Genomic DNA, 56438 nt, shown 5'->3' on the forward strand with positions numbered 1-56438 from the left:
GCCGAGTCTGCCGAGTCTGCCGAGTCTGCCGAGTCTGCCGAGTCTGCCGAGTCTGCCGAGTCTGCCGAGTCTGCCGAGTCTGCCGAGTCTGCCGAGTCTGCCGAGTCTGCCGAGTCTGCCGAGTCTGCCGAGTCTGCCGAGTCTGTTCCTCAGGCGGAGACCCCGGCCGCACCAGTGCCGAAGCCGTCAGCGATCCCGACGCCGGCCGCCCTGGCCAGGGCCGTGCCGCACCCGGCGGTGACCGCCGTCGCTCCCCCGGCCATCACGACCGACCACTCGGCGTCGGCCGCCTTCGGTCGGGTCGACGAGAACGGCACGGTCTTCGTGCGCACCAAGGAGGGCGAGCAGGAGGTCGGCTCCTACCCCGGCGCCAGCGACGCCGAGGCCCTGACCTATTTCGCGCGGAAGTACGACGAGCTCTTTGCCTCGGCCGTGCTTCTCGAGCAGCGTCTCTCGCAGCCCGAGGTCCCGTCCAAGGACGTCGCCGAGGGGCTGAAAACCCTTGCGGCACAGGTGAAGGACGCGACCGTCGTCGGTGACCTCGATGCCCTGGCGACGAAGCTCGACGAGATCCAGTCCGGGCTCGCGGCCAAGCGCAACGTCGAGCAGCAGCACCGGGCCGAGGCGCGCGCGGCTGCGACAGCGGAGCGCGAGAAGATCGTGGCCGAGGCAGAGACGATCGCCGCCCAGCCCGAGAGCCGCATCCAGTGGAAGAGCAGCGGCGCCCGCATGCGCGAGCTGCTCGACGAGTGGAAGGCACACCAGCGCGCGGCCACCCGCCTCGACCGCGAGACCGAGTCGGCCATGTGGCAGCGGTTCAGCGCTGCCCGCAACGGCTTCGACAAGGCACGCCGCAGCCACTTCGCCGGCCTCGACGCCGCGCACGCCGATGCCAAGTCGGTCAAGGAGCGCCTCGTCGGCGAGGCCGAGAAGCTGGCGACGAGCACCGACTGGGCCGCGACCGCCGGTGGCTTCAAGCGCCTCATGGACGAGTGGCGACGTGCGGGCCGGGCGAGCCGGTCCGACGACGACAAGCTGTGGGCACGCTTCAAGGCAGCTCAGGACGCGTTCTTCGCGGCGAAGGACGAGGTCGTCGCCGCCGAGGAGGAGCAGTTCCGCGGCAACCTCACCGTCAAGGAGAGCCTGCTCGTCGAGGCCGAGGCCATCCTCCCGGTCACCGACCTCGAGAAGGCCAAGGGCCAGCTGCGCGTGATCCAGGACAAGTGGGATGCCGCGGGCAAGGTACCGCGGGCCGACATGGAGCGGGTCGAGAAGGCCATGCGTCGGGTCGAGCAGACCGTGCGTGACGCCGAGGACCGCAAGTGGAAGTCGAGCAACCCCGAGGTGGCCGCCCGAGCCAAGGCGATGGTCGACCAGCTCGAGCGCGCCGTCGCCGACCTCGAGGACGACCTCGCCAAGGCTGAGGCCTCCGGCAACGCCAGCAAGGTGCGCAAGGCCCGCGAGGCCCTCGAAGCCCGTCAGGTGTGGCTCGACCAGGCCCGTGCCGGCGTGGCCGAGTTCGGCGGCTGACCCCACCCCGACCGTCGAGAGGCCAGCTCCCCACCGGGGGGCTGGCCTCTCGTCTGCTCGGAGGAGGAAGTCGCGCTAGCTGCGCATGACCGCGTCGGTCGACTTGCTGCCGCTGACCCGGTAGACGTCGAACACGCCGTCGATGCGGCGCACCGCCTTGATCACGTGGTCGAGGTGCGCCGGGTCGCCCATCTCGAACGTGAACCGAGAGATGGCGACGCGGTCACGTGACGTCTGCACCGACGCCGACAGGATGTTGACGTGCTGGTCGGACAGCACGCGCGTCACGTCGCTGAGCAGGCGGTTGCGGTCGAGCGCCTCGACCTGGAGCTGGACGAGGAAGACGCTGGCCGAGCTCGGCGCCCACTCCACGTCGATGAGGCGCTCGGGGTTGGCGGTCAGCTGGTCGGCGTTGGTGCAGTCGACGCGGTGGACCGAGACGCCGTTGCCGCGCGTGACGAACCCGATGATGGGGTCGCCGGGCACGGGGGTGCAGCACTTGGCGAGCTTGACCCAGACGTCGGCCGTGCCGACGACCACGACACCGGGGTCACCCGGGCGCCGACGGCTGGCGGCCCGCGTCGGAACGGTTGCCTCGGCGAGGTCCTCGGTGGCGCCGTCGACGCCGCCCATCGACGCGACGACCTTGCCGACCACGTGCTGCGCGGAGACGTGCCCCTCGCCCACCGCGGCATACAGGGCCTCGATGTCCTGGTAGCGCAGGTCGGTCGCGACGGCCGTCATCGAGTCGTGGCTCATGAGCCGCTGCAAGGGGAGGTTCTGCTTGCGCAGCGCCTTGGCGATGGAGTCCTTGCCGGCCTCGATGGCCTCTTCGCGGCGCTCCTTGCTGAACCACTGCTTGATCTTGTTGCGCGCGCGCGGGCTCTTGACGAACTGGAGCCAGTCGCGCGACGGGCCGGCGCCGTCGGCCTTGGACGTGAGCACCTCGACGACGTCGCCGTTCTCGAGCGTCGACTCGAGTGGTACGAGCCGGCCGTTGACGCGCGCACCGATGCAGTGGTGCCCGACCTCGGTGTGGACGGCATACGCGAAGTCGACGGGCGTGCCACCCACCGGCAGCGCGACGACCGACCCCTTCGGGGTGAAGACGTAGACCTCGCTGCTGCCCATCTCGAAGCGCAGCGAGTCGAGGAACTCGCCGGGATCCTCGGTCTCGCGCTGCCAGTCAAGCAGCTGGCGCAGCCACGCCATGTCGTTCTGCGGGGTGATCTCGCCCGGGCGCGCGGGACCGCCCCCGCTGGCCTGGTCCTTGTACTTCCAGTGGGCCGCGACGCCGTACTCGGCACGACGGTGCATGGTGTGCGTGCGGATCTGGATCTCGACCGGCTTGCCCTCGGGTCCGATGACCGTCGTGTGCAGCGACTGGTACATGTTGAACTTCGGCATCGCGATGTAGTCCTTGAACCGGCCCGGCACCGGGTTCCACCGCGAGTGAAGGGCGCCCAGCGCCGCGTAGCAGTCACGCACCGTGTCGACGAGCACGCGGACCGCGACGAGGTCGTAGATCTCCTCGAAGTCTCGGCCGCGCACGATCATCTTCTGGTACACGGAGTAGTAGTGCTTCGGCCGTCCCGTGACGACCGCCTTGATCTTGGCGGCGGTGAGGTCTTCGGTGACCTGTCCGCGCACCCCGGCGAGGTACTCCTCACGGGCCGGCGCGCGCTCCGCGACGAGACGCACGATCTCGTCGTAGACCTTCGGGTAGAGCGTCGCGAACGAGAGGTCCTCGAGCTCCCACTTGATGGTGTTCATGCCGAGCCGGTGGGCCAGCGGGGCGTAGATCTCGAGGGTCTCGTTCGCCTTGCGCTTGGCCGACTCGGGGCTCACGTAGCGCCACGTGCGGGCGTTGTGGAGCCGGTCGGCGAGCTTGATCACGAGGACGCGGATGTCACGTGCCATCGCGATGACCATCTTGCGCACGGTCTCGGCCTGGGCGGCCTCACCGTAGGTGACTTTGTCGAGCTTGGTGACGCCGTCGACGAGCATCGCGATCTCGTCACCGAAGTCACGTCGCAGCTCGTCGAGGCCGTATGCCGTGTCCTCGACGGTGTCGTGCAGCAGCGCGGCAGCGAGGGTCGGGGGCGTCATGCCCAGCTCGGCGAGGATCGTCGTCACGGCGAGCGGGTGCGTGATGTAGGCGTCGCCGCTCTTGCGCATCTGCCCGTCGTGCGCGTGCTCGGCGACGGCATACGCCCGCTCGATGACCGAGAGGTCGGCCTTGGGGTGGTTCTGGCGGACGGCCGTCATGAGCGGCTCGAGGACCGGGTTGCCCGCAGGGCGCGCGGCACCGAAGCGAGCGAAGCGGGCGCGCACCCGCGACGGGGTGGACAGCTCGCTGCGGACGTCCTCGCTCATGAAGAGAGTCTAGGCGGTCGGCCCGAGGTCACACCGTGAGGATGGCGTTGACGGGCCGGTCCGCGAGACGGTCTCGGCCGTCGAGGAAGCCGAGCTCGATGACGAACTCGAGGGCGGTCACCTCGGCGCCGCCGCGCTCGATCAGCTCGCAGGCTGCTGCCGAAGTGCCGCCCGTGGCCAGCACGTCGTCGATGAGCAGCACGCGGGCACCGGACTCGAACGCGTCGGCCTGCACCTCGACCTCGGCGGTGCCGTACTCGAGGGAGTAGGAGGAGGCGATGGTGTCACCGGGCAGCTTGCCGGCCTTGCGGATCGGCACGAAGCCGAGCCCCAGGGCGAGGGCCACGGGTGCTCCGAAGATGAAGCCGCGAGCCTCGATGCCGGCGACCACGTCGACCCGACCCGAGTAGCGCTGCGCGATGTCGTCGACGAGGGACCTGAAGGCCGCCCCGTCGGCGAGGAGCGGGGCGATGTCCTTGAACACGACGCCCGGCTTCGGGAAGTCGGGCACGTCGCGGACCCTCGCTGCCACGAGGTCACTGGTCTGGCTCACGCCGGCTCCTGCTGGGTGTCGAGAGCGGAAATGCGGACAGGTGGCCCGCCGCGGCGGGCCACCTGTGTCAGCGGCGGGACTTGGGCGCGCGCTTGGGTTGGTTGCGCGGTCCGGCGGACTGGGCGTACTTGTGCACGGGTCGCGGTGCGCCGTCGGGCAGCCCGGTGGACGCAGCGGCCCCGGTGGAGTCGGACCCGACGGCGACCGTCTCGGCTGCGTCATCGGGCACCTCTGCCCCCGTTACAGCCGACGAGGCGCCGTGCCGCGCCACGTACTTGTCGAGCTGGCGGACGGCCGGCTCGTTGCGCCGCAGGTCGACGAGCAGCGGGGTGGCGATGAAGATCGAGGAGTAGGCGCCGACCCCGATGCCGATGAAGAGGGCGAGCGACAGGTCGAGCAGCGTGCCCGGGCCGAGCAGCGTGAAGCCGACGACGAGGACAGCGGCGATCGGCAGGAGCGCGACGACCGTGGTGTTGATCGACCGGACGAGCGTCTGGTTGACCGCGAGGTTGGCGGCCGCCGAGTAGGTGGAACGCTTGGTGCGGAACGCATCGGCGGTGTTCTCCCGCACCTTGTCGAAGACGACCACGGTGTCGTAGAGCGAGTAGCCGAGGATCGTCAGGAAGCCGATCATCGACGACGGCGTGATCTCGAAGCCGAAGAGCGCGTAGATGCCGACCGTGATGACGAGGTCGTGCAGCAGCGCCACCAGGCCGGAGACAGCCATCTTCCACGTTCGGAAGTAGAGCGCCATCACGATCGTCACGAGGATGAGGAAGACCACGAGACCCTGGATCGCCTGCTGGCTCACCGACTGGCCCCAGCTGGGTCCGATCAGCGAGGCGCTCACCGAGCTCGCCGGCACGCCGAACTCCTTGGCAAGGGCAGCCGTCGCCTCGTCGGTGCGCTCGGACGCGGCCTCGGACTGCACCCGGACGGTGTTCTGGCCGACGATCGTCGACACGACGTTGCCCTGGATGCCGGCGTCGGCGATGGCGGTCTGCGCCTTCTCCTCGTAGCCCTGGCTGTTGGTGACGCCCTGGATGCGGAACTCGGAGCCTCCGCTGAACTCGATGCCGAAGTTCAGACCCTTGACGAAGATGCCGACGAGGGCCAGGGCGATGAGCACGGCCGAGAGGGCGTACCAGGTCTTCTGGCGCTTGATGAAGTCGATCGAGCGCTTGCCCGTGTAGAGGTCGTTGCCGACCTGAGCGAAGTTGATCATGCCTGGGCCTTCCCCTCGGCGACGCGGGCCGAGCCCACGGTGGCGGGCGGGCGCTGGGTGCCGGGCGACCCGAACTGGCCACGGCCCCGGTAACGAAGGGTGTCCTTGGCGCCGAGGCGCTGCGGGTCGAGACCCGACCACTTGTGGCCGCCGCCGAAGAACGTGGTGCGAGCGAGCAGCTGCACCATCGGGTGGGTGAAGAGGATCACGACCGCGAGGTCGATGAGCGTCGTCAGGCCCAGGGTGAAGGCGAAGCCGCGCACGTTGCTCGAGGCGAGGAAGTAGAGCACACCGGCAGCGATGAAGTTCACGGCGTCGGCCGCGATGATCGTGCGGCGGGCGCGCTTCCAGCCGGTCTCGACGGCCGCGACGAGCGGACGTCCGTCACGCACCTCGTCACGGATGCGCTCGAAGTAGACGATGAAGCTGTCGGCCGTGACGCCGATCGCGACGATGAGGCCGGTGACGCCCGCCATCGTCAGTCTGAAGCCGTGCGTCGTGCCGAGCACCGTGACCGAGAGGTAGGTGATGATCGAGGCCACGACGAGCGAGGCGACGGTGACGAACCCGAGCGCGCGGTACTGGATGAGCGAGTAGACCACGACGAGCAGCAGGCCGACGAAGCCCGCGAGCAGGCCGATGCGCAACTGCTCCTCACCGAGCTGCGGCGTGATGTTGTCCTGCGTCTGCAGCGCGAACGAGATCGGCAGCGCGCCGAACTTCAGCTGCTCGGCGAGCTGCTTGGCCGAGTCGATGGTGAACGACCCGGTGATCGAGGCGCGACCGTCAGAGATGACGGCGCGTGCCTGGGGCGCCGTGATCACGCTCTTGTCGAGGACGACGGCGAACTGGTCGAGCGGCGGCTGGGACTGCAGTCCGTAGAGACGCTTCGTGACGGCCGCGAACTTGGCCTTGCCGGCGTCCTTGAACGAGAGCGCGACCTCGACGATCGAGGTGGGCTGGCCGTTCGGGCCGGGCTGGTAGCCGCTGCTCGCGTCGGCGATCTCGCTGCCGTTGATCTCACTCGGGCCGAGGACGTACTTCGTGGCACGGTCCTCGCCACACGTGGCGAGCGGCTGGTCGGGGTCGTCGAGGATCTTGTCGACGGCGCCGGGGGTCGCACAGTTGAGGGCGACGTACTGCTTGGCGACCTTGGTGGCTGCCTCGGCGGCCTTGGCCTGGGTCCAGCCGATGCCGGTGAGGCCCTTGACGGCTTGCGCCTGGATCGCGGCCTCGGTCTGGGCCGCAGTCGGCGCGGTCGGCGCCGCCGGAGCGGTCGTCGTCGCAGCAGGGGCCGGCGTGGTGGGCTTCGCGGTGGCCTTGCCCGTCGGCGTTGCCGGGGTGGTGGCCGCACGCAGGGCGCCGGGCACGGCGCCGTTCTGGGCGGTCGCGGACGTCGACGGTGTGGCCGCGCCCGTGGCGGACGGCGTGCCGGAGGCCGGCGTGGTGGGGGTGCCGGTCGCGGTGCCCGACGGGGTGGGCGTGCCGGTCGTGCCACTGCCCGGGCTGACCTGCGTCGCGTTGGTGTCGAGCGCCTGCACGAAGACGGCGCGGAACCGCAGCTGCGAGGGCTTGCGGATGGCGTCGAGCTGCTCGGGCGACGGCGTGCCCGGGATCGACACGACGATGTTCTGGCCGCCCTGGGTGGCGATCTCGGCCTCGGAAACCCCGTTGGCGTCGATGCGCTGGCGGATGATGTCCACGGCGCGGTTGACCTGACCCTCGTTGATCTTCTCGGCGCCGACGAGGACCGGCTGGAGCACGAGCTCCGTGCCGCCCTCGAGGTCGAGGCCCAGGCGCGGGGTGGTCGAACCGCCACCCCAGGCGGTGAGACCGCCGACGAGGCCGCCGAGGCCGAGGATGACGACGATCAGCGCCAGGAGGCTGCGTCTCGCCGACTTCTTGGTGGAGCTGCGTGCCACGAAACCCTCACTGACCGTTCTGGTGAGAACCCGGAGCTGCGTCCGCGGCATCGTCGGGGACCGAGTCGTTGCCCGTGGAGCCCGTGGTGCCCGTGGCGCCCTGGGCTGCCGGCGTGCCGGGCATCGTCGCGGCGTCGGCCTGCTTCATCGCGATGGCGCGGCGGTCGAAGCGGACCGTGGTGCCCTCCGCGATCTCGAGCCACGCGGTGCTCTCGTCCAGGTGCTTGACGGTGCCGTAGACGCCGGACGAGGTGACCACGTGGTCGCCGACGTTGAGCGACGAGCTGAACTCGCGCATCTGCTTCATCCGCTTGTTCTGGGTAAAGAACAGCCAGCCCAGCAGCAGCAGGGGCAGCGCGAAAATCAGCAACGAGAAGGCCCCGGTGTTGTTCATGTCAGCTCAGTCCTTCGCATCTTCGTCGGTCGTCCGGCGCACACCGCGACCCTTCGGTTCGGGTCGGGTCTCGCGTCAACGACCGGGAGCACCGGATGGTGCCGCGGCAGCGGCGATGGTGCCCGCAGGAGTCTACGTGCGCCGGTGCAGTTTGTCAGACCAAGGCGGGCCGTTGAGACGCAACCTCGTGTCACGTTTTGGTCGCGCTCGGCGGGCTGGAGACGGCGCCGAGGGCGTGGCTCGGTGGGCCCTTCACGAGTCGAAGCGGCCTCCGCCGGACTCCCCGATGGGCAGGGTCGCGGACCACATCGACTGGGCCTCGACCGGCGGCGTGAGGCCGAGGTGCTGCCAGGCGAGCGTCGAGGCAGCGCGGCCCCGAGGCGTACGGACCATGAACCCCTCGCGCACGAGGTAGGGCTCGGCGACCGTCTCGACGGTGTCGGGCTCCTCCCCCACCGCCACCGCGAGGGTGGAGAGGCCGACGGGTCCGCCGTTGAACCGGCGGCACAGGGCGTCGAGGACGGCCCGGTCGAGCCGGTCGAGGCCTCGCTCGTCGACGTCGAAGAGCTCGAGCGCCCGCCGGGCGGCGGAGTGGGTGACCCGGCCGTCGCCGTGCACCTGCGCCCAGTCGCGGACGCGTCGGAGCAGCCGGTTGGCGATGCGGGGTGTTCCGCGTGAGCGCAGGGAGATCTCGCGGATGCCGTCGTCGTCGGCGTCGAGGCCGAGGAGGCGGGCCGAACGGTGCAGGATCGTCACGAGGTCGGCGGCCGCGTAGTAGTCGAGGTGGCCGGTGAAGCCGAAGCGGTCGCGCAGCGGCGCCGGCAACAGGCCCGCCCGCGTGGTCGCCCCGACCACCGTGAACGGCGGCAGCTCGAGCGGGATGGCGGTGGCACCGGGACCCTTGCCGATGATGACGTCGACGCGGAAGTCCTCCATCGCGAGATAGAGCATCTCCTCGGCGGAGCGCGACATGCGGTGGATCTCGTCGAGGAAGAGCACCTCACCCTCGGCGAGCGACGACAGCACCGACGCGAGGTCGCCGGCGTGCTGGATTGCGGGCCCGGACGTGATGCGGATGGGTTGCTCGAGCTCGCTCGCGACGATCAGCGCGAGCGTCGTCTTGCCGAGGCCGGGCGGGCCGGACAGCAGCACGTGGTCGGGCGGAGTGCCCCGACGGCGGGCCGCCTTGAGGACGAGGCCGAGCTGCTCGCGCACCCGCGGCTGCCCGGGGAAGTCGTCCAGGCGCTTGGGTCGCAGGGCCGCCTCGACCTGGCGCTCGTCGGTGTCGCTGCGGGCGTCGACGATGCGGGCGGTCGCGTCGAAGCCGTCCTCCCACACGTCGGGTGCCTCGTCGACGTCCCAGGACCGGTCGACGCTCATCGCCCGAGCTCCTGCAGGGCTGCGCGCAGCAGGGCGGAGACCCCGGCGCCGTCGGCGGCCAGGGGTGCGACCTTGTCGAGGGCGTCGTCGGCCTGACGGGCCGTCCAGCCGAGCCCGACGAGGGCCTCGCCCACCTGCTCGCGCCAGGCCTCGCCGCTGTCGAGGTGGACCGGCTCTGCGTGCCCGGCCGAGCCCGGCAGCGCGCCGAGCTTGTCCTTGAGCTCGAGGACCATGCGCTCGGCGCCCTTCTTGCCGATGCCGGGCACCTTGGTCAGCGCGACGAGGTCAGCGGTGCCGAGGGCCACCCGCACGGCGTCGGGCGTGTGCACCGCGAGGACGGCGAGGGCCAGCCGGGGGCCGACGCCGGAGACCGTCTGGACGGTCTCGAAGACGTGCTTCTCGTCGTCGGTGGCGAAGCCGTAGAGGGTCAGCGAGTCCTCGCGGACGACGAGGCTCGTGGCCAGCTCGGTGGGCTGCCCCAGGCGCACCGAGGTCGCCGTGGCGGGCGTCGTGTGCACGAGCATGCCGACGCCGCCGACGCCGACCACGACGGAGTCGAGGCCGACCTTGAGGACGGTGCCGGAGAGCGAGGCGATCATCGGGGCTGGGCTCCAGGGGTGGGTCGGGTGGGTCGGGTGGTGCGGGCGAGCTGGTTGGAGGCGGCGCGCAGCCGCTGCACCGGCGGGACGGCGGCCGGCGGGACCCGACGGGGTATGCCGCTCCCCCGGCCTGCCGTGCGCGCGAGCACCTCGACCCGCGCCTCCTCGAGCCGGCTCTGCGTGCCACCGCGCCAGACGTGACAGATCGCGAGGGCGAGCGCGTCGGCGGCGTCGGCCGGTTTGGGCGGGGTGTCGAGTCCGAGCAGCCGGGTCACCATCGTGGTCACCTGTGCCTTGTCGGCGCGACCGTTGCCGCTCACCGCGGCCTTGACCTCGGTGGGCGTGTGGAGCGTGACGGGCAGACCGAGCCGCTCGGCGATGATCATGACGATGCCGGTCACCTGGGCGGTGCCCATGACCGTGGACACGTTGGTGTCGGCGAAGACGCGCTCGATGGCCACGGCCTCGGGCCGGTGCCGGGCGAACCACTGCCGCATCTCGTCCTCGACGGCCACGAGCCGCTTCGGCGTCGGGTCACCCGACGGCGTGCGGATGACACCGACCTCGACGAGGGACAGCTTGCGCCCGGGGACGCCGTCGACGACGCCCACGCCGCACCGGGTGAGCCCGGGGTCGACTGCGAGGACGCGCACGGCATACCTCCTTGGGGGCGTCGGGAGTCTCGGACCATCCGAACAGGTGTTCGGGACAACGCTAACCGCCCTCCCCCGAAACGACGGGAGGCACGCCGGTCCCCGGCGTGCCTCCGCACCTGATGTCGAGCCGGAGCTCACTCCTCGTCGTCGAGCTGCGCCAGCACGTCGTCGGGGATGTCGCCGTTGGCGAAGACGTTCTGCACGTCGTCGCTGTCCTCGAGGGCCTCGATGACGCGGATCATCTTCTTCGCGCCGTCGAGGTCGAGCGGGACCTGGAGGTTCGGCACGAACGATGCCTCGGCCGACTCGTAGTCGATGCCGGCGTCCTGGATCGCCTTGCGGACCGCGACGAAATCGGTGGCCTCGGAGATGATCTCCCAGGTGTCGCCGTTGTCGTTGACCTCCTCGGCGCCGGCCTCGAGCACGACCTCGAGGATGTCGTCCTCGGAGCCGGCCTCCTTGAGGACGGTGACGACACCCTTGCGGTTGAAGACGTAGGACACCGATCCCGGGTCGGCCAGCTGGCCGCCGTTGCGGGTCAGCGCCGTGCGAACCTCGGCGGCGGCACGGTTGCGGTTGTCGGTGAGGCACTCGATGAGCACCGCGACGCCGTTCGGCGCGTAGCCCTCGTACATGATCGTCTGCCAGTCGGCCGCACCGGCCTCGGCACCCGAGGCGCGCTTGACCGCGCGGTCGATGTTGTCGTTGGGCACCGACGTCTTCTTGGCCTTCTGGATAGCGTCGTAGAGGGTCGGGTTGCCGGTGGGGTCGGCGCCGCCCTGACGGGCCGCGACCTCGATGTTCTTGATGAGCTTGGCGAAGAGCTTGCCGCGCTTGGCGTCCTTGGCCGCCTTCTGGTGCTTCGTGGTGGCCCATTTGGAGTGGCCGCTCATGCAGTGTCCTCGCGTTCCGGTGACTGGCTGGCACCGGACTGCTGGAGTCGGTGCGCTCTGACGATCGAGACGAACTCGGCGTGGATCCGGCGGTCGCCGCCCACCTCGGGGTGGAACGACGTGGCCATCAGGTTGCCCTGCCGGACCGCGACGATCCTACCGGCGGCCGCTCCTTCGCTCACGCGGGCGAGCACCTGGACGTCCGGGCCGGCGTCCTCGACCCAGGGTGCGCGGATGAAGACGGCGTGCACGGTTCCGCTCGCGACGGGGTCGGACCAGGCGTACTCGAGGTCCTGCTCGAACGAGTCGACCTGGCGGCCGAAGGCGTTGCGCCGCACCGTCACGTCGAGGCCACCGAGGGTCTGCTGGTCGGGTCGGGCATCGACGATGCGGTCGGCGAGCATGATCATCCCGGCGCAGGAGCCGTATGCCGGCATGCCCTCCGCGATGCGGCGCAGCAGGGGCTCGCGCAGCTCGAAGGCGCGCACGAGCTTGTCCATGACGGTCGACTCGCCGCCCGGGATGACGAGGCCGTCGACCCGCTCGACCTCGGCGGGGCGGCGCACCGTGACGGCCTCGGCCCCCAGGGCGGTCAGCGCGTCGAGGTGCTCGCGCACGTCGCCCTGCACGGCGAGGACGCCGATGCGCACCCGCTCTCCTGGTGCCGGCGTCGTGATGGTCTCGCCGTCGGTGGTCGTGGTGCTCACCGGGCAAGCGTAGGGCTGCGCCGCGACCGATCCGTCGTGGGGCTCCCCGACGCGAGCCACCGACGAACCGTCTGGCATGCGAGACGGCTGTCGTACCTGCCCTGACGCCACGGCGAGCCCACCGGCTACGTTGCCGCCATGACGACGGTGCACACCCACGACGCCCTTCTCGCCCGCGCCGAGCGCGCCGACGCGGAGTCGCCGCTGCGCGACACGCGTGACCGCTTCGACCTGCCCGAGGGCGTCATCTACCTCGACGGCAACTCGCTCGGCGCCCTCCCCCGTGCCGTGCCGGCCGTCGTCGACGACGTCATGCACCGGCAGTGGGGAGAGCGGCTCATCCGGTCGTGGAACGAGGCCGACTGGTGGGGTGCCCAGACGCGGGTCGGCGACACGGTCGGCCGACTCGTCGGCGCCGCACCCGGACAGGTCGTCGTCACGGACTCCACGTCGGTCAACCTGTTCAAGGCGGTCGTCGGTGCGGGGCGCCTGCGCCCGGGGCGGCGCGTGGTGCTCACCGACCCCGACTCGTTCCCCACCGACCTCTACATGACCGAGTCGGCCGCCGCGCTGGCCGGTCTCGAGGTGCGTCGCGTCCACCCGCGCGATGCGGTGGCCACCATGAGTGAGATCGGTGAGGACCTGGCCCTCGCGTCCTACTCGAGCGTCGACTACCGCACCGGCGAGGTCTGGGACCTGCCGGCCATCACCGAGGCTGCGCACGCGGTGGGCGCGCTGGCGTGCTGGGACCTGTGCCACTCGGCCGGCGTGCTCGAGGTGGACCTCGATGCCGGCGGTGCCGACCTCGCCGTGGGCTGCGGCTACAAGTACCTCAACGGAGGCCCGGGCGCGCCCGCGTTCCTCTACGTGGCGCGGCGCCACCAGAACGACTTCGATCAGCCGCTCACCGGCTGGCAGGGCCATGCCCGTCCCTTCGAGATGCGCCCCGACTACGAGCCGGCCCCCGGCATCACGCGGGCGCGGGTCGGCACACCGCCGCTGCTGTCGGTGCTGGCCCTCGAGGCGGCGCTGACGGCATACGACGGACTCTCCCCCGCAGACGTGCGGGCCGCCTCGCTGTCGGTGACCGGCACGTTCATCGACGCCCTCGACGAGCTCGGTGTGGACCTGCCCCTGGCCACGCCGCGCGAGCCCGCACGCCGCGGCTCGCAGGTCTCGCTGCGCCACCCCCAGGCCTTCGCTGTCGTGCAGGCGCTGATCGCGCGGGGCGTCATCGGCGACTTCCGCGAGCCCGACATCATCAGGCTCGGTTTCGCACCGCTCTACGTGACCCACGTCGACGCCGTCCGCGCCGCCAAGCACGTGAAGGAGGTGCTCGACACCCGCGAGTTCGAGCAGCCCGAGTTCGCCGAGCGGGGTGCGGTCACCTGACGGGCGGTCGACGGAGTGCGGCGTCGACGAGCAGGTCGACGTTGGCGCTCCACTGCTCCGCCGACCCCACGCCGCGCGCCAGCGTGCGCACCTCGGGGTCGGTCACCGAGTCCTCGAGCACCTGCACGACCTGCTCGCGCACGCCCGCGAAGGGGCGGTCCCAGAACGGTTCGACCGGGTCGTCGACGGTGGGCAGTCCGGCGCCCCGCTGGATCCCGGTCAGCACGCGCAGAGCCTGGACGAGGCCTGCCTCGCGATCGGTCCACCGCGCTGCCGACACGGCGTCGGTCAGCGGTCGGGTGACGGCCTCACCGGCCGGGAGGGCCGACAGGCTCGTGCCGAGCCACTTCGCGTAGGGCGGCCACCGCCTGTGGAGCAGGTGCGCGAGGTGCATCGCCACGTGGGCCAGCCGGCCGGTGACGACGCGCGACCCGAGGTCGTCGCCACGCTCCCCCGTGCGCCCCACGAAGGGAAGCTCCTGGCCGATCCGCGCCCAGTCGGTCGCCACGAGGTGACGCCAGAGGTCGTCGGGATACCACTGCAGCCGACGACGTATGCCGTCCAGCTCGCCGTCGTCGTCGGCGAAGACCGCGCCCCCGACAATCTCCAGCACGGCCTGGCCGGTGAGCGACAGCCAGTCGTCGATGCCGAGGTCGCCGGTCGGGTCGACCCCGAGCCGAGACACCGCCAGGTCGCGCGCCGAGTCGACCTGGACCCGGTGACGCACGACGGGCTCCCACGTCGTCGCGAAACGTATCGGGTGGCCACGGAAGGAGTCCGGCAGCGTCGAGGCGAGGTGAACATCGACCTCTGGCACGGCCGCAACGGGGACGAGGAGGTTGAGGCGCAGGCCCCAGTCGTGGTCGCGCGACATGGCGTCGTCGAAGCCCAACACGTCGGACCCGCTCCCGAGCCGCCCTGCGGCACAGGGCATCCCGGGCCATCGACCGCGAACGAGCGGCTCGACGACGTCGGACCAGTAGGCCCGTGACAGCTCGGTTCCGGAACGGCTCACGCCCTGATGCTGCCATCACAGCGACGGCCGCCGCGGCCCGCGTGAGCACGAGCGGGGTCAGGAGTCCGGGCGCTTGCACACGGAGGGCGTCCACGCCACGACGCACGTATGCCGCCGCACCCGGTGGGGCACGGCGGCATACGTCAGCGGGATGCCGGGTGGGACCGGAAGGTCACCAGCCCCGCTCGGAGAGGCGGTGCGGCTGGGCGATCTCGTCGACGTTGATGCCGACCATCGCCTCGCCGAGGCCGCGCGACACCTTGGCGATGACGTCGGGGTCGTCGTGGAAGGTCGTCGCCTTGACGATGGCCTCGGCGCGCTGGGCCGGGTTGCCCGACTTGAAGATGCCGGAGCCGACGAAGACGCCCTCGGCGCCGAGCTGCATCATCATGGCGGCGTCGGCCGGGGTGGCGATGCCGCCCGCGGTGAAGAGCACGACGGGGAGCTTGCCGGCCTCGGCGACCTCCTTGACGAGCTCGTAGGGGGCCTGGAGCTCCTTGGCCGCGACGTAGAGCTCGTCCTCGGGGAGGCTCTGCAGGCGGCGGATCTCCTGGCGGATCTGGCGCATGTGCGTCGTGGCGTTGGAGACGTCACCCGTGCCGGCCTCACCCTTGGAGCGGATCATCGCCGCGCCCTCGGTGATGCGGCGCAGGGCCTCGCCGAGGTTGGTCGCGCCGCAGACGAAGGGCACGGTGAACTGCCACTTGTCGATGTGGTTCGCGTAGTCGGCCGGGGTGAGGACCTCGGACTCGTCGATGTAGTCGACGCCGAGGCTCTGGAGCACCTGCGCCTCGACGAAGTGGCCGATGCGGGCCTTGGCCATGACGGGGATCGAGACGGCCTCGATGATGCCGTCGATCATGTCGGGGTCGCTCATGCGCGACACGCCGCCCTGGGCGCGGATGTCGGCGGGGACGCGCTCGAGCGCCATGACGGCGACCGCGCCGGCGTCCTCGGCGATCTTCGCCTGCTCGGCGGTGACGACGTCCATGATGACGCCGCCCTTGAGCATCTCGGCCATGCCGCGCTTGACGCGCGTCGTGCCCTTCGAGCTCGTGGACTGCTGGTCAGCCGCGGGCGTGCTGCCCGTGGTCGGGGTGGTGCTCACGATGTCCTGCTTTCCCGTGATCTTGGGCTGGGGATGCACACAGGGTAGGCCCACGCGGGCACGGCGCACGACACGGTCCGCCGGCGGCCCCACGACCGCAGCCGGCACTGTGACGCACGTCGCTCCGCCGGGTGGTCGACCCGGCGTCCGTGAGCGTCGGTCAGGCGACCACGAGATGCTCGGGGGCCTCGTCGTTGAACTCGACGGTGCGCGGCAGAGGGGTGTAGCCGGCGAGATGGAAGGCGCGGATCGCCCACTTGCGCCGCACCCGGCGCACGTCGGTGACGGCGTCGTTGTGGAAGCGCCGGGCGAGCTGCACGCGGGTGCACGCCGAGCTGAGCCGGGCCAGCACGTCGGTGCCCAACGCCGTGGATCGCAGGTCGGCGACGGTCTCGGGCGTCAGGGCGACGTCGAGGGCCTCCGTGAGGTCGTTCTCAGCGAGCTCACGGTCGTCCCCGTGCTCGGCCGGCGCCTCGAGCGAGCCCGCGGCGGCGTTCGCGAGGATGAGCGAGGTCGCCCCGTCGAGCAGGCCGCTGTTGGCGAGCTCGACGGCTGCCTCGGCGCGGCGGACGAGCCGCGCGTCGAGGGCCGCGAGGGTTCCGCTCAGGCGCACGTGGAGACGGTCGAGCCGGGCCGCCGTGTAGCTGAGGTACCAGGCGATGACGACCAGGACGAAGAGGACCGCGAAGACCCAGGAGAGAACCTCGCTCACCGGGCACCCCCGCGCAGGAACCGGTTCCAGCGGCCCTGGGACGGGGTCGCCGCTGCCCGCCCCTCGATGACCGTCTCGTAGACGGCGAGGATCTTGTCGGCGACGACCGACCAGTCGAAGATGCGGGCCCGCTGCTGGCCGGCCCCGGCGAGTGCTGCACGACGCTCAGGGCTGCGGAGCAGATCGACGAGGGCTCGGGCGAGGTCGTCGGGCTGCTCGTTGGCGAACATCGCACCGGCGCTGCCGCCGTCGAGCACGCGCGAGAAGGCCGACAGGTCGCTCGCGAGCACGCACACCCCGGCGCTCATCGCCTCGATGAGGATGATGCCGAAGCTCTCTCCCCCGGTGTTCGGCGCGACGTAGACGTCGACCGACGCGAGGAGCGAGGCCTTGTCGGCGTCGGAGATCGCCCCGAGGAACTCACACGCTTCCACGACCGCGCTCGGCCAGCCCTCGGTCACCTCGTCGGGGTCGCCCGGCCCGGCGACGAGAACGCGGATCCCGGGCACTGCCTCGAGGATCGCGGGCAGTGCGGCGGCGAGCACCGGCAGGCCCTTGCGAGGCTCGCCCATGCGTCCCAGGAAGGCGATCGTCGGGGCGGTCGGCGTGCCGATCCACGCGGAGCGACGCGGCGCCGAGGCGAACCGGTCGACGTACACCCCGTTGGGGATGACGACGGCGTCGCCGCCCACGTGGGTGGTGACCGTGCGGCGGGCGTCCTCGCTCACCGCGATGCGGCCTGCGATCTTCTCGAGGCTGGGCCGGATGATGGGGTAGGCCGTCTGCATCGTGCGCGAGCGCAGCATCGAGGTGTGGAACGTCGCGACGATGGGGCCGTCGGCCGCCATGAGCGCGAGGACGCTGACGCTGGGCGTCACCGGCTCGTGGAGGTGGAGCACGTCGAACTCGCCGTGGTCGAGCCAGCGCCCCACCTTGGAGGCCGTCACGGGCCCGAAGTTGAGGCGCGCCACCGAGCCGTTGTAGCGCACCGCCGTGGCGCGGCCGGCTGACGTGACGTACGGGGGCAGCTCGGTCTCGCTGTCGGCAGGCGCCAGCACCGAGACCTCGTGCCCCTGGCCGATCAGGTGCTCGGCGAGGTCTCGCACGTGGAACTGCACCCCGCCCGGCACGTCGAAGGAGTACGGGCAGACGATGCCCACCCTCACGGGGTCGCCCCGGCGGCCGTGGTGGCGTCGTGCACGGGGTCCTTGGACGGGTCGAGGTCGTCGACGAAGACCCGCTGCAGCATGTGCCAGCTCGACGTGTGCTCGCGAATCGTGACGGCGAGGTGGTCGGCACACTGCTGGATGAGGTCGGCAGCCCTCGCCCCCGTCGGGCCCTCGACGCGAGGGACGAGGCGGTCGCTGAACTCGATGACGGTGCGGTGTCCGCCCAGCCCCTCGCCACGAGGCGCCGGTTCGTACCAGATGCGGGCGGCGTAGAGCGGGGCCCCGGTCATCAGCGACAGCACCGCCGGGCCCTTGGCCATGCGGGCGCGATGACCGAGCAGGTCGACCTCGACGCCGCCGTTGGTGAGGTCACGGTCGGCGGCCAGGGCGATGAGCCGTCCGCCGCCGCGTGCGGCCGTGAGCAGCCCGTGGAAGGGGTCGTCGCCCCCGGTCAGTGGGATGATGTCCATGTCGATCGAGCGCCGGAAGGCGACGAACTCCTGGTAGACCTCCTCCGGCTTCAGCCGCTCGGCGACCGTCGTCACGGGCATGAGGTTGCCCGCCGACCACGCTGCGGCGAGGTCGAAGTTGCCGAGGTGACCCACGAACACGATGGCGGCCTCACCGCGTGCCGACAGCTCGGCGACCTCCTCGGCCCCCCTGGTGACCACGGCGGCGTCGATCTGCTCACGCTTCAGCGACGGCAGGCGGAAGGCCTCGCAGTAGTAGCGCATGTAGGAGCGCATCCCAGCCGCCACGAGGTGCTCGAGCTCGCGCTCGTCGAGCTCAGGGCGCACGCGTCGGTAGTTCGAGCGCAGGCGCTCGATGCCCTTGCCACCCCGCCGGACGCTGATGTCGGCCACCCGGTCGAAGAGGGCGTATGCCGCCCGTTCCGGCAGGGCGCGTACGGCTGACCAGCCGATCTTGAACCCGAGGACGCTGACGGTGTCGGTGGCCCGGCGGACGACGGAGGTCACGCGCCGACCTCGCCGGACGCGAGGGCCTGGCGACGCACGGTCACCATGCGCTGGAGCACGGTGACGAAGCTGGCGACGGCCAGCAGGCCGAGCACGACGCCGAGGAGCAGCGTCGAGTTGAAGAGGTCGGCGAAGAAGGCCGCGACGAGCACCGCCACGAGGCGGTCGGCCCGCTCGGCGATGCCGACGTCGGCCGTGTAGCCGAGACCCTCGGCGCGCGCCTTGGCGTAGGAGACCACGCTGCCGAGGATCAGGCACGCGAGCGCGAGGCCCGCCATCCAGAAGTTCGCACCCGGGCCGGCGTAGTAGAGCACGAGCCCGCCGAAGATGGCGCTGTCGCCGATGCGGTCGAGCGTCGAGTCGAGGTAGGCGCCCCACTTGCTGGAGCGCCCGGACTCGCGGGCCATGATGCCGTCGACGTTGTCGGAGAAGACGAACGCCGTGATGACGAGCACCCCGATCCAGATGTTGCCGCGGGGGAAGAAGGCGAGTGCGCCGACGCAGACCCCTACCGTTCCGACGATCGTGACGATGTCGGGGCTGATGCCGAGACGGAGGAACAGGTGGGCGATCGGTGCGAGGATCCGGGTCATCGACGCGCGCAGGAGTCTGTTGAGCATGGTGGTGACAGCGTAACGACCGCGGCTCAGCCCGCGGGCCAGGCGGCTACGAGGCGGGCGCGGGTGTCCTCCAGCAGGACGGGAAGCGCCTTGGTCTGACCCACGATGGGCAGGAAGTTCGAGTCGCCGCTCCAGCGCGGCACGACGTGCTGGTGCAGGTGCGCGGCGACGCCCGCCCCCGCGACGGCGCCCTGGTTCATGCCGAGGTTGAAGCCGTGCGGCTCCGAGGCCCCCTGGAGGGCACGGATGGCTTGCTTCGTCAGGGCGGTGAACTCCGTCGTCTCCTCGTCGGTCAGGTCGACGTAGAGCGACACGTGCCGGTAGGGGCAGACGAGCACGTGCCCCGGGTTGTACGGGAAGAGGTTCATGACGACGTAGCAGTGCTCGCCGCGGTGCACGATCAGGCCTTCGGCGTCGGGCTTGCTCGGGGCGGAGCAGAACGGGCAGCCATGACCCGGAGCCTCGGTCGGCTTGTCGCCCAGGATGTAGGCCATCCGGTGCGGCGTCCACAGCCGCTGGAAGCCGTCCTCGACATGGGCGAAGTCCTCGGCCGCCTCGGGCGCGCTCCCCTGCTCCGTCATGGTTGTCGATCCTAGGGGGGCACCGGCGGGGAACGTGAGCGGCCCCGCGGTCTCACACACCGCAGGGCCGACACCATTGAACCGTGTCCTGGGCCCGAAGCCGAAATCGACACGCCTGGGACGAGCCACGCGGACCCGGACGCAGATCAGCCCCGCGGGTGTGAGAGCCGCGGGGCTGAGGTGCCAACGGGCGCGCCGGACGGCGCGCTGAGAGACCTGAGAGAGGTGAAGGCCCGGGAAGTATGAGTTCCCGGGCCTTCTGTTCTGTCTCACCGAGGTGAGTCAGAAACCGCTCCGCCGAAACGGATCGGTAAGTCATTTGTAGACCACGGCAGGGCGTCTGACAAGAGGATCCGCGAAGAATTCTCGGCGTACGCCGTCACAACCGGCGTGTCCGTGGCGACACCCCGTCCCGGGTGTCGTCGCGGGCCGAGCTTGCCCCCGTGGACGAGCGGAACCTAGGGTCCGGCTGTGCCCCTGCCGGACGAGTCCTATCCCTACCTCAGCGACGTCGTGAAGGCCCTCTCGGGCGTCGACCTGCCACTCCCGATGCCGATGTTCGGGCTCCTGGTTCTCGTCGCTCTCGTCGCCGCGACCTTCGTGCTGCGCCTCGAGCTGCGTCGGCGCTGGGCGACCGGAGAGCTCGTGCCCGAGGACCAGGGCAACGCAGCGGCCCCCAGGTCGCTCGAACAGCTCGACGAGTTCACGACGACGTTCGCGGCGGCGATGCTGCTGTCCGGTATCGCCGGCGCCAAGCTCTTCTCCGTGCTCGAGGACCCCGGCGCAGCCCTCGCGGACCCGGTCGGTCAGGTGTTCAGCAGCAACGGTTTCAACATCATCGGAGGCCTTGTCGTCGCGACTGCGGTCGGCGTCCTCATGCTGCGGCGCAAGGGGATCCGCGTCCCACCGTTCCTCGACGCGGCCGCTCCGGCGCTCATGCTCGGCTACGCCGTCGGACGAATCGGGTGCCAAGTCTCGGGCGACGGCGACTGGGGGGTCGTCGCCGACCCGGCCGGCAAGCCGGCGTGGTTGCCGACGTGGCTCTGGGCCCAGCAGTACGAGGGGAACATCGTCGGCGTCCAGATCCCGGCGCCCGGAGTCCACCCCACCCCCGTCTGGGAGACGGTCATCGGCCTCGCCCTCTTCGGCGTGCTGTGGGCACTGCGCCGGCACACGTTCCGCTCGGGCTGGCTCTTCAGCCTCTGGATCGTGCTGTCCGCGGTCGAGCGCCTGCTCATCGAGCCGTTCCGGGTCAACGAGCTGCACGGACCGTGGGCCCTCAGCCAGGCGCAGTACCTGTCAGCGGTCTTCCTCGTGGTCGGCCTGGCAGGTCTCGTGCGGTTCCGGGCCCGACGCACGTCGTCGCCGGGCCCGGAACCCTCGACGGTCAGCCCAGACTGACGGCGTAGACCTCGAAGCGGTCGTCGCCCGGCAGCGTGATCGACTGGAGCTGCTTGCCCGGGTCGGCCCCCACCGTCGCGCCGAACAGCTGGACCGGCGGCCCGTCGACCCCTCAGCCGCCCCTGATTCGGTGGTCCATCGCGATCGCGACCTGGTTGCCGTTGTGTCCGCTCCCGGCCGCCCAGTCGGTGAGCGAGATCGGCACGGACTGCACGCTGCCGTCGGTGTAGGTCAGGCGCAGGGCCGTGGACACGTCACCGTTGTGCGTCGACCCGATGACGTGGACCGCGCTCCGGCTGGCAGCGGGAACGAGGATCGTCTGGCCCCTGCCCTCGACGAAGTTCGGCGTCGTACCCGAGGTGACGGGTGCGGCGTACGTGACGCCGTTCCAGTCCCAGGTCGTGCCCATCGGCAGCAGCGCGGCGTCGTAGCTCCATCCGCTGCTGTCGAAGTTGCCGTCGCTCGGCGCCGAGACGGTTGCCGTGCCGTCGTGGTTGCAGGCCGGGGCGAGGTCGACGGCGCAGCCGGGCGCGCCGGCCACGCAGGTGAGAGCCTCCTGCACCTGCACGGTGACGACCTTCGTCACCGGGTCGACACCGGGAGCCGACGCGGTGACGCGCACCTCGTGCGTGCCGGCGCCGAGTCCGGACGGCAGCTCCAGAGTCACGGGGACTGACGCGCTGGCCGGCACCCCGTTGCTGTGGAGCACGACGGCGCCGTCACCACTGCCACCCACTGCGGCCGACCAGCCGTGGGGTGCTGCGACCTCCACCTGCACCGGCAGGCTCTTCGGCGCCTGGCCGACGACGTCGACCGACAGCCGCGCCTCCCGCGCACCGGTGGGGACGACGACCGGGGTCGGCCGGGCCGTCATCGACAGCGACAGGCGCGGGTCGCGGCTCGTCTGCACGGCCGACGGCGGGACGTCCGCCGGCGTCGTGCCCCATCGGCTCGGCGTGGTTCCGACCGAGTGGGCGATGGTGCCGCCCTGGCGCAGCGCGTCCCAGCCGACCCAGCTCTTCGTGCTCTTCGAGCCGTTGACGGCGAGTGTCTGGACGTAGCGCCGGTCGTCGGACACCCCCGGCGCCGTGATCGTAAGCCTGCCGCCCTGCCCGGTGCGCACCGAGGTCGGCGAGGCGACGTCGATGTCGACGCGCTCGAACTGCGGCGAGCTCACGACGAAGGAGTTCGCGCCGCTCATCGTCGGGTAGAGACCCCACGAGGAGAAGACGTACCAGGCGCTCATGGTGCCGAGGTCGTCGTTGCCGGTCATGCCGTCGGCGCCGTCCGTGAAGAGCGTGAACGCGGCGCGGGCCACGGTGGCGATCTTCGCCGGCTGCTGCACCCACGCGTACATGTAGGGCGCCAGCAGGTCGGGCTCGTTGTTCGGGTTGTACGTCGGCTTGCTGTAGTAGGCGTAGGTGGCCTCGATCCAGTCGGTGCGAGCCGTGCCGGCCGGGTCGGTGAGCAGCTTGTCGTAGGCGAAGAAGTCGTCGAGCCGCTTCTCGGTGGTCGCGCGGCCGCCCATGAGCTTCACGAGGCCGGCCGGGTCCTGCGGGGCGAGCCACTGGTACTGGTACGAGCCGCCCTCGTGGAAGGCGTGGGAGGCCTCGACCGGGTCGTACGGGTCGAGCCAGGTGCCGTCGCTCATGCGCGGCCGGAAGCTCTGCGTGCCGGCGTCCCAGAGGTTCTTGTACCAGCCGCTGCGCTCGGTGAGCATCGACGCATCGGTCGCGTGCCCGAGCCCCTTCGCCATGATCGCGAGCGAGGCGTCGGCCGCGGCGTACTCCATGGTGGCGGAGGCCGGGTGGGCACAGTCGTTGTCTCCGCCGTGGGAGACGCACTCGGTGCCGACGCGCAGGCCGAACGGGATGTAGCCGAGCTTCTCGTAGTAGTGCTGACCCGACCGCCCGTTGTACTGGCTGTCGGCCGGTGGCTGCTCGGTCGCGTTCTGCTTGAGCAGGGCGTAGGCCTCCGCCTCGTGACCGGCGAGGAAGCCCTTGCTCCAGCCCTCGACGAGGAAGGGCGTCACGGGATCGCCGGTCATGATGTTGGTCTCGCTGCTGACGAGGGCCCAGCGCGGCAGCCAGCCGCCCTCGCGCCCGATGGCGAGCACGGACAGGTACGAGTCCCGGGCGACGTCGGGGGCCAGTACCTCGAGCAGCTGGTTCTGCGGCCGGTAGGTGTCCCAGAGCGAGAAGTTCTGGCGGGGGCGTGTAGCCGTCGGCCACGTGGGTCCTGCCGTCCCAGCCGTGGTACTTGCCGTCCACGTCGGAGGCGAGGTTCGGGTGCATGAGCGAGTGGTAGAGCGCCGAGTAGTAGGCCGTGCGCCGCTCGTCGGAGCCACCGGTGATCCGTGCGTGGCCGAGCTGCTGCTCCCAGCGCTGCGTCAGGGACGCGCGGGTCACGTCGAAGTCGAAGCCGTCGCCGGTCTCCTCGGCGAGGTTGGCGCGGGCGCCGTCTGCACCCGTGTAGCTGAGGCCGACCTTCATCGTCACCGACGTCGTACCGGCCGGGAACGTCACAGCCGCACCGTTACCGCCGTCCTTGGTCGATGCATCGCGGGCGCCGGCGGTGAGGGTGGATCCGCTCCAGGTGCCGAAGGAGCCGAAGGGGCGGTCGAACTCGGCGCGGAACCAGACCGTGTGCTCGTCCTTGCCGGCACAGAAGTTGCCGTCGTGGATGCGTCCCTCGACGACCCGGTCACCGACGACGTGCACCTCCGAGTCGAAGACGCGCATGTTTGCCTTGCCGGTGTTGAGCAGCACGTTGGCCGCCTTGTCGGCAGGGAAGGCGAACCGCTGCCAGCCGGTGCGGTCGGTCGCGGTGAGCTCCGCCTTGACGCCGTAGGTCGGCAGTCCGACGCGGTAGTAGCCGGGGCTCGCCTCCTCGTCGGAGTGGGAGTAGCTCGACGCGTAGCGCGAGGAGTCGACGCTCGTGATGGCACCGCTCGTCGGCATGACGGGCAGCTCGCCGACGACCGGACAGCCGACGCCCGACAGGTGCGTCTGGCTGAAGCCGTAGATCGAGTTCTGCGAGTAGTCGTAGCCGCCCTCTCCCCCGGTGTCCGGACTGACCTGGACCATGCCGAAGGGCGCGCTGGCACCGGGGAACGTGTTCCCGTTGTCCTGCGTGCCGATGAACGGGTTGACGCTCTCGACGAGCGGCTCGGCCGCCGCAGCCGTCGGGGGTGCGCCGGAGGGCAGCACGGGCCCGAGGGCGGTCGCAGCGAGGACGAGGGTGCCGAGCGATCTGAGCACGATGCGCATGGGGCGTTCCTTCACGGGAGGACGACGGTGTCGTGACCGAGCCTCGTGACGTGCCACATGTCCGGCAACCCGACACCGTTGTCCTGTCCGATGGACGCGCGACATCGGACAAGAACGGACGTATGCCGTCGAGCCGGGTCACGTGTGGACGGAACCCGCCCGACGGCATACGTCGGCGGTCGTGCTGGTGGCGGTCGTGCCGGTGGCGCTCAGACCTGGGCGCGGCTCTCGATCGCGGCGAGCACCTCGGCGATGGCGTCGTCGACGGGCACGCCGTTCTTCTGGGAACCGTCGCGGTAGCGGAACGACACGGCCCCGGCGGCGCGGTCCTCCTCGCCGGCGATGAGCGTGAAGGGCACCTTCGACTTGCTCGCGTTGCGGATCTTCTTCGGGAAGCGGTCGTCGCTCGCGTCGAGCTCGACGCGAACTCCCTTGCGCTTCAGGCGATCCAGAACATCCTGGAGGTAGTCGGCGTAGTCCTCGGCAACGGGCACGCCGAGCACCTGAACGGGGCTGAGCCACACCGGGAAGGCCCCGGCGTAGTGCTCGACGAGCACGCCGAGGAAGCGCTCGATCGAGCCGAACTTCGCCGAGTGGATCATGACGGGCTGCTGACGAGAACCGTCGGCGGCCTGGTACTCGAGCCCGAAGCGCTCGGGCTGGTTGAAGTCGTACTGGATCGTCGACATCTGCCACGTGCGGCCGATGGCGTCGCGGGCCTGGACCGAGATCTTCGGACCGTAGAACGCGGCGCCGCCCGGGTCGGCGACGAGCTCGAGCCCCGAGTCGGTGGCGACCTTCTCGAGGACCGCGGTCGCCACCTCCCACTGCTCGTCGGTGCCGATGAACTTCGCGGACTTCTCACCCTCGGTGTCGCGCGTGGACAGCTCGAGATAGAAGTCGTCGAGGCCGAAGTCCCTCAGCAACGACAGGACGAAGTCGAGCAGGTGCTGGATCTCGGCCGGAGCCTGCTCGGCCGTGACGTAGCTGTGGGAGTCGTCCTGCGTCATGCCGCGCACGCGGGTCAGGCCGTGCACGACGCCCGACTTCTCGTAGCGGTAGACCGACCCGAACTCGAAGAACCGGATCGGCAGCTCACGGTAGGAGCGCCCGCGCGAGGCGAAGATCAGGTTGTGCATCGGGCAGTTCATCGCCTTGAGCTGGTAGCGCGCGCCCTCGAGCTCCATCGGCGGGAACATCGTGTCGGCGTAGTACGGCAGGTGGCCGCTCGTGTGGAAGAGGCCGTCCTTGGTGATGTGCGGCGTGCCGACGTAGTCGAAGCCCTCCTCGATGTGCCGCCGACGGACGTAGTCCTCCATCTCGCGCTTGATGACGCCACCCCTGGGGTGGAAGACGGGCAGGCCCGACCCGAGCTCGTCGGGGAAGCTGAAGAGGTCGAGCTCGGCGCCGAGCTTGCGGTGGTCGCGCCGCTCGGCCTCGGCGAGGCGGTCGAGATACGCCTTGAGGTCGTCCTTGGTGGGCCACGCGGTGCCGTAGACGCGCTGCAGCTGAGGGTTCTTCTCCGAGCCACGCCAGTACGCGGCGGCCGAGCGCATCAGCTTGAAGGCGTTGCCGATGAGCTTGGTGCTCGGGATGTGCGGGCCGCGGCACAGGTCGCCCCACGCGCGGGTGCCGTCGCGACGGATGTTGTCGTAGATCGTCAGCTCGCCGGCCCCGACCTCGACGGCTGCGCCCTCGGCCGCCTCGTCGGCGTTGCCGCCCTTGAGCCCGACGAGCTCGCACTTGTAGGGCTCGTGGGCGAGCTCCTCGAGGGCCTGTGCGTCGGTGACGACGCGACGCTCGAAGGTCTGGCCCTCGTTGATGATCTTCTGCATGGCCTTCTCGAGGGCCTTGAGGTCATCGGGGTGGAACGGGGTCTCGACGTCGAAGTCGTAGTAGAAGCCGTCGCGGATGGGCGGGCCGATGCCGAGCTTGGCGTCGGCCCGCAGCTGCTGCACCGCCTGGGCGAGCACGTGGGCCGTGGAGTGGCGCAGCACGGCGAGGCCGTCCTCGCTGTCGACCGTCACGGGCTCGACGACGTCACCGTCGGCGACGACGTGGAAGAGGTCGCGCAGCTCGCCGTTGACGCGTGCCACGACGACGTCGCGTCCGCCGGCGCCGGCCTCGTCGAGGAGGGCTCCGGCCGTCGTCTGCTCCGTGACCGCTCGCTCGCTCCCGGCGACGGTGACGGTGATCTCTGCAGACACGGTGGGTGCTCCTTCGTGAGTGATCCGACCGTGAGCAGGTCGGATCCATGGCGTGTGCCGGCGGGTGCGGCAGGTGCCCAGCGTATCGACCGCGACGAGCGTCCTGCGACGTGCCGGACGGCAGCGGCACAGGAAGGCGGCGATTCCGCTGTGCCGGCGCGGCCGGCCTCCGATACTGGTCGGATGGAGGTCCCCTTGGACGTCACGGCCCTGGGCGTCACGCAGGCAACGGCCTTGGCGGAGACGGCCGAGGCCGAGTTCATGTACGCGTTCGAGTCCGGCGCACCGACCTCGGCCCGCAGCACCCTCGGCATGACCGCGGTGCGTCTCGGTGGTGGGGTCGTCCTCGCGATGGGCGCCGACCCGACGGGCGGCTACTGGAACAAGGCGCTCGGCTTCGGGGTGACCGAGCCGGTGACCGACGACCTCGTGGGGTCCGTGCTCGAGGTGTACCGGGCGAGCGGCTCCGCGACGGCCGTGCTCCAGCTGGCCCCGTCGGTGCTGCCCGAGGACTGGGACGACATCTGTGCCCGGCACGGCATCGTCGGGGGTTCGGTGTGGGCCAAGCTGTTGCGACCGGCCGGGCCGGAGATCACCCCCGCCACGACTGACCTACGGGTCGGCCGCGTGAGGCCCGACGACGTCGAGGAGTGGTCGCGCGTCTACTGCGCCGGGTTCGGCATGCCCGAGGATCCAGACCTGCTGGCCTTCTTCGGGTCGGGCACCGACGAGGCCCGTGGGTTCCGGTCGTTCGGAGGCTGGTCGGGCGAGCGCCTGGTCGCCTCGGCCAACCTGCACGTCGCCGGGTCCGTCGCGGCCTTCTGTGGGGCCGCGACACTGCCGGGCGACCGCCGGCGGGGCGCGCAGTCCGCGTTCATGGCGGCCCGGCTGGCCGAGGCGACGCGACTCGGGTGCGAGTGGATGAGCGCCGAGACCTGGCAGGAGTTCGACGGGAACGTGAACCCGTCCTTGCACAACATGGAGCGCGCGGGCTTCGTGCAGGTCTACGACCGGCGCAACTGGGTCTGGCGCGAGGAGCAGGTGTGATGGAGCCCGTGGACGTCGTCGGCTTCGAGGGACGCCGGTCACCGGCACCGCCGGACCCGGACGAGGTGCGGGTCGTGCCACTCCCCGTGTCGCGGCAGCAGGAAGCGGTCGACCTCGTGTGTGCGCGCCTGCCCCACATGACGCGGGGCGAGGCCGGATGGCACTTCGACGCGCCAGAGGTCTTCGACGGTCTCGCCTCGGTCGAGGCCGTCGACCGGCACGGCGCCATGCTCGGCGTCGGCTTCACGGCGCACCCCCACTTCGCGCCCCAGGGGCGCACCTTCCAGCGGGTCATCGTGGCTCGTGAGCACGAGGGCCGAGGGATCGGCAGGTCCCTCCGGCAGGCCCTGCTCGAGCGGCTGCCCGACGGCACGACCGACCTCGTCGCCGGCACGTTCGACGACGACCCCCGTTCGCTCGACGTCGCCACCCACTGGGGGTTCGGCGTCGAGGAGCACGCGATCGAGTCCCAGCTCGACCTCGCCGACCTGCCGACACCCGAGCCTCCCCCGGACGTCACCCTCCACGACGTGCCGGACCTCGACTTCGACGACGCCGACGTCGTCGAGCAGATGCTGCTCGCGAGCCAGACGAACCCCGAGGCCGCACAGGGCTGGGTGTTCGACCTGGGCCGGCTGCGGGCTCTCGTCTCCGACAACGAGACACCGGTCTGCGTGCTCGCGCGGGTCGGCGGCGAGCCGGCGGCGATCACCTTCGGAGGGGTCTCCGACGCGACCCTGATGATCGCGTACAGCGGTGTGGGTCCGGCCCATCGTGGCCGTGGGCTCATGACCCTCGTCAAGCAGCGCGCGCACCTCTCGGCCCGCGACGTCGGCGCCACGGTCAGCCGCACGGCCAACGAGGAGCACAACCACGGCATCCGCCGGATCAACGCGGATCTGGGCTACGTCGTGCACAGCGGCGTCTACCGGATGTCGCAGCGGCTCGACGTCTGACCCGGTGGACAGCCGGCCCCACAGGGGTGGGGCCGGCTGTCCGTCAGCCCGCCGCGCTCGTCACCAGGTGTTCTCGACGACCGCGTGCTCGATCTCGCCCTTGACGTGCTCGAGGACCGACACGGTGCGGTTCGGCTCGAAGGTGGAGCGGAGGCGCAGCGTCGAAGGGAGACGCACGGGCTTGCGGAACCACACGTGGCTCGAGAGTCCGGCCTCGGGAATCCGTGGTCCGAGCGAAGCGAGAGCCCTTGCGTATGAGTACATCCCGTGGGCGATGGCCGTCGGGAACCCGAGCGGTCGCGCCGTCAGGGCGTGCACGTGGATCGGGTTCCAGTCGCCCGACACGGTGGCGTACTCGCGACCCGTGCCCTCCCCGAGTCGCCAGACGGGCCCGCCGGTGACCCCGTCGAGGGCGTCCGAGGTGGGTGGTTCGGACACGGGTGCGTCGGGGTGCTCCTGCCCACGCGACAGGTAGGTGCTGACTCCCCGCCAGACGAGCTCGCCTCGCACCTCGACCTCCGAGACGAGGTCGACCTGGCGGCCGCGACGGTGCGGCCGGAGGTCCAGGGCCCGCACCGACACGTCGAGGACCTCGTCGGTGGTGACCGGCCGTGAGACCTCGATCCGGTTCTCGACGTGCACAGTGCCCATGAGCGGCAACGGGAAACGGTCGTCGCTCATCACCGTCATCTGCAGCGGGAACGCCACGAGGTGCGGGTAGGTGACCGGCAGGGTGCCGTCGACCGGGAAGCGGCAGACGTGGGAGTAGGCGACGAGGTCGTCGAGGTCGACCCGGACGCCCGCCCGCGAGACCCGCACGTCGGGCAGGGTCTCGCCGGACCGTCCGCGGCGCAGGGCGGCCGTGGCATAGATGCGGCGCAGGTCCGGTGCGCCTTCGAGGGTGATCTCCTTGGTCATGCCCGCCTCACGCCCCGAGCAGGCTCTGGCCGCAGACCCGCACGACCTGCCCCGTGACCGCAGCAGCACCGGGCTGCGCGAACCACGCGATGGTCTCAGCGACGTCCTTGGGGTGCCCACCCTGCTGGAGCGAGTTCATCCGACGCCCGATCTCCCTCGTGGCGAACGGGATGCGGGCCGTCATCTCGGTCTCGATGAAGCCCGGTGCGACGGCGTTGACGGTGATGCCGCGCTCGGCCAGCTCGCGCGAGAGTGCGGAGACGAGGCCGATGACCCCGGCCTTGCTCGCGCCGTAGTTGGTCTGCCCGCGGTTGCCCGCGATGCCGGCGATCGACGCCACGCACACGATGCGTCCGCCGTCCTGCAGGCCACCCGCTCCGAGGATCGCCTCGTTCATCCGGAGGATCGAGCGGAGGTTGACGTCGATGACGCTGCTCCAGCGGTCCTCGTCCATGTTGACGAAGAGCTTGTCGCGAGTGATGCCGGCGTTGTGCACCACGATGTCGATGGCGCCGTGGCGGCTCGTCGCGTGCTCGACGATGCGCGCCCCGGCGTCGTCGGCCGTGACGTCGAGCTGCAGTGCCGTGCCCTTCACCTCGTTGGCGACGGCCGCGAGCGCGTCGCCGGCAGCGGGGATGTCGACGGCCACGACGGTCGCACCGTCGCGCGCCATGACGCGGGCGATCTCGGCACCGATGCCGCGGGCGCCGCCGGTGACGACGGCCACCTTGCCCTCGAGCGGACGCAGCGCGTCGGCGTCGCCGCTCGTCGACTCGTCGACACGCACGACCTGGCCGTCGACGTACGCCGACCGGCCGCTGAGGAAGAACCCAACGGCGGAGCGTACGCCCGCCTGCGCATCGCCTTGTGCAAGAACGAGGTTGGCGGTCGCGCCGGCCCGCAGCTCCTTGCCGAGCGACCGCACGACACCCTCGAGGGCGCGCTGCGTCGTCACCTCGGCGACGTCGCTCAGCGTGGCAGGGTCGGTGCCGATGACGATGACCCGCCCGTTGCGCTTGAGCGCCTTGACCGCCGGGGCTCCGAGCAGGCGGAGGTCGTCGAGGTCAGCCGGGTCGGTGGCCGCGCTGAGGTCGAGCACGACGGCCCCGAGCTTGTCGGGGGCGTCGGCCGCCGCTGCGACCGTGGGGACGCCGACCGCGCCGAGCCACGCCGCGATCGCGTGGGCGAAACGGCCGCCGCCGGCGACGAGCACCGGTCCCTCGCAGAGCGGCATACCGGGCTCGTAGCGGCGCAGGCGCGTCGGCTGCGGGACGCCGACCTTCTTCGCGACGGGTGAGCGGACGATGGTGGTGAACAGGTCGGTCATGCTCAGGCCTCCAGGATCGCGACGACGCCCTGGCCGCCGGCGGCGCAGATCGAGATGAGGCCACGGCCGCCACCGGCCTCCTTGAGGGCCTTGGCGAGGGAGGCGATGATGCGACCCCCGGTGGCCGCGAACGGGTGTCCGGCCGCGAGCGACGAGCCGTTGACGTTGAGCTTGCTCCGGTCGATCGACCCGAGCGGTGCGTCCAGGCCGAGCCGGCCCTTGCAGAAGTCGGGGTCCTCCCACGCCTTGAGGGTGGTCAGCACGGTTGCCGCGAAGGCCTCGTGGATCTCGTAGAAGTCGAAGTCCTGCAGCGACAGGCCGTTTCGCACGAGAAGCCGTGGGACGGCATACGCGGGAGCCATCAGCAGTCCTTCGTCGCCATGGACGTAGTCGACGGCTGCCGTCTCGGCGTCGACGAACCACGCGAGCGGCGTGAGCCGGTGCTCCGTGGCCCACTCCTCGCTGGCGAGGAGGACGGCAGAGGCGCCGTCGGTCAGCGGCGTGGAGTTGCCTGCCGTCATCGTGGCCCCGTCACCCTTGCCGAAGACCGGCTTGAGCGTCGCGAGCTTCTCGACCGAGGAGTCGGGGCGCAGGTTGTTGTCGCGCGCGACACCGAGGTACGGGGTGACGAGGTCGTCCTGGAAGCCGCGTTCGTAGGCGGCGGCCAGCTTCTGGTGGCTGGCCGCGGCGAGCTCGTCCTGCGCCTCGCGGGTGATGCCCCACTGCGCGGCGGTCAGCGCCATGTGCTCACCCATGGACAGACCCGTGCGGGGCTCGACGTTCTCGGGGATGGCAGGCACGAGGTGGCTCGGGCGCAGACCGGCGAGTGCCTTCGCGCGCTCCGCCGCCGACCGGGCCCGGTTGGCCGCGAGGAGGGTCTGGCGCAGCCCCTCGTTGACCGCGATCGGTGCATCGCTAGCGCTGTCGACTCCTCCGGCGATGCCGGCGTCGATCTGCCCGAGGGCGATCTTGTTCGCGACGAGGATCGCGGCCTCCAGGCCCGTGCCGCACGCCTGCTGGATGTCGTAGGCGGGGGTGGTGGGGTCGAGACGGGTGCCGAGCACCGTCTCGCGGGTGAGGTTGAAGTCGCGGCTGTGCTTGAGCACGGCGCCGGCGACGACCTCGCCCAGGCGCTCCCCGGCGAGGCCGTAGCGCGCGACGAGTCCGTCGATGCTCGCGGTCAGCATGTCCTGGTTGGACGCCTTCGCGTACTTGCCGTGGGCACGCGCGAAGGGGATGCGGTTGCCCCCGAGGACCGCGACACGTCGGGGCGTGCGCGGGCTGGTCTTGGACGCCATGGATCTCTACCTGCTCTCGGTGTGGTGGCTGTCGATCAGCTCCAAGATAACCGAAACTCGCAGTAGTCGATACAGCGAGTACCTGTTACTTTCGTGAGATGGACGAGGATGTGGACCAAGGCACCAGGGCTCGGACTGCCCCGCGAGACGGCCGCAGCGCTCGCTGGGAGCGCCACCGCGAGGAGCGGCGGTCCGCGCTCGTCGACGCCACCATCCGCGCCATCCGCCGGCACGGCGCCGGGGTCGGCATGGACGACATCGCCGCCGAGGCCGGCACCTCCAAGACCGTCATCTACCGGCACTTCGACGACAAGGCGGGCCTCTACCGCGCCGTGGCCAGCCGCATCGACGGCCGGGTGGTCGGCAACGTCGGCGCAGCCCTGGGCCAGTCGGGCACACCGCACGGCGACACCCGCCAGCTCGTCGCCTCGACGGTCGACGCCTACCTCGCCCTCGTCGAGTCCGACACCGAGGTCTACCGCTTCGTCGTCAACCGCCCGCTCGTCGACCTCCCGCTGCACGACGACCCCGTCGGCGGCACCGTCGACCAGGTCACCGACCGGCTCACCGGGCTCCTGCTCGCCTCGCTGAGTGCCTCCGCCACCGACCACGCACGGGCTCGCACCTGGGCCATCGCACTCGTCGGCTCGGTGCGCGCGGTCGCCGACGACTGGCTCGCCACCCCCGAGTCCGAACGCGTTCCCCGGGCCGACGTCGTCGAGTCCCTCACCGAGCTCGCATGGCGCGGGCTCGCACCTGCGCTCGCCGACACGAAAGGCAGATGAGATGTCCACCGCTGCAGACGTTCCCGTCGTGGGCCCCCCGATTCCCGCGGCATCCTCCCCGGAACTCGTGGCCCTGCTCCGGGCCCACCTCGACGGACCCTATGGCGCCGTCCGCGACCACTGTCGGGCCCTCGACCCCGACACGTTCGGGCCGCCTTCTGCTCCTCTTCCGCCCGAGGAGCACCGCACGCGGGTCACCACCCAGCTCGCTGCCCTGGCGACGCAGCCGTATGCCGCCGACGGCTTCCCCGAGCACCAGGGTGGTTCCGCGCGCTATGCGGACGCGGTCGCTGCCTTCGAGATGCTCGGCCACACCGACCTGTCGCTCTTCGTCAAGGCGGGCGTGCAGTGGGGGCTCTTCGGTGGGGCGGTCTCGCTGCTCGGCACGAGCCGGCACGACCACCTGGTGCCGCTCATCACCTCGGGCGAGCTGCAGGGCTGCTTTGCCATGACCGAGACGGGCCACGGCAGCGACGTGCAGAGCCTGCTCACGACTGCGACGTTCGACCCGGCGACCGACCAGATCGTCGTCCACTCCCCCGAGCCGGCTGCCCGCAAGGACTACATCGGCAACGCCGCCCGTGACGGCCGGGTCGCCGCCGTCTTCGCCCAGCTCGTCGTCGGCGACGAGTCGCACGGGGTGCACTGCGTGCTCGTGCCGATCCGCGAGCCCGACGGCACGACGGCGGCGGGCGTCACCATCGAGGACTGCGGCGCCAAGCTCGGCCTGGGTGGCGTCGACAACGGCCGGCTCTCCTTCGAACACGTGCGGGTCCCACGCACCAACCTGCTCGGCCGCTACGGCGACATCGACGACTCCGGCACCTACTCGAGCCCCATCGACAACCCCGGCCGTCGCTTCTTCACGATGCTCGGCACGCTGGTGCGCGGGCGCATCTCCGTCGCCGGCGGTTCCGGTGCGGCTGCGCGCTCGGCCCTCGCGGTCACCACGAGGTATGCCGCCGGGCGACGTCAGTTCGCCGCCCCGGGCACCGACGTCGAGACCACGGTCCTCGACTACCGCACGTACCAGCGTCGCCTGCTGCCGAGGATCGCGACGGCGTACGCCCTGCAGGTGGCCCAGCACGAGCTCGTCACGGCCATGGACGACGTGCTCTCGGGGCGCGCCGCCACGGAGCACGACCAGCGGCGTCTCGAGACCCGCGCCGCGGGGATCAAGGTGCTGACCACCCGGCATGCCACCGACACCATCCAGGAGTGCCGCGAGCTCTGCGGCGGGGCCGGCTACCTCTGGGCCAACCGTCTCGCGGCCCTCAAGGCCGACACCGACATCTTCACCACCTTCGAGGGCGACAACACGGTGCTGCTGCAGCTCGTGGCAAAGTCGCTCCTCGCCGACTACCAGGCGACGTTCGGCGACCTCGACACCCTCGGGATCGTCCGCTTCGGGGCGAGGCTCGTCGGTGGCACGGTGATCGAGCGTTCGTCCGCACGCGGCATCGTGCAGCGGCTCGTCGACGCGGCGCCGGGCCGCGAGGAGGACGTCGTCTTCGGCATCCGGGGCACCCAGCTGCGTCTGCTGCGCGAGCGCGAGGAGCATCTGCTGGAAGGCCTCGCGCGACGACTGCGACGCGCCACCGCGCCCGACGTCGACGCGTTCGCGATCTTCAACGCCACCCAGGACCACCTCGTCGAGGCGGCGGCGGCGCACGTGGAGCGCATCGTCGCGGAGGCGTTCGCCGCCTCCGTCGAGGAGTGCGCCGACGGTTTGGCGAAGGGGGTCCTCGCCCGCGTGTGCGACCTGCACCTGCTCGCGACGGTCGAGCGGCACAAGGCGTGGTACCTCGAGCACGACCGCCTCAGCCCGGCGCGCACCAAGGCGCTCACGGCGCTCGTCAACGAAATCTGCGCCGAGCTGCGCCCGCTCGCGACCGACCTCGTCGACGCCTTCGGCATCCCGGAGGGTCTGCTCACGACGGAGATGTCGAGGACGGCCTGACCCTGCGCGAGATCGTGCAGCCCGTGATGCCGGGGCGCACCAGTGGCACGATCTCGCGCGACCGACGGGTGGCCCGGTCAGGCCTCGGGACGCTGGTAACGGCCGCGTCGGTGCACGAGCGGGGTGTCCTCCGGTCCGATGAGGACGTGCTCGACGACCGCCTCCACGAGCACCGACCAGCCGACGTCGTGGCTGGTCGTCGCGTCGAGCCGCACCCCGGCCCACGTCGCCGCCGAGACCGGCCTGGGTCCCCACTCGGTCTGCTCCCACGTGCCGATACGGAACGGGCCGCCGGGGGCCGGCATGACGCCGGCGAACGCGTCGGCGAGTCGCTGTTCGCGGACTCCGAGCAGCGACACGACGGCTGTGCCGGTCTCCGTGAGCACCTCGAGCAGGTCCGAGTCGGGGTGGAGCAGGCCGACCACCCGCCCGGGCTCTCCGGTGGCGACGAGGTAGGACGAGACGGTGAGCCCGGCTCGCTCGACGCCGACCCCGGCGGTCCACAGGGAGACGGTGCCCCCGATGCGGCCACGGAGGCGCCGGAGGGGGTCACGGTCCTCGTCGGGGGTGTCGAACGGGTGCTCGGTGTGGATCGTCACCCGGCGCTCCGGCCGGGTCGCAGGAGCCGCGTCACTCGGGCTCGGCGACCATCAGTGCGTCGTCGACCGACACGTGGCCGGGCGTGACCACCTCGGCGTAGACGCCGGCGCACTGCGACGGCGCCTGGGTGACCTTGAGCGTGCACTCGCCAAGCCGGACGACCCGCCCGACGAGCCCGCCCAGCACCGCCGACTCCATGTCGAGCACGATGTTCGCCTTGGGGTGCGTCTCGACGTAGTCGTCGGCCGTGACGAGGTGCACGGCGTGCTTCTTGGCGCGGTTTCCCTCCGGTCCCGACGCAGTCACCTCGACCGAGTCGAGCTCTTGCCCGGGTGAGTCGGAGTCGGGGTAGATGAAGAGGCTGGAGACCGTCGCGACCATGAGCAACACGCTAGTGCGTGGAACCGGGGCCGGCGCGTCGACCGCGCCGTGAGCCGGAGGGTGGACGTGAAGGGACTCGAACCCCTGACCTCTCGCGTGTGAAGCGAGCGCTCTAACCAGCTGAGCTACACGTCCGGGCACCCCTGTGCCGACAGGCTGTCGGGGTGACGGAGGGAAACAATAGCCGCTACGGGTCCGGTGGCGGAAATCGCCCCCGCTCGGGCCGTGTCGGGACCCTGCGATCAGTCGATCCCGGGGACCTGGGTCAGGAGGTCGTCGGCCCACTGCGGCACGAACTGCGGGACGCCGGCCAGGGCGAGGTAGCCCCAGATGACACCCCACACGATGAGCACGGTGCCCAGGGCCACGAGACCCCGCACCCAGACCGACTGGGCCAGCATCCAGTCGTTCCAGCGGCTCACGTGGTGCTTGCCGAAGTCGAGCCAGCGCTGCGCGAACTCGAACTCGCTGGCGAGGATGAGCAGCCCGAAGAAGACCACGAGCCACCCCGGACCCGGGGCGGGGACCATGATGAGGCCGGCGACGGTGACGACGGTCCCGACGACACCGACCGCCGTGCGCCAGGCCAGGTGGGTGACCCGGTTGCGACGGAGCCGGGCGCGCCAGGCCCACCGGTCCTCGTCGGCGTCGAGGGTCCGGTTCGGGTCGGAGTAGTCGACCTCGGGGCGGGTCGCTGCGTTCGGGGACTCGTCGGGTCCGGTCACGGGTCTGCGTCTCGCTCGGCGTTGCTGCGAAAGACCCGGAGGAGCTCACGCGTGACCGGGTTGTGCTCCGGGAGCGCGCGGTCGTCGACGGCGTGGATCGCGAGCACGTCCTTCGTGGAGCTCGTGATGAAAACTTCGTCGGCCGTCTGCAGCACGTCGAGCGGGAGCGCCTCCTCGCGGACGTCGACGCCGGCGGCGCGCCCCCACTCCATGGTCAGCTCGCGCGTGATGCCCGCCAGCAGGCCCGAGCCGACGGGCGGCGTGAGCACGACTCCGTCGACGACGACGAACACGTTGCTGCCGGTGCACTCACACAGCTCGCCGCGGGTGTTGGCGAAGACGGCCTCGATGGCCCCCTCACGCTTGGCCCGTGCGAGCGCGACGACGTTCTCGGCGTACGAGGTCGTCTTGAGACCGGCCACGGCGGAGCGCTCGTTGCGCGTCCACGGCACGACGGTCAGCTTGCCGCTCGCGGGATGTGGGGCCTGTGGGGCGGCGAGAACGATGTGGGTCAACGACGAGTCGTCACGGTCGGAGCCGAGCGGGCCGATGCCACCGGTGACGCTGTAGCGCAGGCGGCCGAAGGGGATGGCCGGACCGTCGAGGACGGCCGCGATGCCCTTGTCGACAACCGCGAGGTCGACCGGCGGCAGACCGAGCCCCTCGGCGGAACGCTCCAGCCGTCGGTGGTGGCGCGAGAGGGCGAACGGTCGCCCGTCGACGATCTTGGCCGTCTCGAAGACGCCGTCGCCCACCGTCACCGCGTGGTCGAGGGCGGAGACGGATGGTCCGGTGGGGTCGACGAGGTCGCCGTCGACCCAGACGCGCATGCTCGTGCTCATGGTCCCTTCCCTGTGGCTCGCCGGAGCGCCCTCATGGTGTCACAGTGCCTGCCGCCAGCCCGATCAGGCGGGCGGCCTTGAGCTCGGTCTCGGCCCACTCCCCGTCGGGGTCGGAGTGCCACGTGATCCCGGCCCCGGTGCCGAAGCGCAGCCAGCGACGGCCTGACTCGTCGTGGTCCGCCCAGAAGGTGCGGATGCCGACCGCGAGGTCGGCCTCGCGGGCGTCCGCGTCGATCCAGCCGATCGCTCCGCAGTAGGGCCCGCGGGCCCGCGTCTCGAGGTCGTGGATCGCCGTCAGGGCGCTCGACTTGGGCGCGCCCGACACGGAACCGGGCGGGTAGGTGGCGGCGAAGACCTCGGCCCAGCCGACGCCCTCGCCGAGCCGCCCGCTGACGGTCGAGACGAGGTGGACGAGGCCGGGGTGCTCCTCGAGGGCGCAGAGCTCGTCGACCGAGACGGTGCCGGGCTCGCAGACGCCGGAGAGGTCGTTGCGCATGAGGTCGACGATCATGACGTTCTCGGCGTGGTCCTTGGGCAGCATCTGCTCGGCCGTCGGTGCCGTGCCCTTGATCGGCCGCGTCACAACGGTGTCGCCGCGCCGGGCCAGGAAGAGCTCCGGTGACGCGCTCACGACGTCGAGGCCGGCGGCCCTGCACCGGACGCGCGCCGCGTGTGGTGCCGGGTTGCCTTGTCGCAGAAGGTCGTCCAACCCGTCGAGATCTGCGTTCTCACCGAGCGCGTGGCTGAGCACCCGACACACGTTCACCTGGTAGACGGTTCCGGCAGCGATGCGCTCGCGCACCTCGCGCACTGCGTCGACGTATGCCGCACGGTCGAGCGAGCTGCACCAGGCGCGGTCGAGCGGCTGCCAGGCCGGTGCGCCCCGGGGCGACGGCGCCGCTGTCGTGCGGCTGACTTCGGCGAACCGGACCGCCGTGACGTCGCCCTCGAAGGTCGCCACCACGGCCCAGAAGCCCTCGCGCGTGACGGCGTCGAGGGCCGCTGGCCCGCGGCGGACATCGATGACCTCGCGGGCCTCCCGGTCGGCGAAGCGGGCGTGGTCCACCCGCAGATCGTAGGCCCTAGCGGGCGAGGGCCTTCTCGATGTCGGCGGCGATGGCGGACGGCTCGGTGGTCGGCGCGTAGCGCTCGATGACCGCGCCGTCGCGGCCCACGAGGAACTTGGTGAAGTTCCACTTGATCTTGCTGCCGAGCAGGCCGCCCTGCTCGGACTTGAGCCACGTAAACAGGGGGTGCTCGTCGTCGCCGTTGACGTCGACCTTCGAGAACATCGGGAAGGTGACGCCGTAGTTCTTCTGGCAGAACGCGCCGATCTCCTCGTCGCTGCCGGGGTCCTGGCTGCCGAACTGGTTGCACGGGAAGCCGAGCACCGTGAGGCCCTGGGCGCGGTAGCTCTGGTAGAGCTCCTCGAGGCCGGCGAACTGCGGCGTGAACCCGCAGGCGCTGGCGGTGTTGACGACGAGGACGACGTCACCGGCGTACTGGTCGAGCGACACCTCCGAACCGTCGATGGCGGTGGCCTTGAAGTCGTTCAGGACGGTCACGGGGTCTCCTCAGGGTGGTCACGCGTCGTGAGTACGCGTCGGTAGCATCTTCGCCCGAGAGGAGCCCGCACCGCCAATCGGCGTCGAGGGTCGCCGGCGTCAGGACGCCTCGGCGTCGTCGGGCTCCGGCGGGAGGTCCTTGCCATCGCGCTCGTCGCGGTCGGCCCACTCGATCAGGGCACGGAAGTCGAAGACGGCGTCGTCGATGCCGGCGTGCAGGTCACCGAGCCGCGAGAACCGCTCGGGCATCGTGGCGATGGTGAAGTCCTGCGGCTCGGCGTCCGCGACCTCGTCCCATCCGAGCGGCGCAGACACGGTGCCGCGCGGGTTCCCTCGCACGCTGTAGGCGGCCGCGATCGTGTGGTCCCGGGCGTTCTGGTTGTAGTCGACGAACAGGTCCTCCGGCGAGCGGTCGCGCCGCCACCACGTCGTGGTCACGTCGTCGGGCAGCCGACGCTCCACCTCCCGGGCGAAGGCGAGGGCGCCCCGTCGCACGTCCTTGAACCCCCAGTCGGGCGCGATGCGCACGTAGACGTGCAGGCCCGACCCGCCGGAGGTCTTGGGCCACCCGACGGCGCCGAGCTCGTCGAGGATCTCGTGCGTCGCGGTCGCGGCCCGCCGCACCTTGTCGAAGCCGCACTGCGGCATCGGGTCGAGGTCGATGCGCCACTCGTCGGGTTTCTCGGTGTCGGTGCGGCGGCTGTTCCACGGGTGGAACTCGACGGTGGACATCTGCACCGCCCAGATGACGTCGGCGAGGCGGGTGACGCACAGCTCGTCGGCGTGCAGCCCGTAGCGGGGGAAGTGCAGCCGCACCGTCTCGACCCAGGGCGGTGCACCGGCCGGCAGCCGCTTCTGGTGCACCTTCGGCCCGTCCACTCCCTTGGGAAAGCGGTGCAGCATGCAGGGCCGCTCGCGCAGCGCGTTGACGATGCCCGGACCGACCGACTGGTAGTACCGCACGAGGTCGAGCTTCGTCTCGCCGCGCTCGGAGAAGTAGACCCGGTCGGGGCTGGAGAGCCGCACCGTGTGGTCGCCGACCTCGATCTCCATCGCCGGGCTCTTGCTCGCCGCCATGCCGACAGCCTACGTATGCCGCCGGGTCGCCGAGCGCTCCGACGCGTGCGCGGTGGAGGCGACCGGACGGCATACGCCCCCCGGACGTGCGGAAGGGCCCGCCGACGTGCGTCGACGGACCCTTCCAGCGGAGCGGACGACCGGGCTCGAACCGGCGACCTCAACCTTGGCAAGGTTGCGCTCTACCAACTGAGCTACGTCCGCTTGCCGTGCCCCGCGAGCCGAAGCCCCGTGGGTGCGAGGTAGACCATAGCGGACGGTCGGGCCCGGCGCGAAACCCGCTCTCCGAGTGGCCGTTCGGGCGCCGACCGCGCATCCTTCGAGACCGGCTGTCCATGACGCGGCACGGCACGAGAGGATGGGTCCCATGGCGAAGCCCGCTGGCCTGCGGTTCCTCAGACGCAAGGGCCACGACCTGACCGTGAAGGACCGCGACGGCGACCAGCACCGCGCCACCCTGGAGAAGCTCGCCGGTGTGGAGGACGGCACCCACGAGGACGGCGCCTTCTCCTTCGGCTACTGCAAGAGCTGCGACTGGACGGGACCTGCCCGGCGCGCCCGCGACAAGGCCCGCAAGGACGCCGTGGCGCACCAGGCCGACTGTGAGGGCAAGGGCAAGATCCGGATCGGTGTGAGCGACCCCGACGCGAGCTAGTGCCCGACTGCCATCTCCCCCAGCTCGGACCAGTCCGTGCCCTCGATGGTCGTGTTGACGATCTTGGGCGTGGCGGTCAGGTAGCCGGGAAGGGTCGACGTGGCCTCCTTGAAGTGGTCGCTCTGCACGTGCGCGCCGCCGGCGGCGTCGTCGCGGAAGGCCTCGACCAGGACGTACTCCGTCGGGTCGTCGAGGCTGCGTGACCAGTCGAACCAGAGGCAGCCCTCCTCGGCGCGGGTGGCCTCGGTGAAGGCCCGGGAGATCTCGGGCCAGTCGTCGGCGTGCTCGGGCTTCACGGGGAACTTGGCGGTGATGAAGATCAACGTGATCACTCCTGCTGCGGTCGGTGATGGCGGTGCTGTCGGTCGTGTCGGTGCTGTCGGTCATGCCGCGGCCGGTGTGACCGGGTCGGCCGGTTCGGCAGGCCCGCCACGACGGCCGTCTGGATGCGCACTCCCAGGATGGCGGAGGCCCACGCGAGGCAGGCTCCCACACCGAGGGCCATGATCTGACGGACCACTCGAGGCGCTCGGGCGCGATCCGTCCGAGGGTCAGGTCGACGAGGCCTCGATCGGGTGGTTCGGTGTGGGCGTGGAAGCTCGTGTCCGGATGCCGGCCCAGGATCCGAGTGAGACGGACAGGATGACCAGCAGGGCAGCCATCCCAGTGAGGAGGATGTGGTAGTCGACGGCGGCGACCAGGCCGGCGCCGACGGCGATGGACACCACCTGTGGTGTGCCGATCAGGGCGCTGAAGGTGGTGGAGACCCGGCCCATGAGCCGGTTCGGGGTCCGCACCTGGACCAGTGTGCTGATCGCCACGATGAGGACGGGGAGGCCGAAGCCGATCGGTATGGCGGCAGCGACGACGACGGTGATGTCCGCTGCCACAGCCATGGTCGCGATGCTCACCGCGAAGAGCGCCAGGGCAAGCGCGATCGCCCGTACGTGGCCCAACCGCGTCACGACCCGGTTCGACATGAGACCGCCGGCGAGGGCCCCGATCCCTTGGACCGAGACGATGACCCCCACGAACGTCGCGGGTCGGTCGAACGCGTCGGTGATCGCATACACGAGCGACTCGAGGAAGCCGAAGGCGAACAGGCACCCGGCGACGGCACAGGTCGGCCACCAGAGGAGCCTGTCGCGGTACAGGTGCGCGAACCCGGCGACGAGCTCGGATCCGAAGCGCAGCTCCGGTGGGCTGACGACGTCGCCGGTGATGCGCAGGGAGATGACGGCGGTGATGGCGACCAGGTAGGCGGCGGCGACGAGCAGCAGGACGCTGCCGACTCCCCAGGTGGCGTACATGGCGGCCCCGAGCAGCGGGCCGAAGAGGCGCAGTCCTTCCCGGAAGGTGCTGGTGGCTGCGTTGGCGTGGACCAGCTGGTCGCTACTGACGATGATCTTCAGCAAGCCCGTGACCGCGCCGGGGAGCATGACCAGCGCGATCCCGTAGGCGAAGGCCACGGCATACACGATCCCCACCTGGGTGGAGTCGTGGACCCACACGAGGGGAACCAGGCTTGCCGCGGCGAGGGGGTACGCCGCGAGCAGGAAGCGCCGGCGCGGAACCTGGTCGACGACCCACCCCAGCAGCGGCGCGACCAGCGAGGGCGCGACGACCCAGAACAGCGCCATCCCGGCAGCCCCGCTGTTCCCGGTCAGCTCCTTGGTCATGATTCCGAAGGACAGCAGCAGGACCGAGTCGGCCACCATGGTCGCGGCCAGGGCCACGAAGAGGCGTCGGAAGGCCGGGATCGCGAACGCCTGCCTCACTGCGGGTCCACGCTCGTCAGGGCGAGCACGTGCACGTGCCGTGCCTCCTTCGGCACCGGCTCGTCACCGGTCAGCCGCCCGTGATGGCGCAGCAGCAGCGCCGCGAGGTCGGCCGCGAAGGCCGTCGCCTCCTCCTCTGTGAGCACGACGACGGCTTGTGACATCCCGACGTCGCCCCAGCCGTGTGGGCTCGCGTCGCTGTTGCGTCGCCACCGGGCCACCTCGCGCTCGAGGAGCTGCGCCGAGAGCGCCTGCCCGGCAGATCGGTATCCCGGCGCACTGCTCGCGGCCTCGTCCCACACCAGGCCGACTTTCACCACCTGCCACGGTCGCCGCCGGCCGCGGCCCGCGCCGGCCTCCTCGACGAACCCGTGCTCGGCCAGCTTGCGCAGATGCCACGAGCAGTTGGCCGGTGTCTCTCCCAGAGCATCCCCGAGCTCGGTGGCAGTCATCGCCCCCCGCAGGGTCAGCTGCTCCAGGATGTCCAGACGGAGCGGGTGCGACAGTGCACGAAGCTCCTTAGCGGTACTGATCCGACGTGGCTCGAAAGACATGTTGCGACACTATCGGTATGGAAAGAAGTCTTTCAATAGTCTCCTCAGCGCAAGTACCGAGCGCCCCGCGAGACGCTCAGCCATCGAGCCGGACGTCCGACCATCCGCGTCGTCGGTCCCCGCATGGCTGATCGAGGTCGTGCTCGGCAGCGTGTGATCGGGTTGTGTCGACGGCGGGACGGGGTTGACGACGTCCAACGGCACGTGGCGTCGAGCCCGTCGTGACCCCGTTGAACGCCGCGCTTGGGATCCGACCGGCAACCTGGTGGCGTCTCCTGACGGATCCCGACAAGCAGAAAGGCCCCCGACCTGCGTTTCCGCAGGTCAGGGACCTTTCTCATTCTGTGGGCGATACTGGGTTTGAACCAGTGACCTCTTCCGTGTCAAGGAAGCGCGCTACCGCTGCGCCAATCGCCCGAGGGTCGTGCTGTGGTGGTGCTGTACCGAGGTGGAGACGGGATTTGAACCCGTGTACGCGGCTTTGCAGGCCGCTGCCTCGCCTCTCGGCCACTCCACCGTGGAAGGCAAGTGGATCTTTGCCTCCGAGCGGACGACCGGGCTCGAACCGGCGACCTCAACCTTGGCAAGGTTGCGCTCTACCAACTGAGCTACGTCCGCGGAACACCAGCGGTGTAACTTCTCCGCTCGGTGCGAGGTAGACATTAGCCCATCGGTCCGGGCGACACAAAACCGGCCGCCGCGATGCCGATCCACGCTCAGCGACCCACCCTGCGCTCGTGCTCGGTCGGTGCTGCGAGGCCGTCGTCGAGCTCCTGCTCGACTGTCTCGTGCAGCCCGGAGGGACGGCTGCGGGCGTACTGCCGGTCCTCGGCGCGCCGACGTGCGAGCCAGTCGACGACCGACGTCGGTTCGTGCTCACCGAGAGGGACGGGCCACAGGGTGCGTGAGGCGGAGTTGAGCCCCGCGCCGATGAGGATCGCGATGGCCAGGAAGTACAGCCAGATCAGCAGCACGATGGGTGTCGTCAGCGGCCCGTAGATCGTCGTGCCGCCGAGCGAGGCCTCGAGGGAGATCCGCACCAGGTAGGAGGCGCCCAGCCAGATGGCGAGTGCCAGGAGCGCCCCCGGGACGTCGCGCAGCCACGGGGCACGACGGGGCGTGGCCACGTGGTAGAGGGTCGTGAGGGCGACGACGCTCAGCACGAGCACGGTCGGCCAGTAGAGGTAACGCAGGAACGCGAGGCTGTCGGGCAGCCAGTCGGACACGAGCGCCGGGCCGAGCAGCACGAGCGGCAGCAGCACGATGCCGGCGACGGTGCTCACCGTGTAGATCGCGAGACTGAGTGCGCGGAGGCGGATGATCCCGCGGATGTCCTTCTGGCCGTACATGATCGACACGGTGTCGATGAAGACGTTGAGCGCCCTCGAGCCAGACCACAGGGAGAGCAGGAAGCCGAGCGACACGATCTCTGGCCGCCCACGCCCCAGCACGTCCTCGACGGTCGGGACGAGCAGCTTGCTGATGCTGTCCTCGGTGAGGAAGCGTTCCGCGTACTCCCGGATCGTGGCGACGACCTGGGCGACGTTCTCGGGGCCGATCCACGCGCTGATGTAGCCGAGCCCTCCGAAGAGCCCGAGGACGAGGGGCGGCAGCGAGAGCAGCATGAAGAATGCCGCTTCCGCTGCGAGGCCGGTGACCCGGTAGTCGAGGCACACGTCGACGGTGCGCAGGGTCAGGCGGGCCGTGCCGAGCCCGCCTGGCACCCGACGCAGCATCGCGCGTACGCGTTCCTTGACCGTCATCGCCACGAATCTAGCCGTGACGGCGGGCCGTCGACGTGACCCGTCCGACACGTGCTGCACCGACGCTCCCCCGGGCCCGCGCCCTACCCTCGGCGGGTGAGCACACACGAGGTGACCAACCAGGCTCCGCCCTACGTCGGCGGCGACTTCTACACCGACGACGTGGCGCTCGCCGAGGCCGTCGAGCGCTGGGGCGGTCCGTCGGGAGCCGAGGAGCTCGGGGCGCTCGGACGACTCGCAGGGTCAGCGGAGGCCCAGGAGCACGGTCGGCTCGCCGACGCCCACCGACCCGTCCTGCGCACGCACGATGCCCGCGGGCACCGCGTCGACGAGGTGGAGTTCCACCCTTCGTGGCACTGGCTGATGACCCAGGCGGTCGGGGCTGGCCTCACGGCCGGGCCCTGGCTGGCGCCGGGCGGGTCCGGAGCCCACGTGCGCCGGGCGGCGGGCTTCGTCCTGTGGTCGCGGGTCGAGGCGGGACACGGCTGCCCCGTCTCGATGACGTATGCCGCCGGGTCGGCCCTGCGGCACGACCGCACGCTGGGCGACCGCTGGCTGCCGGCCCTCGCGAGCCGCTCCTACGACTTCGGCATCCGGCCGGTGACCAGCAAGTCGGGTGCCATCGCCGGCATGGGGATGACGGAGAAGCAGGGCGGGTCCGACGTCCGGGCCAACACGACGCAGGCGGTCACCTCTCCAGGCGGCCCCCTGCCGGGCGAGACGTACCGCCTCACCGGCCACAAGTGGTTCTGCTCCGCCCCGATGAGCGACGCGTTCCTCGTGCTGGCGCAGGCACCGGGTGGGCTCACCTGCTTCGTGGTCCCCCGCGCGCTCGACGACGGCACCCGCAACGTCTTCTCCCTCCAGCGGCTCAAGGACAAGCTGGGCAACCACTCGAACGCGTCGAGCGAGGTCGAGCTCGACGGCACGTGGGGAAGCCGGCTGGGCGACGAGGGCCGCGGCGTGAGGACCATCATCGACATGGTCGGCGCGACCCGCCTGGACTGCGTGCTGGGCTCGACGGCGACGATGCGCGACGCGGTCTCGCGGGCCGTGCACCACGCGCGGAACCGCACGGCGTTCGGGGCCCTCCTCGTCGACCAGCCCCTCATGCGGAACGTGCTCGCCGACCTCGCGCTCGAGGCCGAGGCGGCCACGGTGCTCGGGCTGCGCCTGGCGCGGGCCGTCGACGACGGCGAGACCGACCTGGCCCGGCTGGGGGTCGCCCTCGGCAAGTTCTGGGTCTGCAAGCGCACCGCACCGGTGGTCGCTGAGGCGCTCGAGTGCCTCGGCGGCAACGGCTACGTCGAGGAGAACGGGCTGGCGCGCCTCTACCGCGAGGCGCCGCTCAACTCGATCTGGGAGGGGTCCGGCAACGTCAACGCCCTGGACGTCGTGCGCGCCGTGAGCCGCGAACCGGCGAGCCTCGAGGCGCTGACGACGGAGCTGCACGAGGTGCGGGGACGCAGCGCAGAGCTCGATGCCCACGTGGACTCGGCTCTGGCACAAGCCCGTTCACTCGACCCGTCGTCCGCGGATGCGGCCTTCGGCGCCCGTTCGGTCGTCGAACGGCTAGCCCTCGCCCTGCAGGCGGGCCTGCTGGTGCGGCACTCCCCCGCCCCGGTGGCCGACGCCTTCGTGGCCAGCCGGCTCGCCGGAAGACGCGGCCACACCTTCGGCTCACTCGACGTCGACCTCGCCGGAGCGGCGGCTGCCGTGCTGGAACGAGCCGGCTGAAGGAGAGTGGGCCCTCGACCAGCGATGGCTCAGCGCCCGACGCAGTGCTCGGGCGTGGTGTCAAAGGTGAGCACTCGACGGACGCAGGGCCGCCAAACCCGTTGATCGGCATACGTGCTCGGCGGCCGCGTCGGTCAGCTGGCGGCGAGGCGCTTCTTCTCGGCCTCCACGTCGAAGTCGGCCTCGGGCCACTGGAGGTCCATGCCTCGCAGGGCCTCGAGGATCAGCTGCTGCACTGCCAGTCGGGCATACCACTTCCGGTCAGCGGGCACGACGTGCCAGGGCGCCCCTACGGTCGACGTCTTGTCGAGGACGGCCTGGTAGGCCTGCATGTACGCGTCCCAGTGACCGCGCTCATCGACGTCGCCGGGGTTGTACTTGTAGTGCTTGTCGGGACGGTCGAGGCGCTCCATGAGGCGCGCCTTCTGCTCGTCCCTGGAGATGTGCGTCATCACCTTGATGACGGTCGTGCCCGCGGCGATGCACCTGCGCTCGAACGCATTGATCTGTGCGTAGCGCTTGGACCAGACGGCCTCGGGCACGAGATCGTGGACGCGCACGATCAGGACGTCCTCGTAGTGCGACCGGTCGAAGACGCCGAGCTGGCCGGGACCGGGAAGTGCCTTCTCGATACGCCAGAGGAAGTCGTGGGCACGCTCCTCCTTCGTCGGCGCCTTGAAACCCGTGGCCTTGACCCCCTCGGGGTTGACGGAGACGACGTGGCGCATGATGCCGCCCTTGCCGGAGGTGTCCATGCCCTGCACGACGAGCAGGACCGAGCGGCGCCCGCCCACGGTGGACTGGGCGAACAGCCGCTCGAGGAGGTCTGACAGCTCCGCCTCGCAGGCCTTGAGCGCGGCCTTACCCGCGATCTTGTCGCCGGTGAAGCCGGGCGTCCCGGCGGTGTCGACACCGTCGAGCACGAAGCCCTTGCCGACGCGGAGGGCGTTGACGACGTCCTTGATCTCCTCGACGGCAGCCGCCTCGTGCGCCGCGATCGTCTCGTCCTCCGCGGCCTGCTCCTCGAGCTGCTTGTCCGAGACCTGGCCCGCTGCTTGGCTCCCCTTGCCGGCCTTCTTGGTCTTGCCCTTCTTGCTCTTGCCCTTCTCACCCTTGCCCATGGCGTCATCCTGCCCGACAGCGAGGCCGCGCGACGGCTTGCGCCGCGCGGGATCGGCGCGTGGCGCGCACCGTCCCCGATACTGGCGGCATGCGCTTGCTCCTACCCGGTCGGTCCGGCCTCCCCGCCCAGGCCGACCTCGACGAGGCCGCACTGTTCCGGGCGTACGCGTGCCCCGAGCCGCGATGGGTCCGCTGCAACATGGTCACCTCGCTCGACGGGGCGGGGACCGGCCCCGACGGCCGCTCGGGCTCGATCAACAACGAGGCGGACCACGTGGTCTTCGAGGTCCTCCGGGCCCTCAGTCACGTGCTCGTCGTCGGAGCAGGGACCATCCGCACCGAGGGCTACCCGCCCCTCGCCGTCAAGGGCCACCTCGCCGACCTGCGGCGCGAGCACGGCCTCCCCGACGCCCTCCCGCTTGTCGCTGTCAGCAACCGCGGGGCCGTCCCCCCGACGCTGAGCGGGTGCCGTGACGGTCGCGCGCTGATGGCCGTCCCGTCATCTGCACCCGGCCTCGGCGCGGCACGTCGTGACCTGGGCGACGAGCACGTGCTGGTGTGCGGCGACGACGCCGTCGACCTGGCAGTCCTCGTCGAGACGCTCCACGACCGGGGCTGGGACCACGTCCTGACCGAGGGCGGCCCCTCACTGCTGGCCTCGTTCGTGGCCGCCCGGATGATCGACGAGCTCTGCTACACGGTGGTGCCCCAGGTGGTGGGCGGCGAGGCGCCACGCACCGTGGGCCCGGACGGCACCCCAGCCGACCTCGACCTCGAGCTGCTCGTCGAGCAGGACGGCACGATCATGGGCCGCTGGTTCATGCGTCGCTGACCCGCTCGGGCGCGAGTCAGCGCGTCACCACGAACTCGCGGAGCACGCTCTCCCAGCGCTCGGGGTCGTTGTTCCACTCCCTGCAGTGCCGCGCCACGCCCCACCGCTCGAACCGGACGAGGTCGGGGCGTCGGCCGGCGAGGGCCACGGCCGGCCCGATCGGCACGAAGTCGTCGCCGTCGGACGCGATGACGAGCATCGGGTGGCGCAGCTCGTCCGCTCGGGCCACCCAGTCGGTGAGGGCCACGTCGATGGGTTCGCGCACCCCCACGAGGCGTCGGCTGCGACGCGACCCCAGCAGCCCGGAGGCCATCCGCACGAGCGGTGCGGGAACGCGGCGCAGGCGGCCGTGGTGACGCAGCACCACGCCCCAGTCGATGACGGCCGAGTCGAGCACGACTCCGACGACGTACTCCGCGAGCGGCGAGCGGTCGAGGGCCTGGAGCACGATGGCACCGCCCATCGACCACCCGAGCAGGAGGATGCGACGGGCTCCGTGCGACACGGCGTACCCCATGGCCGCCTCGACATCGCGCCACTCCGACAGCCCCAGGTTGTAGCGCCCGTCTGGGCCCTCGGGGGCGTCACGGTCATTGCGGTAGGCGGCGACGAGGCTGGTCCAGCCGGCGTCGCGCAGCACGGGGACGGCACGGAGGGTCTCTTCCCTGCGTGCACCTCTCCCGTGGACGAGCACGGCCCAGTCCTGGCCGCTGCGCCCGCCCTCGGGGGGCACGACCCACCCGGGCAGCGCCCCGACGTCGGAGACGATGCTGACGTCCTCGTCGGGCAGGCCGAGACTGACCGACGGGCGGTCCCAGTAGAAGTACTGGTTCCACCGTGCCGGGCCGACGTCGAGCACGCCTCGGTCGACGGACAGCAGGCGACGGGTCACCGAGGTGGCGTCGCTGTCGAGGATCTCGCCGACCCGGGCATGCCCGGCCCCACCGTCGAGCCAGACGCCGTAGCGTCCCGGCACCACCGGGTCGGGCCCAGCGGCGAAGGTCACCGACTCGGCGTCGTGGCGCAGGATGGCGACGTCGTCGGGCTGCAGCTCGTCAGGAGTGATCACCTTGCGCGCGAAGTAGGCCGCCGCCGCGACGGAGCCGCTCGCGGCGCCGAGCAGGGAACCGGTCCCCGCGGCGGCAGCGACGAGCACCGGTCTGGAGACGAGCCTGCGCACCTGCACGCGGACATCGTCGCAAAGCGGGTGCCGGACCCGGCGCCGACCTGCCGCGCTGGCGGATTCTTCGCTTTTGTCGGTGGCAGGGGCCGGTCCGCCACCACCTCCCTGTCCAGCGCCGCGGCGGACAGGGAGGTGGTGTCTCGGGTCGGCGACACCCTGCGCCGAGCCCCACCGTCTGGCAACGCCACGCCACCCGGGCACAAACACGAGAGGTGTGGCGTTGGTCTGGACATGAGCGACGACAGCACCCGCAAGACGCACGACAAGCCGTATGCCGTCCAGCGCACCGACGACGAGTGGCGCGCTGCGCTGAGCCCCGCCGAGTACCAGGTGCTGCGCAAGGCGGGCACCGAGCCGGCGTTCCGTGGGGAGTACACCGACACCAAGACACAGGGCGTCTACTCGTGCCGTGCGTGCGGCGCCGAACTCTTCCGCAGCGACACCAAGTTCGAGTCCCACTGCGGGTGGCCGTCCTTCTACTCACCGCTGGCCGGCGACTCCGTGGAGTACATCGAGGACCGCACTCTCGGCATGAAGCGGGTCGAGGTGCGCTGCGCCACCTGCGGCTCGCACCTCGGGCACGTGTTCGAGGGCGAGGGCTACGACACACCGACCGACCAGCGCTACTGCATCAACTCGATCTCGCTGCGGCTGCAGCCCGACGAGGGCGGTGCCGACCCGGCCTGACGGTCGGCTGCGCGGCTCGGGCCTGCCCGCCTACATTCGTCCCATGGTCGACGACGGCGACATCCGCATCGGCGATGCCGAGCGCGAGGACGCCCTGGCCGCGCTGGCGGAGCACCACGCCGCCGGACGCCTCGACGCGAACGAGTACGAGGACCGCCGCGGCCGCGCGAACGACGCCGTGGTCCGCCGCGAGCTCACGGCACTCTTCGTCGACCTGCCGGAGCCGCACCCCACGCTGCGTCCCGGCCGGGCCACGTCGCTGACGAGGCCCCCGAGCCCGGGTCGGCCGCCCCACCAGGGGGCGCGGGGCAAGGTGTCACGAGTCCTCGTGAGCCTGGCCCCCTTCATCGCGCTCGCGGCCTTCCTGCGCACCGAGTCGTGGCTGGTGTTCCTGCTCATCCCCGCCATCGTGGCCATTGCCAGGGCGATCGACGACTGAGCCCTCGTTCGCGCGGGCCGGCGGGGGCAGGTGCGGGCGCCGACGCGTACGTCAGCGCAGGTTGGCGACGAGCTCCGCGGGCGTCACCTTCGGGCCGGTGAAGAAGGGGATCTCCTCGCGGACGTGCCGTCGCGCCCGCGAGGCACGCAGCTCACGCATCAGGTCGACGATGCGGTGCAGCTCGTCGGCCTCGAACGCGAGCAGCCACTCATAGTCGCCGAGGGCGAAGGAGGCGATCGTGTTGGCGCGCACGTCGGGGAAGTCGCGTGCCATCTGGCCGTGCTCGCGGAGCAGGTCACGCCGCTCGTCGTCCTCCAGGAGGTACCACTCGTAGGAGCGGACGAAGGGGTAGACGCAGACGTACTTGCGCGACACCTCGTCGGCCATGAAGGCCGGGATGTGGCTCTTGTTGAACTCTGCAGGCCGGTGCAGGGCCGCGTTGCTCCACACGGGCTCCAGGTGCTGGCCGAGCTCGGTGCGGAGCAGTCGGTGGTAGGCCGACTGAAGCTGCTCGATCGTCTCGGCGTGCCACCACACCATGAAGTCGGCGTCGCCGCGCAGGCCTGCGACGTCGTAGATGCCGCGGACGACGACACCCTCGTCGTCGATCTCGGCGAGGAAGGCCTCGAGCTCGCCGAGCAGCTTGTCGCGGTCGTCACCCAGCGGGGTCACCGTGCTGAAGACGGACCACATGCAGTAGCGGATCGTGTCGTTGATCTCCCGCATGCGGGCCGGGGTCATGCGCTCACTCATGACCCCATCATCCCAAGGCCGTCCCGGCGTCCGCCCAGCGGGTCAGGACCGCGCGGGCGGCGGCCCTGCCGGAGGCGATGCACGCCGGGATGCCGACACCGTCGTATGCCGCCCCGCACAGGGCCAGCCCGGGCGGCAGGTCGCGGGTGGGTGCGAGACGCGACCGGTGCCCGACGGCATACTGCGGCAGTCCCCCGCCCCAACGCTGGACGTGGGCGGCAACGGGGTCCGGTAGGCCGTCGCCGAGCACCGCACGGAGGTCGGCCAGGGCCACGGCGACGAGCTCGTCGTCGCTGCGCTGGAGCGACGCTTCCTCGCGGTGGCGCCCGATCGACGCGCGCAGGTAGGTGCGGTCGGGGTGGGCGCCGGCGAGCCACGGCCACTTCACCGAGCTGAAGGTCGACGCCTTGATCGTCAGTGGCTCGGTCGGGGGGACGAGGAACCCGCTGCCCTCGAGCACCGGCGGCACCGGGCCCCCCAGGGCGAGGGTGACGATGGCCATCGAGGCGTACTCCACCCCGGCGAGCGCCACGGCGGCTGCCGGTGCGACGCGGCGCAGCAGCCGCGCAGTCGGCGCTGCGGGAGTGGCCAGCACCACGTCGTCGAAGTGCTCGCGCACCACGGCCGTGGTCGGGCCGGTGGACACGACCCACCCCCGGCCGTCGCGGACGAGCTCGCGCACCACCGACGCCGTGCGGACGTCGACCCCCGCCTCGGTCAGTCTGCGGCGCAGCACGTCCGGGAGGGTGCCCAGTCCCCCGACCAGCGTCGCGAAGACCTGCAGCGCTGCCGTCGGGCCGTTCGCCGCCGCAGCGGCCGAGTCTCGAGCGACGTCGGTCAGCGGCCGGCCCTCGTGAGCCGCCGCGGCGAGCGCGGGGACCGCCTGCTCGACGGAGATCTCGCGGGCGTGCCCCGCGTAGACGCCTGCGAGCAGAGGCTCGACGAGACGGTCCGTCACGGCCGGCCCCAGCCGGGCGTCGACGAGGTCGCCGACGGAGAGGTCGCCCGCGCGGGGACCGTCGACCACCTCGTGCGTGAGCCGTTCGACCTCGTCGTCGGCGAGGAGGCCCCGCACCGACTCAGGGTCCGAGGGCACTCCCATGACCGTGCCGCGAGGCATCGGCCAGCGGGCTCCCCGCGAGACGATCGAGGCGCCGACAGCGGCCGGGTGCGTCGCCAGGTCGGCGAGCCCGAGCTCGTCGAAGAGGGCCAGTGCCTCGGGTCGGCGCGCGAGGACGGACTCCGCGCCGACGTCGATTCGCGCTCCCCCGACGTCCTCGAGCCGCAGCTTGCCGCCGACGCGGTCGCTGGCCTCCAGGAGGGTCACCTGCACGTCGGTGCCGGATCGGCTGAGCTCCCAGGCAGCGGCCAGTCCGCTGATACCCCCACCGATGACCGCGACCGTCCGTGCCATGACGCCCACTCTCCCACCCATCCGCGAGGCGGCTGTCGCTGGGTGTCGGCGAGGAGAACGGCTTCGACGAGGCACCCTCCTCGGCCGAAACGGCCCGCCGCAACGATCGGCGCCGAGTGCGTGTCTGTGGAGTCAAGGACGTCGCCACGGACCCCCGCCCACGCCAGCAGGCACGTGCGGGAGGCGACCCGTCGAAAGGCCCGCCATGACCGCCACCTCGCACCTCTCCCGGTTCTCGTCAGTGCCACCTTCGCGGAGGCGGCTCCTCGCCGCCGCGGCCGTGGCACTCGTCGTCATCGCGCTCGCCTTCGGCGTGGGGTCGAAGGCGCTGCAGCACTCAGCCACGACGGCGGGAGCTGCCGGCGCCGGGTCGGCCGCCACCTCGAGCGGTGGGACGCGCGCCGCCGAGTCGTCACGCGACGGTGCCGCCCTCGGCCTCGGTGCACCATCCGTGAGTCCCCAGGCCGCGTCCGGCACGGCGAAGACGCCCAGCGACACCGGCACGGGCACCGGCACGCTCGCCGGAGTGGTGGGGGCCAAGATCGCTCGCACCGCCTGGCTGGGCATCAAGGTGACCGACCTGACCGGCTCCGCCGCGCGGGCGCGAGTCATCGCCACGGGCGCCGGCGGCCAGGTCACCTCCGAGAACGTCGTCACGAGCACCGACCCGACAGGAAGCCTCCGATCGGCCGGCCAGCGCCCGGAGTCGGGGGTGTCCGTGCCGGACGTCGGGGTGGACGAGGCACGGATGGTGCTCAGCGTCCCGGCCAAGGCCTTGGACCAGGTGCTCACCGACCTGTCGAAGATCGGCTCGGTCTCGTACCGCTCGTCGCAGTCGGAGGACGTCACCGACACCTACGTCGACACCAAGGCGCGGATCGAGCCGATGCGCGACGGCATCGACCGCGTACGCGCCCTGCTGGCCAAGACGACCGACCTCCAGCAGGTGATCACCCTGGAGAGCGAGCTGACCCGGCGCCAGGCCGACCTCGACTCCCTGACCCAGCGGCTGGCGCAGCTCGACGCGATCACGAGGACCAGCGACGTCACGCTGAGCCTGTGGACCGATGCGACGGCCCCGGTCACCACCCCGGACGACGGGATCACCGGCGGTCTGCGCACCGCCTGGGACAGCCTCCTGGGGTCGGTCACCGTGATCCTCACCGGCCTCGCGGCGTTGCTGCCCTGGCTCGTGCTGCTCGTCCCGGTCACCCTGCTGGCGCTTCGGATCAGGCGTCGCCGCAGCGCCGTCGCCGGTCAGGCCCCCGCAGGGCCCGGGGCAGCGGCCCCGGCGCTCGTCGGAGCACCAGCGAGCGCCGGAGCACCAGCGGGCGTCGGCGCACCAGCGAGCGCCGGACCGGACCCAGAGTCGGCAACCGGAGCACCGGCGCCCGGTCCGCAGCGCTCCGATCCTGACGACTGAGGGCCCGCCCGGGCGCTGACCCGCACGGGGTGGTGCGGCCGGGTCGGTCTAGCGGCCGAGACGGCCGCGCACCAGGTCGCCGGCCTGCCGGATCTCCTTGACGTGCATCGCGTGCGCGAGGCCCAGGTAGATGACGACGAAGACCAAGCCGACGAGCCCGATCTCGAACGCGCTCGAGAACATCCGCTTCGCGGTCGACGACGAGCCGTCGACGACACTGCTGGTGATCGGCTCCAGCACCTGGGTGGCGCCCCACGCCACGACCCCGGCCACGGTCGCCGCGACGCCGACCCGCGATGCCGTGACCACCGCGCTCATCAGGCCGAGCGAGCCGGTGCGACGCCGCAACAGGTAGAGGCCGACCCCCGAGCTGACGACGTTGCCGACCGTCTGGCCCATCGCCATCACCCCGATGGCCCAGACGGGGTTGATGAAAAGGGTCACGACACCGGCGAGGGCACTGATCCCGGTCAGCAGCACCTGCATGACCACGGTGGGCTTGCCGTCCTCGAGCGCGAAGAACATGCGGTAGCAGAGCAGGTCGATCCCGAAGGGGATGAGCCCGAGGATCATGATGATGAGCACGCTCGCCGAGACGTCGATCGACCGGGGATCGTTGACGGCGACCCCCGGGTTGAGCAGGGCCACGATCGGGTTGGCCAGCACGATGACCGCGACCATGATCGGCACGTTGGCCACGAGGGGCACCGTGAGGCCGGTGCGGAAATAGCGCCGCAGACCTGCCCGGTCGCCGGCGGCCGCGGCCGCCGAGAAGCGCGGGAAGAGCGAGGTGATCACCGACACCGTGATGAACGCGTGGGGCAGCATGAAGAGCGTGAAGGCGACGCCGTACGCCGCGGGGCCGCGAGTCGCCGCGGCGAGGCCCAGCTCCTTGGCGTGGGCGGTCGCGTTGTTGAGCGCGCCCTGGCTGATGAAGAAGCCCACCTGCGAGACGGCCAGGCCGCCGAAGGCCCAGATGGCCAGGCGGCTCACCCCACCGAGACCCACCCCACGCAGTCCCCAGCGCGGCCGGTAGCGGAACCCGGTGCGACGCAGGGCCGGCACCAGCGAGAGGGCCTGGACGACGACCGAGAGGGTCGCCGATCCGGCGAAGAGCCAGATCATCGGCCCGGTCCATTCCGCCGGGTCACGAGGCCCGGGGCGACCCGGACCCGCCGGGCGGTGCTGCGGGAAGACCACGATGAAGAGCAGGAGCCCGGCCACGGCGACCACGTTGGCGATGAACGGCGCCCAGGCGAAGGCGCCGAACCTGCCCCGGGCGTTGAGGATCTGGCCGAGCAGCGCGAAGAGCCCGTAGAAGAAGATCTGGGGCAGGCAGATGAGCGAGAACGCGAGCGCGAGCTGCTTGAAGTCCGGCGAGTTGTTGCGGGCCAGCAGCCAGACGAAGGCGCCTGCTCCGGCGGTGACGACCAGGGTGATGCCGGCCATGCCGGCGAGAGCCACCGTGATGACGCGGTCGGTGAACTCCTGGCCGCCGTCCTCGAGCTTCATCGCCCGCGCCAGCGACGGGATGAGCACGGCGTTGAGGATGCCGCCGGCTGCCAGGACGTAGAGGACGTTGGGCAGCGTGTTGGCGAGCGAGAAGGCGTCACCCGCCAGCTGCACCCCGATGATGGCGGTGATGAGGGCGTTGCGCACGACCCCGAGCACGCGTGAGGCCACCGACCCGCCGAGCATGGTGAGGCTCGAGCGGGCGACCGACGGTGCCGCGGACACGGTGGGAGCCGCCGTCATCGGCGGCTCGAGCACTCGTGCACGAGCTCGGTGACCCGGGTGAGCACGTCGGGGTCGACGTCGGGCAGGACGCCGTGACCGAGGTTGAAGATGTGCCCCGGCGCTCGGCGCCCCTCCTCGACGATCTCGCGCACCCGGCGCTCGAGAGCCTCCCACGGCGCGAACAGCAGCGCCGG

52 protein-coding genes, 5 tRNA genes and 1 pseudogene (1 of these 58 running past the window's edge) are annotated in these 56438 nt (G+C 71.2%); 13 read left to right on the plus strand and 45 right to left on the minus strand.

Going from position 1 to position 56438, the window contains the following annotated elements; genetic code table 11:
- Nucleotides 1-174: 174 nt before the first annotated feature.
- Nucleotides 175-1530: a DUF349 domain-containing protein gene (locus AB4091_RS13725; protein WP_442292313.1), complete on the plus strand. Its 1356-nt coding sequence runs from the start codon at nt 175-177 to the stop codon at nt 1528-1530.
- A 75-nt stretch (nt 1531-1605) separates the two neighbouring features.
- Here the strand turns inward: AB4091_RS13725 and AB4091_RS13730 are convergent, their stop codons facing one another.
- From AB4091_RS13730 to pdxT, 10 genes are all read right to left on the minus strand, one after another.
- Nucleotides 1606-3906 carry a RelA/SpoT family protein gene (locus tag AB4091_RS13730; RefSeq protein ID WP_442292314.1) on the minus strand — a complete coding sequence of 767 codons (2301 nt, stop codon included), beginning with the start codon at nt 3904-3906 and terminating at the stop codon, nt 1606-1608.
- A gap of 28 nt (nt 3907-3934) precedes the next feature.
- Nucleotides 3935-4459 carry an adenine phosphoribosyltransferase gene (locus tag AB4091_RS13735; protein ID WP_442292315.1) on the minus strand — a complete coding sequence of 175 codons (525 nt, stop codon included), beginning with the start codon at nt 4457-4459 and terminating at the stop codon, nt 3935-3937.
- A 67-nt stretch (nt 4460-4526) separates the two neighbouring features.
- Nucleotides 4527-5684: a protein translocase subunit SecF gene (gene secF, locus AB4091_RS13740; RefSeq protein WP_442292316.1), complete on the minus strand. Its 1158-nt coding sequence runs from the start codon at nt 5682-5684 to the stop codon at nt 4527-4529.
- Complete coding sequence (gene secD, locus AB4091_RS13745) at nt 5681-7606, minus strand: protein translocase subunit SecD (protein ID WP_442292317.1); 1926 nt, start codon at nt 7604-7606, stop codon at nt 5681-5683. Before secD ends, secF begins: the two co-directional genes overlap by 4 nt.
- Before the next feature lie 7 nt (nt 7607-7613).
- Nucleotides 7614-8000 (minus strand): preprotein translocase subunit YajC, encoded by a 387-nt coding sequence (yajC, locus tag AB4091_RS13750; RefSeq protein ID WP_442292318.1) that lies wholly within the window; start codon nt 7998-8000, stop codon nt 7614-7616.
- Nucleotides 8001-8252: 252 nt separating this feature from the next.
- A complete protein-coding gene (gene ruvB, locus AB4091_RS13755) occupies nt 8253-9380 on the minus strand; it encodes a Holliday junction branch migration DNA helicase RuvB (RefSeq protein WP_442292319.1) in 1128 nt (375 codons plus the stop codon).
- A complete protein-coding gene (ruvA, locus tag AB4091_RS13760) occupies nt 9377-9979 on the minus strand; it encodes a Holliday junction branch migration protein RuvA (RefSeq protein ID WP_442292320.1) in 603 nt (200 codons plus the stop codon). The genes ruvB and ruvA overlap by 4 nt, the downstream gene beginning before the upstream one ends.
- Nucleotides 9976-10632 (minus strand): crossover junction endodeoxyribonuclease RuvC, encoded by a 657-nt coding sequence (ruvC, locus tag AB4091_RS13765; RefSeq protein ID WP_442292321.1) that lies wholly within the window; start codon nt 10630-10632, stop codon nt 9976-9978. The genes ruvA and ruvC overlap by 4 nt, the downstream gene beginning before the upstream one ends.
- A 137-nt stretch (nt 10633-10769) precedes the next feature.
- Complete coding sequence (locus tag AB4091_RS13770; protein ID WP_442292322.1) at nt 10770-11528, minus strand: YebC/PmpR family DNA-binding transcriptional regulator; 759 nt, start codon at nt 11526-11528, stop codon at nt 10770-10772.
- The gene (gene pdxT / locus AB4091_RS13775) at nt 11525-12235 is read right to left on the minus strand and encodes a pyridoxal 5'-phosphate synthase glutaminase subunit PdxT (RefSeq protein WP_442292323.1); all 711 of its coding nucleotides are present in this window, start codon (nt 12233-12235) and stop codon (nt 11525-11527) included. Before pdxT ends, AB4091_RS13770 begins: the two co-directional genes overlap by 4 nt.
- Nucleotides 12236-12373: 138 nt before the next feature.
- On the opposite strand from pdxT, the gene kynU reads away from it, so the two are divergent.
- On the plus strand, nt 12374-13627 hold the full coding sequence (kynU, locus tag AB4091_RS13780; protein ID WP_442292324.1) for a kynureninase: 1254 nt from the start codon (nt 12374-12376) through the stop codon (nt 13625-13627).
- On the opposite strand, the gene AB4091_RS13785 is transcribed toward kynU, so the two are convergent.
- From AB4091_RS13785 to AB4091_RS13815, 7 genes are all read right to left on the minus strand, one after another.
- Complete coding sequence (locus tag AB4091_RS13785; RefSeq protein ID WP_442292325.1) at nt 13620-14642, minus strand: DUF4037 domain-containing protein; 1023 nt, start codon at nt 14640-14642, stop codon at nt 13620-13622. The genes kynU and AB4091_RS13785 overlap by 8 nt on opposite strands.
- Before the next feature lie 172 nt (nt 14643-14814).
- Nucleotides 14815-15750: a pyridoxal 5'-phosphate synthase lyase subunit PdxS gene (pdxS, locus tag AB4091_RS13790; protein ID WP_442292326.1), complete on the minus strand. Its 936-nt coding sequence runs from the start codon at nt 15748-15750 to the stop codon at nt 14815-14817.
- Between the two features lie 160 nt (nt 15751-15910).
- Complete coding sequence (locus AB4091_RS13795; protein WP_442292327.1) at nt 15911-16462, minus strand: hypothetical protein; 552 nt, start codon at nt 16460-16462, stop codon at nt 15911-15913.
- Nucleotides 16459-17628, minus strand: a complete 1170-nt coding sequence (locus AB4091_RS13800) for a glycosyltransferase family 4 protein (RefSeq protein ID WP_442292328.1) — start codon at nt 17626-17628, stop codon at nt 16459-16461. Before AB4091_RS13800 ends, AB4091_RS13795 begins: the two co-directional genes overlap by 4 nt.
- Nucleotides 17625-18608, minus strand: a complete 984-nt coding sequence (locus AB4091_RS13805) for a phosphatidylinositol mannoside acyltransferase (protein WP_442292329.1) — start codon at nt 18606-18608, stop codon at nt 17625-17627. Before AB4091_RS13805 ends, AB4091_RS13800 begins: the two co-directional genes overlap by 4 nt.
- A complete protein-coding gene (pgsA, locus tag AB4091_RS13810; RefSeq protein WP_442292330.1) occupies nt 18605-19228 on the minus strand; it encodes a phosphatidylinositol phosphate synthase in 624 nt (207 codons plus the stop codon). The genes AB4091_RS13805 and pgsA overlap by 4 nt, the downstream gene beginning before the upstream one ends.
- Nucleotides 19229-19254: 26 nt before the next feature.
- Nucleotides 19255-19809 (minus strand): HIT family protein, encoded by a 555-nt coding sequence (locus AB4091_RS13815; RefSeq protein ID WP_442292331.1) that lies wholly within the window; start codon nt 19807-19809, stop codon nt 19255-19257.
- A 471-nt stretch (nt 19810-20280) separates the two neighbouring features.
- On the opposite strand from AB4091_RS13815, the gene AB4091_RS13820 reads away from it, so the two are divergent.
- Nucleotides 20281-21210 carry a prolipoprotein diacylglyceryl transferase gene (locus tag AB4091_RS13820; protein ID WP_442292332.1) on the plus strand — a complete coding sequence of 310 codons (930 nt, stop codon included), beginning with the start codon at nt 20281-20283 and terminating at the stop codon, nt 21208-21210.
- Between the two features lie 112 nt (nt 21211-21322).
- On the opposite strand, the gene AB4091_RS13825 is transcribed toward AB4091_RS13820, so the two are convergent.
- From AB4091_RS13825 to thrS, 3 genes and pseudogenes are all read right to left on the minus strand, one after another.
- Nucleotides 21323-23557, minus strand: a complete 2235-nt coding sequence (locus AB4091_RS13825; RefSeq protein ID WP_442292333.1) for a GH92 family glycosyl hydrolase — start codon at nt 23555-23557, stop codon at nt 21323-21325.
- A pseudogene (locus AB4091_RS13830) lies at nt 23499-24584 on the minus strand (glycoside hydrolase domain-containing protein); the annotation flags it as partial. The gene AB4091_RS13825 and the pseudogene AB4091_RS13830, both read right to left, overlap by 59 nt.
- Before the next feature lie 104 nt (nt 24585-24688).
- The gene (gene thrS / locus AB4091_RS13835; protein ID WP_442292334.1) at nt 24689-26686 is read right to left on the minus strand and encodes a threonine--tRNA ligase; all 1998 of its coding nucleotides are present in this window, start codon (nt 26684-26686) and stop codon (nt 24689-24691) included.
- Between the two features lie 183 nt (nt 26687-26869).
- On the opposite strand from thrS, the gene AB4091_RS13840 reads away from it, so the two are divergent.
- Together AB4091_RS13840 and AB4091_RS13845 are read left to right on the plus strand one after the other, a co-directional pair.
- The gene (locus tag AB4091_RS13840; RefSeq protein WP_442292335.1) at nt 26870-27733 is read left to right on the plus strand and encodes a GCN5 family acetyltransferase; all 864 of its coding nucleotides are present in this window, start codon (nt 26870-26872) and stop codon (nt 27731-27733) included.
- A complete protein-coding gene (locus tag AB4091_RS13845) occupies nt 27730-28689 on the plus strand; it encodes a hypothetical protein (protein WP_442292336.1) in 960 nt (319 codons plus the stop codon). Before AB4091_RS13840 ends, AB4091_RS13845 begins: the two co-directional genes overlap by 4 nt.
- A gap of 60 nt (nt 28690-28749) precedes the next feature.
- On the opposite strand, the gene AB4091_RS13850 is transcribed toward AB4091_RS13845, so the two are convergent.
- From AB4091_RS13850 to AB4091_RS13860, 3 genes are read right to left on the minus strand one after another with little or no spacing between them, the layout of a single operon-like run.
- Nucleotides 28750-29607 (minus strand): MaoC family dehydratase, encoded by an 858-nt coding sequence (locus tag AB4091_RS13850; protein WP_442292337.1) that lies wholly within the window; start codon nt 29605-29607, stop codon nt 28750-28752.
- A gap of 7 nt (nt 29608-29614) precedes the next feature.
- Nucleotides 29615-30934: a 3-oxoacyl-ACP reductase gene (locus AB4091_RS13855; protein ID WP_442292338.1), complete on the minus strand. Its 1320-nt coding sequence runs from the start codon at nt 30932-30934 to the stop codon at nt 29615-29617.
- Nucleotides 30935-30936: 2 nt separating this feature from the next.
- Nucleotides 30937-32232 (minus strand): acetyl-CoA C-acetyltransferase, encoded by a 1296-nt coding sequence (locus AB4091_RS13860; protein ID WP_442292339.1) that lies wholly within the window; start codon nt 32230-32232, stop codon nt 30937-30939.
- A 98-nt stretch (nt 32233-32330) separates the two neighbouring features.
- On the opposite strand from AB4091_RS13860, the gene AB4091_RS13865 reads away from it, so the two are divergent.
- Both AB4091_RS13865 and AB4091_RS13870 read left to right on the plus strand, forming a co-directional pair.
- Entirely contained in the window at nt 32331-33017 is a 687-nt protein-coding gene (locus AB4091_RS13865) for a TetR/AcrR family transcriptional regulator (protein WP_442292340.1), read from the plus strand.
- A 1-nt stretch (nt 33018) separates the two neighbouring features.
- Entirely contained in the window at nt 33019-34977 is a 1959-nt protein-coding gene (locus AB4091_RS13870) for an acyl-CoA dehydrogenase family protein (protein WP_442292341.1), read from the plus strand.
- A 77-nt stretch (nt 34978-35054) separates the two neighbouring features.
- Here AB4091_RS13870 and AB4091_RS13875 read toward each other — a convergent pair whose 3' ends face one another.
- From AB4091_RS13875 to AB4091_RS13915, 9 genes are all read right to left on the minus strand, one after another.
- Nucleotides 35055-35576, minus strand: coding sequence for a flavin reductase family protein (locus AB4091_RS13875; RefSeq protein WP_442292342.1), 522 nt, complete (start codon nt 35574-35576; stop codon nt 35055-35057).
- A gap of 31 nt (nt 35577-35607) precedes the next feature.
- On the minus strand, nt 35608-35958 hold the full coding sequence (locus AB4091_RS13880) for a hypothetical protein (protein ID WP_442292343.1): 351 nt from the start codon (nt 35956-35958) through the stop codon (nt 35608-35610).
- A 61-nt stretch (nt 35959-36019) separates the two neighbouring features.
- A tRNA-Val gene (locus AB4091_RS13885) sits at nt 36020-36093 on the minus strand.
- Between the two features lie 107 nt (nt 36094-36200).
- Entirely contained in the window at nt 36201-36683 is a 483-nt protein-coding gene (locus tag AB4091_RS13890) for a TIGR02611 family protein (RefSeq protein ID WP_442292344.1), read from the minus strand.
- Entirely contained in the window at nt 36680-37525 is an 846-nt protein-coding gene (locus tag AB4091_RS13895) for an aminotransferase class IV (protein WP_442292345.1), read from the minus strand. Before AB4091_RS13895 ends, AB4091_RS13890 begins: the two co-directional genes overlap by 4 nt.
- 31 nt (nt 37526-37556) lie before the next feature.
- On the minus strand, nt 37557-38591 hold the full coding sequence (locus AB4091_RS13900) for a chorismate-binding protein (RefSeq protein ID WP_442292346.1): 1035 nt from the start codon (nt 38589-38591) through the stop codon (nt 37557-37559).
- A 16-nt stretch (nt 38592-38607) separates the two neighbouring features.
- Nucleotides 38608-39090 (minus strand): glutathione peroxidase, encoded by a 483-nt coding sequence (locus tag AB4091_RS13905; RefSeq protein WP_442292347.1) that lies wholly within the window; start codon nt 39088-39090, stop codon nt 38608-38610.
- A 99-nt stretch (nt 39091-39189) separates the two neighbouring features.
- Nucleotides 39190-40167, minus strand: coding sequence for a non-homologous end-joining DNA ligase (gene ligD, locus AB4091_RS13910; protein WP_442292348.1), 978 nt, complete (start codon nt 40165-40167; stop codon nt 39190-39192).
- Between the two features lie 131 nt (nt 40168-40298).
- Nucleotides 40299-40371, minus strand: a tRNA-Gly gene (locus AB4091_RS13915).
- Nucleotides 40372-40534: 163 nt separating this feature from the next.
- On the opposite strand from AB4091_RS13915, the gene AB4091_RS13920 reads away from it, so the two are divergent.
- The gene (locus AB4091_RS13920) at nt 40535-40822 is read left to right on the plus strand and encodes a hypothetical protein (RefSeq protein ID WP_442292349.1); all 288 of its coding nucleotides are present in this window, start codon (nt 40535-40537) and stop codon (nt 40820-40822) included.
- On the opposite strand, the gene AB4091_RS13925 is transcribed toward AB4091_RS13920, so the two are convergent.
- The 7 genes from AB4091_RS13925 to AB4091_RS13955 form a co-directional block, all read right to left on the minus strand.
- Nucleotides 40819-41145, minus strand: coding sequence for a putative quinol monooxygenase (locus AB4091_RS13925; protein ID WP_442292566.1), 327 nt, complete (start codon nt 41143-41145; stop codon nt 40819-40821). The genes AB4091_RS13920 and AB4091_RS13925 overlap by 4 nt on opposite strands.
- 228 nt (nt 41146-41373) lie before the next feature.
- Nucleotides 41374-42600: an MFS transporter gene (locus AB4091_RS13930; protein WP_442292350.1), complete on the minus strand. Its 1227-nt coding sequence runs from the start codon at nt 42598-42600 to the stop codon at nt 41374-41376.
- Complete coding sequence (locus AB4091_RS13935) at nt 42597-43154, minus strand: ArsR/SmtB family transcription factor (RefSeq protein WP_442292351.1); 558 nt, start codon at nt 43152-43154, stop codon at nt 42597-42599. Before AB4091_RS13935 ends, AB4091_RS13930 begins: the two co-directional genes overlap by 4 nt.
- A gap of 345 nt (nt 43155-43499) precedes the next feature.
- A tRNA-Val gene (locus AB4091_RS13940) sits at nt 43500-43571 on the minus strand.
- 29 nt (nt 43572-43600) lie between these two features.
- Nucleotides 43601-43671 (minus strand) — tRNA-Cys (locus AB4091_RS13945).
- 28 nt (nt 43672-43699) lie between these two features.
- Nucleotides 43700-43772, minus strand: a tRNA-Gly gene (locus AB4091_RS13950).
- A 98-nt stretch (nt 43773-43870) separates the two neighbouring features.
- Nucleotides 43871-44917, minus strand: coding sequence for a YihY/virulence factor BrkB family protein (locus AB4091_RS13955; protein WP_442292352.1), 1047 nt, complete (start codon nt 44915-44917; stop codon nt 43871-43873).
- Nucleotides 44918-45013: 96 nt separating this feature from the next.
- Here AB4091_RS13955 and AB4091_RS13960 point away from each other — a divergent pair, with 96 nt between their 5' ends.
- Nucleotides 45014-46654, plus strand: coding sequence for an acyl-CoA dehydrogenase family protein (locus tag AB4091_RS13960; RefSeq protein WP_442292353.1), 1641 nt, complete (start codon nt 45014-45016; stop codon nt 46652-46654).
- Nucleotides 46655-46788: 134 nt separating this feature from the next.
- Here the strand turns inward: AB4091_RS13960 and AB4091_RS13965 are convergent, their stop codons facing one another.
- Nucleotides 46789-47775 carry a polyphosphate kinase 2 family protein gene (locus AB4091_RS13965; protein WP_442292354.1) on the minus strand — a complete coding sequence of 329 codons (987 nt, stop codon included), beginning with the start codon at nt 47773-47775 and terminating at the stop codon, nt 46789-46791.
- A gap of 89 nt (nt 47776-47864) precedes the next feature.
- Here AB4091_RS13965 and AB4091_RS13970 point away from each other — a divergent pair, with 89 nt between their 5' ends.
- The gene (locus tag AB4091_RS13970) at nt 47865-48608 is read left to right on the plus strand and encodes a dihydrofolate reductase family protein (protein ID WP_442292355.1); all 744 of its coding nucleotides are present in this window, start codon (nt 47865-47867) and stop codon (nt 48606-48608) included.
- A gap of 16 nt (nt 48609-48624) precedes the next feature.
- On the opposite strand, the gene AB4091_RS13975 is transcribed toward AB4091_RS13970, so the two are convergent.
- The gene (locus AB4091_RS13975) at nt 48625-49794 is read right to left on the minus strand and encodes an alpha/beta hydrolase family protein (protein ID WP_442292356.1); all 1170 of its coding nucleotides are present in this window, start codon (nt 49792-49794) and stop codon (nt 48625-48627) included.
- A 228-nt stretch (nt 49795-50022) separates the two neighbouring features.
- On the opposite strand from AB4091_RS13975, the gene msrB reads away from it, so the two are divergent.
- Nucleotides 50023-50478 carry a peptide-methionine (R)-S-oxide reductase MsrB gene (gene msrB, locus AB4091_RS13980; RefSeq protein ID WP_442292357.1) on the plus strand — a complete coding sequence of 152 codons (456 nt, stop codon included), beginning with the start codon at nt 50023-50025 and terminating at the stop codon, nt 50476-50478.
- A gap of 43 nt (nt 50479-50521) precedes the next feature.
- The gene (locus AB4091_RS13985; protein ID WP_442292358.1) at nt 50522-50917 is read left to right on the plus strand and encodes a DUF1707 SHOCT-like domain-containing protein; all 396 of its coding nucleotides are present in this window, start codon (nt 50522-50524) and stop codon (nt 50915-50917) included.
- A gap of 51 nt (nt 50918-50968) precedes the next feature.
- On the opposite strand, the gene hemQ is transcribed toward AB4091_RS13985, so the two are convergent.
- Together hemQ and hemG are read right to left on the minus strand one after the other, a co-directional pair.
- Nucleotides 50969-51670: a hydrogen peroxide-dependent heme synthase gene (gene hemQ / locus AB4091_RS13990; protein WP_442292359.1), complete on the minus strand. Its 702-nt coding sequence runs from the start codon at nt 51668-51670 to the stop codon at nt 50969-50971.
- Nucleotides 51671-51677: 7 nt separating this feature from the next.
- Nucleotides 51678-53084, minus strand: coding sequence for a protoporphyrinogen oxidase (gene hemG / locus AB4091_RS13995; RefSeq protein WP_442292360.1), 1407 nt, complete (start codon nt 53082-53084; stop codon nt 51678-51680).
- 205 nt (nt 53085-53289) lie between these two features.
- On the opposite strand from hemG, the gene AB4091_RS14000 reads away from it, so the two are divergent.
- Nucleotides 53290-54507 carry a DUF4349 domain-containing protein gene (locus AB4091_RS14000; RefSeq protein WP_442292361.1) on the plus strand — a complete coding sequence of 406 codons (1218 nt, stop codon included), beginning with the start codon at nt 53290-53292 and terminating at the stop codon, nt 54505-54507.
- Between the two features lie 48 nt (nt 54508-54555).
- Here the strand turns inward: AB4091_RS14000 and murJ are convergent, their stop codons facing one another.
- Together murJ and hemE are read right to left on the minus strand one after the other, a co-directional pair.
- Entirely contained in the window at nt 54556-56262 is a 1707-nt protein-coding gene (murJ, locus tag AB4091_RS14005) for a murein biosynthesis integral membrane protein MurJ (RefSeq protein WP_442292362.1), read from the minus strand.
- Nucleotides 56259-56438, minus strand: partial view of a uroporphyrinogen decarboxylase gene (hemE, locus tag AB4091_RS14010; protein ID WP_442292363.1) — the end only. 873 nt of this gene lie beyond the right edge of the window; only the last 180 of its 1053 coding nucleotides appear in the window; its start codon lies off the right edge, out of view; the stop codon is at nt 56259-56261. The genes murJ and hemE overlap by 4 nt, the downstream gene beginning before the upstream one ends.

Source organism: Terrabacter sp. 2RAF25 (assembly GCF_052115265.1).
In the GTDB taxonomy this organism is placed as follows: Bacteria; Actinomycetota; Actinomycetes; order Actinomycetales; family Dermatophilaceae; genus Terrabacter.

What these genes read in the sequence shown, in the direction of transcription:
- AB4091_RS13730 (WP_442292314.1), bottom strand. Translation starts at nt 3,906, where the DNA reads ATGAGCGAGGACGTCCGCAGCGAGCTGTCCACCCCGTCGCGGGTGCGC.
- secF (WP_442292316.1), bottom strand. Translation starts at nt 5,684, where the DNA reads ATGATCAACTTCGCTCAGGTCGGCAACGACCTCTACACGGGCAAGCGC.
- yajC (WP_442292318.1), bottom strand. Translation starts at nt 8,000, where the DNA reads ATGAACAACACCGGGGCCTTCTCGTTGCTGATTTTCGCGCTGCCCCTG.
- ruvB (WP_442292319.1), bottom strand. Translation starts at nt 9,380, where the DNA reads ATGAGCGTCGACCGGTCCTGGGACGTCGACGAGGCACCCGACGTGTGG.
- ruvA (WP_442292320.1), bottom strand. Translation starts at nt 9,979, where the DNA reads ATGATCGCCTCGCTCTCCGGCACCGTCCTCAAGGTCGGCCTCGACTCC.
- AB4091_RS13770 (WP_442292322.1), bottom strand. Translation starts at nt 11,528, where the DNA reads ATGAGCGGCCACTCCAAATGGGCCACCACGAAGCACCAGAAGGCGGCC.
- kynU (WP_442292324.1), top strand. Translation starts at nt 12,374, where the DNA reads ATGACGACGGTGCACACCCACGACGCCCTTCTCGCCCGCGCCGAGCGC.
- pgsA (WP_442292330.1), bottom strand. Translation starts at nt 19,228, where the DNA reads ATGCTCAACAGACTCCTGCGCGCGTCGATGACCCGGATCCTCGCACCG.
- AB4091_RS13815 (WP_442292331.1), bottom strand. Translation starts at nt 19,809, where the DNA reads ATGACGGAGCAGGGGAGCGCGCCCGAGGCGGCCGAGGACTTCGCCCAT.
- AB4091_RS13840 (WP_442292335.1), top strand. Translation starts at nt 26,870, where the DNA reads ATGGAGGTCCCCTTGGACGTCACGGCCCTGGGCGTCACGCAGGCAACG.
- AB4091_RS13850 (WP_442292337.1), bottom strand. Translation starts at nt 29,607, where the DNA reads ATGACCAAGGAGATCACCCTCGAAGGCGCACCGGACCTGCGCCGCATC.
- AB4091_RS13855 (WP_442292338.1), bottom strand. Translation starts at nt 30,934, where the DNA reads ATGACCGACCTGTTCACCACCATCGTCCGCTCACCCGTCGCGAAGAAG.
- AB4091_RS13860 (WP_442292339.1), bottom strand. Translation starts at nt 32,232, where the DNA reads ATGGCGTCCAAGACCAGCCCGCGCACGCCCCGACGTGTCGCGGTCCTC.
- AB4091_RS13865 (WP_442292340.1), top strand. Translation starts at nt 32,331, where the DNA reads ATGGACGAGGATGTGGACCAAGGCACCAGGGCTCGGACTGCCCCGCGA.
- AB4091_RS13870 (WP_442292341.1), top strand. Translation starts at nt 33,019, where the DNA reads ATGTCCACCGCTGCAGACGTTCCCGTCGTGGGCCCCCCGATTCCCGCG.
- AB4091_RS13880 (WP_442292343.1), bottom strand. Translation starts at nt 35,958, where the DNA reads ATGGTCGCGACGGTCTCCAGCCTCTTCATCTACCCCGACTCCGACTCA.
- AB4091_RS13895 (WP_442292345.1), bottom strand. Translation starts at nt 37,525, where the DNA reads ATGAGCACGAGCATGCGCGTCTGGGTCGACGGCGACCTCGTCGACCCC.
- ligD (WP_442292348.1), bottom strand. Translation starts at nt 40,167, where the DNA reads ATGGCGGCGAGCAAGAGCCCGGCGATGGAGATCGAGGTCGGCGACCAC.
- AB4091_RS13920 (WP_442292349.1), top strand. Translation starts at nt 40,535, where the DNA reads ATGGCGAAGCCCGCTGGCCTGCGGTTCCTCAGACGCAAGGGCCACGAC.
- AB4091_RS13935 (WP_442292351.1), bottom strand. Translation starts at nt 43,154, where the DNA reads ATGTCTTTCGAGCCACGTCGGATCAGTACCGCTAAGGAGCTTCGTGCA.
- AB4091_RS13955 (WP_442292352.1), bottom strand. Translation starts at nt 44,917, where the DNA reads ATGACGGTCAAGGAACGCGTACGCGCGATGCTGCGTCGGGTGCCAGGC.
- AB4091_RS13965 (WP_442292354.1), bottom strand. Translation starts at nt 47,775, where the DNA reads ATGGGCAAGGGTGAGAAGGGCAAGAGCAAGAAGGGCAAGACCAAGAAG.
- AB4091_RS13970 (WP_442292355.1), top strand. Translation starts at nt 47,865, where the DNA reads ATGCGCTTGCTCCTACCCGGTCGGTCCGGCCTCCCCGCCCAGGCCGAC.
- msrB (WP_442292357.1), top strand. Translation starts at nt 50,023, where the DNA reads ATGAGCGACGACAGCACCCGCAAGACGCACGACAAGCCGTATGCCGTC.
- AB4091_RS13985 (WP_442292358.1), top strand. Translation starts at nt 50,522, where the DNA reads ATGGTCGACGACGGCGACATCCGCATCGGCGATGCCGAGCGCGAGGAC.
- hemQ (WP_442292359.1), bottom strand. Translation starts at nt 51,670, where the DNA reads ATGAGTGAGCGCATGACCCCGGCCCGCATGCGGGAGATCAACGACACG.
- hemG (WP_442292360.1), bottom strand. Translation starts at nt 53,084, where the DNA reads ATGGCACGGACGGTCGCGGTCATCGGTGGGGGTATCAGCGGACTGGCC.
- AB4091_RS14000 (WP_442292361.1), top strand. Translation starts at nt 53,290, where the DNA reads ATGACCGCCACCTCGCACCTCTCCCGGTTCTCGTCAGTGCCACCTTCG.
- murJ (WP_442292362.1), bottom strand. Translation starts at nt 56,262, where the DNA reads ATGACGGCGGCTCCCACCGTGTCCGCGGCACCGTCGGTCGCCCGCTCG.